We start from the raw sequence: 55,843 nt of genomic DNA on the forward strand, positions 1-55,843 counted from the left end.
TCGGGTCCGGCACAGGCTGCGGCTGCACAGCATTCGGGTCCGGCACAGGCTGCGGCTGCACAGCATTCGGGTCCGGCGCAGGCAACGGAGGCAAACCATTCGCTATGCGGCACTCTTCTAGCCGAACCGTGAGTACGTCACCTACCGAAAGTTCGCATGGACCGGCGGCCAGGATCATGTCGTCCGTGACGACGACATCGGCGGCGGGCGCCGCCTGACCGTCGAATTCAGCCTCTGTCATCCCGTTGCTCACTAGTGCGTTCTGAACTTCAACGGGGAGGGCGTCAAACGTCGTGCCGACCGGTGACTCAAGCAACATCGGCTCAACGTCGCTCTCCGTCACCGCCGAAGACGGCACGGGAGCATACGGCTGGGGCGTGACTGATCGCGATGCCTCTGACGCCGATACGATGCCTTGGGCTGGTGCGGCAGACAGGATCAAGAGCGATGCGGCGACTATCGCGCTCACTCGTTTCATGGAAGCTCCTCGACGGCACGGCCTGCTTCACAGACCCGTTAAATGGGACATAGCAGTCGAAGAGTAGCGGGTCTAACTCGCGCCGTGAAGACGCAGTACCGCATCAGCATCGGCGGGGCGCTTCGGCCAAACGTCCAAGCGGTAGAACTCGAATATGGGCATGCCCTCTTCCGGCCCGACGCCACCAGGGTCGGTATCGCGCCCCTTGGCAGCAATTCTCACAACGAGGGGACCAGGACCGGGCGAGATGTCGCCAGTGTCCGGTCCGCCAAAGGGGCTCCTAGCGCCGAACTCCGAAGGCGGATTCTCAAGGACGATCTGCGCAACGTCATCCCACTCGCCGACGTCGAGCGGCTCCGGCTCAGGGCCGCTGTGGTACTCGACGGACACGCTGCCCATGAAGATTCCCGTTCGGAGCCAGGCCGCCTCCCTCTTGGGGCCTGTTGCCACGAGGCCGTTCTCACTCCAGGTGAAGTCCGGTTCATCGTCGGACATCACCCCCTCAGTTGCGCCGATGTAGATCATCCGGTGGTCGGGCTCGATATTGACGGTTCCAGAGCGTCGCACGCTGGTCCTCCCCTATGAACATTGCGCCTGAGAAGAATCTAGCCCAACACTGGTGAACAAGCTCTCGAACCACTCCTTCTGGCGACGGCCGGATGGCGCCGCGGTTGCCCTGCTAGCGAACCGCGGCCTGCTTGTTGTGCAACACGCGCCACCTCCCATCGCAGCTTGGAGCTACTCCTGGTCCAGGCATAGGCCGACGAACCAAGGTTTCCCGACTACGGCCACGCTTGGCCGTGCCTCATGGCGACGATGGCGTCCGGGGGCGCCTCATGACTCCGCTTCGTCCCCGAGCACCTCAAGCGTGTTTCCGAGCTCACCTCGAATCGGCCAGGAGCAGAGCGCGCGCAGTCTTCGAGCGTCTCCGCGCAAGGTCCGGCAAGCGACTCATCTGCCTCGACCGCCACCATCGTCAGCACGAGGTCGGGGCGCTTTACGACAACGCGCTTGAGGAGATCAACGACTAGGAACCGGCTCCCGGCTCCGGAGCCAGAGACCCGAGGAGCGCCGAGTGCCGAGCTCCGAGCTCCGAACGGCGATTCTCAGTCGGTCGACGCGAGCAGCCCGCTCAGCGACTCGACATACGTGGCCCCGGCCCAAGGACCACTCGGCAAGCAGTCAAGCTCCGTCGCAAGATCCGCCATGTGCACGATCCGGTAGGCAGAGGCCCAGGCTGGGTCGTCACCGGGCCAGAGCACTAGGGCATCGTCGGGCGACGTGATCAGCTGGCCGCAGCCGTCGCATCGCCACGGTCCTGAGGGTGCCTCGCCTGCCATCTGGTCACGGTACCGACCGCCGCCGCGGCACCGCTTCTCTGGCAGGGCTTCGTGTCCCCCATGTGTCCCCCCGCAGGTGCACGGGAGTCACGTCGCGCACCATATGCACCAATTCACATCCGCACGAAACCGCGGCTGACCCTCCAGACCCCGGAAATCCACTCGGTCAAGGCGAGTGCCAAAGGACCTCACGTCAGACGTCGCTCTGCACGACCGCCTCGGGCACGGCGAGCTTCGACCGAGACCTCCGGAGCCGCCCGCCCTCGAAGTGCGCGCACCGGGCTACGCACCGCGTCGCATTCCCCGACCCGTAGGCTCGCAGCAGAGACAGACGCCCGTACCCCCGTGTGCAGCACCCGCAGCGCACGCAGACGAGACGAGACCCGCATGCCCGAACCCGCAGACGCCCGTGTGGCGGTCTACATCGACTTCGACAACATCATCATCTCCCGCTACGACCAGGTCCATGGTCGGGGGGCGTTCCACAAGCACAAGGCGAAGAACCTTGCCGTGCAGCCGCCGGACACCGCGGCGGACGTCCGCCAGCGCGCACTGGAGGCGAAGGTCGACATCGACGCCGTCCTCGACTTCGCGTCGTCGCTCGGCACCGTGGCGATCAGCCGGGCGTACGCCGACTGGTCCGTGCCGATCAACGCGAGCTACCGCTCGCAGCTCGTCGACCGAGCCGTCGACCTCACGCAGCTGTTCCCCACTGTTGCGTCCATGAAGAACGGCGCGGACATCCGCCTCGCGATCGACGTCGTCGAGGATCTCTTCCGGGTCCCCGACCTCACCCACGTCGTCATCGTCGCCGGTGACTCGGACTACATCGCGCTCGCCCAGCGCAGCAAGCGCCTCGGGCGGTACGTCGTCGGGATCGGTGTCGCGGGTGCGACGAGCGCGTCGCTCGCCGCCGCGTGCGACGCGTTCATGGACTACGACGCGCTGCCCGGCACCGCGGAGGACGAGCCTGTCGTCGAGGAGACGCCCGAGCCCGTCGCCGAGCGTCCCGCGCGCACGCGCCGTGGGTCTGCCCGCGCTGCGGCGCGGGCAGAAGGCCCCCCGACGACCCCGGATGCCGCCGACGGCGCCAGCACCGGGGCGACCGCCGCGGGGGCGGACCTCGCCCTCTCCGCGACCACCACGGACCCGGACGGGCCCGACGGCGAGGACGAGGACGACGAGTCCGGCGTCGTGGTCCCCCGCAAGGGCCCCAGCGGCCTGCTCGTCCGCGCCCTGCGCCTGGGCCACGCCAAGGACGATGCGGAGTGGCTGCAGACGGGCGCCGTGAAGAACCACATGCTGCGCATGGACCCGACCTTCAACGAGAAGGCCCTCGGGTACCGCACGTTCACCGACTTCCTGCGGTCCCGTGGCTCGTTCGTCGAGGTCGACGAGTCGGGCAACGTCCGCAAGGTCAAGCTCCGCGCCGCGTTCCTGCCGTAGGCCGGGCACAGCATCCATGCCGTGAAAGGATCACGGCATGGATGCTGCCGCGCTCGCCAAGCTGCTCGACCCGGACGGCTGGGCCCTGCTCAACGCGCTCCCGCCGTACGACGAGAAGCTCGCGATGGTTCTCTCCGAGCGTCTGCGTGCGAAGGGCTTCGACCCGGAGCTCGTGTCGCTCGCGCTCACCCAGTCGCGCCTGCGCGACAAGGCGCGAGCGAAGTTCGGCGAGTTCTCCGACGGGATGCTCTTCACACCCGCGGGCCTCGAGCAGGCGACCCGGCTCGTCGTCGCCGCCCACCACGCCCAGCGCTACGTCGCCGCCGGGATCGACCGCGTCGTCGACCTCACGTGCGGTGTCGGCGCCGACGCCATGGCGTTCGCCGGCATGGGACTGACCGTCCTCGCGACGGAGATCGACGAGGTCACGGCCGCGGTCGCCACGGTCAACCTCCGGTCCTTCCCCGAGGCGACCGTCCGGTTCGGGGACGGCCTCGCGCTCGACCTCGCGGCGGAGGGCTTCACCGGGCCGACGTCGGGGATCTACGCGGACCCCGCGCGGCGCACGCGCTCCGGCAAGCGGATCGTCGACCCCAAGGCCTACGCACCAGCGCTCGACGACGTGTGGGCGCTGCGCTCGGCCGTCCCCGCCGTCGGCATCAAGGTGGGCCCGGGGATCTCCCACAACGGCCTGCCCGAGGACTGCGAGGCGCAGTGGGTGTCCGTGGACGGCGACGTGGTCGAGGCAGGGCTGTGGTTCGGTCCGCTCGCCCCGGACCACGGCCGCACAGCGTTGCTGCTCACCGAGGAGGGCGGTCGGACGTCCTCCCGGACGTTCCGTGGCGATGGTCTCGACGACGCCCCCGACGCCGTCGCCGACGTCCGTGGGATCGGCGGTTACCTCTACGAGCCCGACGGCGCCGTCATCCGCGCCGGCCTCGTCGCGGACGCCTCACGCGCGCTCGCCGGCCGTCTGCTGGACCGCACCATCGCGTACATCACGACCGACGCACCGGTCGACTGGCACGGCGCCGTCCCCCTCGGCACCGGGTACCGGGTCCTCGACACCATGCCGTTCGGGCTCAAGCGCGTGCGCGCGTACCTGCGCGAGCGCGGCGTCGGCCGGGTGACGATCAAGAAGCGTGGCACCGCGGTCACGCCCGAGTCCCTCCGCAGCCAGCTCTCGCTCAAGGGCCCGAACGAGGCGACGATCGTTCTCACGCGCGTCGCAGGATCCCAGCAGATCCTCGTCGTCGAGCCGCTCGAGCGCACGGACCCCGTACGCGGGGACCAGCTCCCGTCGACCGGAACGGAATGACCATGCACCTGCCCTTCGCCCGCTCCGAGCGCTCGACGCTCGGCGTCGAGTGGGAGCTCGCACTCGTCGACAAGGACTCCGGCGACCTCCGCCAGGTCGCCCAGACCGTCCTCGACGCCGTCTCCCCCGACGGCACGCAGCACCCGCACATCCGCCAGGAGCTCCTCCTCAACACCGTCGAGATCGTCTCGGGCGTGTGCCGCACGGTCCGCGAGGCCGGGGACGACCTCGAGCGCAGCATCGCCGAGATCCGCACGATCACCGACCCGCTCCGCGTGGAGCTCATGTCCTCCGGGACGCACCCCTCCGCCCGGTGGGCGCAGCAGAAGGTCACGGACAAGGAGCGGTACGCGACCCTCATCGACCGCACCCAGTGGTGGGGGCGGCAGATGCTCATCTACGGGGTGCACGTCCACGTCGGCATCGAGGACCGGGACAAGGTGCTGCCGATCTCCCGCGCGATGCTCGGGTACTTCGGCCACCTGCAGTCGTTGTCGGCGTCGAGCCCGTTCTGGGGCGGCAAGGACACCGGGTACGCCTCGAACCGCGCCCTGATGTTCCAGCAGCTGCCCACCGCCGGCCTCGGCTTCCAGTTCGAGCAGTGGGAGCAGCTCGAGGGGTACGTCGCGGACATGCTGCACACCGGTGTCATCGACCAGTTCGACGAGGTCCGGTGGGACCTGCGCCCCTCCCCCAGGTTCGGCACCCTCGAGACCCGCATCTGCGACGGCGCCTCGAACATCACCGAGGTCCTCGCGCTCGCGGCGCTCAACCACTGCCTCGTCGAGCACCTCTCCACACTCCTCGACCGCGGGGAGACCCTGCTGACGATCCCGCCGTGGTTCGCGCAGGAGAACAAGTGGCGGTCGGCGCGGTACGGCATGGACGCGATCGTCATCACCAATGCCCGTGGCGACGAGGAGCTCGTCACCGACTCCCTCTCGCGGCTGCTCGTCGAGCTCGAGCCCGTCGCGGAACGCCTCGGCTGCTCCGCGGAGCTGGACGGGATCCGCACGATCATGCGCAAGGGCGCGGGATACCAGCGTCAGCGCGCGGTGGCCCGGCGCAACGGCGGCGACCTCGACGCTGTCGTCGACTCCCTCGTCGCCGAGATGCGCGCCGGCAGGCCCTTGTAGGACGGGACCAGCAGGTCAGACCGTCACGGTCGTCAGCGGCATCGACGAGTCCACCGGGATGTCCAGCCGTGACGGGGCGACCCCGGCCGCGACCACGGCGGACCCCAGGGCCGCGATCATCGCCCCGTTGTCGGTGCAGTACCGGATGGGCGGGATCCGCAGCGTGATGCCCGCCTCCGCGCACCGCTCGGCGGCCAGGGTGCGCAGCTGGGAGTTCGCGGAGAAGCCGCCACCGATGACGAGCGTGTCGACGTCGTGCCGGCGGCACGCAGCGATCGTCTTGGCGGTGAGCACGTCGGCGACGGCGTCCGCGAACGACGCCGCGACGTCCGCGAGCGGGATGGGCTCGCCGCTGTCGGTACGCGCCTCGATCCAGCGGGCCACGGCCGTCTTGAGGCCGGAGAACGAGAAGTCGTCCTGGTGACGCGCCTGGTCCTTCGCGGCCGTCAACCCCCGGGGGAACCGGATCGCCCGCGGGTCACCCTCCCGGGCCAACCGGTCGACGTGCGGGCCGCCCGGGTAGGGCAGGCCGAGGAGCCGGCCCACCTTGTCGAACGCCTCGCCTGCGGCGTCGTCGAGCGTGGAACCCAGCTCCGTGACGCGCGTCGCGATGTCGTCGACGAGCAGGAGCGAGGAGTGCCCGCCGGAGACCACGAGCGACAGGAACCGCTCGGGGAACTCGCCATGCACGAGCTGGTCGACCGCCGCGTGCCCCACAACATGGTTGACGCCGTGCAAGGGCTTGTTCAGCGCGACCGCGAGGGCCTTCGCAGCGGACGCCCCCACGGTGAGCGGACCCACGAGGCCCGGGCCGGCGGTGACCGCGACCGCGTCGATCTCGCTGAGGTCCACGTCGGCGGCGGCGAGGGCCCGGCGCAGGGTCGGGACCATGGCCTCGAGGTGGGCACGCGACGCGACCTCGGGGATGATCCCGCCGAACCGCGCGTGCTCGTCGACCGAGCTGGCGACCTCGTCGCTGAGGAGCTCGTTCCCACGGACGAGGGCGACCCCCGTCTCGTCGCAGGAGCTTTCGATGCCGAGGACGAGGGGCGCGGACATGCCTCCTAGATTAAGCCACGCCAGGTCCGCCGAGGACGAGCCGCATGACGTACGCGTCGGTGTCCTCGGGCTGGTAGTACCGCTTGCGCACCCCGATCCGCTCGAACCCGGTGCGCTCGTAGAGCGCGATCGCCGGCACGTTGTCCACCGCGACCTCGAGGAGCACCGCCGTCGCACCGAGCTCGACCGACCGCGCGACGAGCGCGGCGAGGAGCTGTCGGCCCGTCCCGCCCCGCTGGACCGCCGGGTCGACGCCGAGGGTCATGACCTGGGCGACCTCCCCGTCGAACCACAGTCCGGTGTATCCGACGACACGATCCTCGGCCACCGCGACGACGTACCAGCGGCCCGGCCCGGCGAGCTCCTCCCGGAGCATGCCCGGGGTCCAGGCACTGGGACCGAAGAGCTCGACCTCGAGCTCCGCGATGCGCTCGAGGTCCGCGGCCTGCATCGGTCGCAGGGTTTCGTGGCTGCGAGCGCCAGCCGTCATCCGGTGGCCCGCTTGCGCGCCGCAGGCTCCTGCGCGTCGGGGCGGCGCAGGTACAAGGGCTCTGTCGGCAGGGCCTCGCCCGCTGCGGCCCGTGCGAGAGCGATCCGGGCGAGGTGCGCGGGGTCCGGCAGGCTCGGCGCGCCGTCCGTGGGCGGCAGGAGCTCCGGGTAGAGCGCGGTCGCCGGACCGACGACCACGGCGCCGGCGGCGAGCCCCTGTGCGACGACGTCAGCGGGTGCCGCGACACCGGGGCCGGCGACGAGCTCGAGCGCCACCGCTCCCGGCGCGCCGTCCCCGTTCGGCAGGGCCCCACCCACCCGGTAGCGGGCGTAGTACACCTCACGGCGACGCGCGTCGGTCACGACGAGCACGTCGGAACCGGCCGGGACGTCCAGACGGAGCGCTGCGGCCGACGCGACGGCATCGAGGCTCGAGACGCCGTGCACGGGGATGCCGAGCGCGAAGCCGAGGACCTCGGCCGTGACGAGGCCGACCCGCAACCCCGTGAACGGCGCGGGACCCGTGCCGACGACGACGGCGCGCAGGGCGGGCGGGGCCAGCCCCGCCTCGGAGAGGACCTCGTCGATCATCGGGGTGAGGAGCTCGGCGTGCCGGCGCTGCTCGACGACCTGTCGGGCCGCGAGCACGGCCCCGTCGTCGTCGAGCAGAGCCACCGAGACGGCGGCGGAGGTATCGAGAGCTAGGACTGCCACCGGGCCAGCCTACTGAGGTGGTCGGGTGTCCACCGACTCCCGAAGGCCCGGACGGTCACGCGGCGCACTCCCACCTCCGCGTCGGTGAGGTCGTCAGCCCCCTCGGCGCCGACTCCCCCGCGGGGCCGCTCGATCGTGACCTCGAGCCGATCACCGGCGAGCGACTCCACGAGACCCGACCCCCACTCGACGACGGTGACGGACTCCTCGAGGCTCGCATCGAGATCCAACGCGTCGACCTCGTCGAGCGACCCCAGCCGGTAGGCGTCGACGTGCACGAGCGCGGGTCCGGCGCCCAGCGGGGGGTGCACCCGCGCGATGACGAAGGTGGGGGACGCGACCTGACCGCGCACGTCGAGCCCTGCGCCGATGCCCTGGGTGAGGGTCGTCTTGCCCGCGCCCAGGTCTCCGGTGAGCATGACGAGGTCTCCCGCCCGCAGCTCCTGCGCGAGGGCGCGCCCGAGGGCTCGGGTCGCCTCGGCATCGGGCAGCGCGAGAGTGAGGGGTGAGAGCTCAGACGTGGTCACGGGTGTGTCCTGGGGCTGTCGGCCGGGCTCGTGGGTCCCGGGGAGGTCGTCGGTGGCGAGTCGTTGCGGTAGGTGCGCGGGACACGGGCGCCGAGGCGGGTCGTGATCTCGTAGCTGATCGTGTCGGCCGCCCGCGCCCAGTCCTCGGCCGTCGGTCCGCCGTTGGCACCGGTGCCGAAGAGCACCACCGTGTCGCCCGCACGCTCGCTGGCGTCGGCACCGAGATCGACGACGAACTGGTCCATGCAGACCCGTCCCGCCACGTGGAGCGTCCGCCGGGACGGTCCGCTGCCGACGAGCACGGGACCGCCCGGGTGCTCCGGGAGGGATCCTGAGGCGTGCCGCGGGATCCCGTCGGCGTACCCGAGCGGGACGACGCCGAGGGTCGTGGGACCCGTCGTCGTGTAGGCGTGCGCGTAGGACACTCCCGTCGATGCCGGGACCTGCTTGACGGTCGCGAGCGAGGCCTCGAGCGTCATCGCGGGCACCAGCCCGAGATCGGCCGGTCCCCCGAGGTGCGGGACCGGCGACAGGCCGTACACGGCCAGCCCGGGCCGGACGAGGTCGTAGTGCATCCGCGGGTTCGTGAGCGTCGCGGCGGAGTTCGCGAGGTGACGGACCTCGAGGTGCGCGCCGGCGTCCTCGGCGAGGCGGACGGCGTCGTCGAACACCGTCGCCTGCGCGAGCACGGTCGGGTGGGCGGGCTCGTCCGCGAAGGCGAGGTGCGACCAGATCCCCACGACCTCCGCGAGCCCGTCGGCCTGCGCGGCCACGGCCGTGCGGAGCACTCCCGGCAGCGCGTCCGTCGTGACGCCGTTGCGTCCGAGGCCGGTGTCGACCTTGACGTGGATGCGCGCGACCCGGCCGGTGGCGATGGCTGCGGCGAGCACCTCGGCGAGCGCCTCGGGCGACGCCACCGAGATGTCGATGTCGGCGGTGAGGGCCTCGGCGAGCGGGGCGCCGGGGGCGTACAGCCACGTGAGGATGCGGCCCCCCACGCCCGCGGCACGCAGGGCAAGCGCCTCCGGCACCTGGGCGGCGCCGAGCCACCGGGCACCGGCCTCGAGCGCGGCCCGCGCGCACGGCACGAGCCCGTGCCCGTAGGCGTCGGCCTTGACCACGGCCATGACCTCGGCCCCACCTGCTGGACGGGCCGCAGCGGCGACGAGGGTCCGCACGTTGGACCGGACCGCCTCGAGGTCGACGACCGCGCGGGACGGGTACGACGCTGTGACCGTACGGCTCGGTGCGGTCACGACGGGAAGAGCGCTCATAGCTTCCTATTGTCGCCCCGCCACAGGCGCCGGACGACATCGCTGGGCGCACTCACACGTCGACGACGAGGTCGGCCCGGTGCGCGGTCGCCGCGACGAGGCGCGCGTTGGCCTCGTCCGTCCCGAGGGCCCACGCACGGGCGGCCTCCGGAGCCCGACCGTGGAGCACGTGCCGCGCGACGAGGCGGTCCCGCCGGACGGCGTCGTCGACGCGCACGAACCAGGTCTCGTCGAGGTGCGAGCGCACGTCCGCCCAGGGGCCGTCCACGAGGAGGTAGTTGCCCTCGGTGACGACCACCTGCACCTCGGGCACGACGGGGATCGCGCCCGCGACGGGCTCCTCGATCTCACGGCGGAACTCCGGCGCCCACACGGTCGTCGTGCGGTCGCGGAGCCGGGCGAGCAGCGCGACGTACCCGGCGACGTCGAACGTGTCCGGCGCACCCTTGCGGTCCGCCCGGCCCAGGCGCTCCAGCTCGCACTGCGCGAGGTGGAAGCCGTCCATCGGCACGCACACGGCGCCGATGCCCACGGACCGCAGGGTGCGCACGACCTCGGCTGCGAGGGTCGACTTTCCCGCTCCCGGCGGTCCCGCCACGCCGAGCACGATCCGGCCCCCGGGCTCCTGGTCCAGCAGCCGGCCGATCCGCGCGACGTGCGCGTCCCGGGTCGTCCAGTCCGTCCACCTGCCTGCTTCCGAGGCGGTCATGCGTGTCCGGCGAGGAGGGCTGCGACGGTGCCCGGCACGGCGTCCGCCACGTCCAGCGCCGCGACGGGTCCACCAGGGTTCGCGCGTCGAGCCGCCGAGCCGTGCAGGAGCGCAGCAGCCGCCGCAAGGCGCGCCGGGAGCACGGCATCCTTGAGCGTGGCGGTCGAGCGCGCGGCGAGCAGCGCGCCGAGGATCCCCGCGAGGACGTCCCCCGCCCCGGCCGTCGCGAGCCACGCCGGGCCGTCGGCCTGAGCGAACGCCACCCCGTGCCCGACGACGACGGTCACCGGTCCCTTGAGCAGCACGGTCGCGCCGGTGAGCTCGTGCGCGCGCCGCGCCCACCGCAGGGGGGCGGCCTCCACGTCGCTGCGCTCGACCGTCTCGCCGCGAGCCCGCAGCAGCTCGCCCAGCTCGCCCGCGTGCGGAGTGAGCACGACCCACGGCGGGCAGTGCGGGGGGATCAGCGCGAGAGCGCCGGCATCGACGACGACGGGGACCCGGGCGGTCTCGGTCTCGGCGCCCTCGTCCCCCACGACCCGGGCCAGCAGGCGGCGGATCCTGTGCTGCTGGGCGTGGACCGCCTCGTCCGTGACGGCGGGCGCCGACGCGATACCCGGACCCACGGCCCATGCCTGCACCCTGCCGGGTGCCGGCACGGCCTCGGGCCGCAGGGCGATGACGGCGTCCGCGACCTCCCGTGGGCCGAGGTAGCGGACCATCCCCACCCCGGTCCGGACCGCCCCGCTCACCGTGAGGACCGCGGCACCCGGGAACTGCGCGGTCCCCGCGACGACACCCAGCACCCCGCGGGTGTACTTGTGGTCTGCGGCGTCCGGGGCGCGGAGCAGACCGAGGTCCACGAGGTCGGCTGGTTCCAGCCGCCGGACGACGGGGCGGGCGCGGGTGAGGTCCAGTCCGATGTCCACGACCTCCACCCGGCCCGCGAGGGCGGCCGCCGGTGGGAGAAGGAGCGCAGGCTTCCACGCGCCGAACGTCACCGTGACGTCGGCCCGCAGCACAGGACCCGGCACCGTACCGTCGTCCACCCCGACGCCGCTGGGGACGTCGACAGCGACGACGGCTGGGCGCGGCCCGTCCCCGTCGAGAACCGCCGCGACCCTCTCCACGACGTCCCGAGCACGGTCCCGCAACCCGCCGCTCGCACCGATCCCGAGGAGGCCGTCGAGCACGACGTCGCACCCCGAGGCGAGCCCACCGACGTCGCTGTCCGCGGACACCGCCCAGCGCGCGCTCGTCTTCCTCAGTGCCGCCAGACCGGCGTCGTGCACGTGGTCCCCGGCCAGCAGCGCCGTGACGGCCACGCCCCGTCGCGCGAGGGCCGCGGCCGCGTGGAGCGTGTCCCCACCGTTGTTGCCGGGCCCGACGAGCGCGAGGACACGGCTGCCCGCGAGGCGTCCGCGCCGCTCGCGCAGCACCCGCACGACGGCCGCGGCCAGGCCGAACGCCGCCCGGCCCATGAGGTCCTCCCCCGCGGCCAGCAGGGGCGCCTCCGCGTCACGGACTGCACGGGCGTCGTAGGCGTCGATCATGTCTGTCATCATGCCGCGACGCGGCTCGACCCGCGCGGGCCGGGTCGCCACCGTAGGATCTGGCCATGCGATTCGGACTCTTCATCCCACAGGGCTGGCGCCAGGACCTCACCGGCATCGACGCCGCTGACCACTGGTCGACCATGAACGGACTTCTCCAGCACGCCGACACCGGCACCACCTTCGACTCCGTGTGGGTCTACGACCACTTCCACACGGTCCCCGAGCCCACCCAGGAGGCCACGCACGAGGCGTGGACCCTCATGGCAGCCTTCGCCGCCGCGAGCAGCCGCGTGAAGCTCGGTCAGATGTGCACCTGCATGTCGTACCGCAACCCCGCGTACCTCGCGAAGGTCGCCGCCACCGTCGACATCGTCAGCGGCGGCCGCGCCCAGATGGGCATCGGCGCCGGCTGGTACGAGCACGAGTGGCGCGCCTACGGCTACGGATTCCCCGGCGCCGGCGAGCGGCTCGCCATGCTCGACGAGGGCGTGCAGATCATGCGCCAGATGTGGTCGGAGGGCTCCGCGACGTTCGACGGCAAGCACTACCAGGTCGACGGCGCCCGCTGCTACCCGCTCCCCCTCCAGGACGGCGGACCGCCGCTGTGGATCGCGGGGGGCGGAGAGCGCAAGACCCTGAAGATCGCGGCGAAGTACGCGCAGTACACGAACTTCGACGGCTCGGAGGAGACGTTCGCACGCAAGTCCGCGATCCTCGCCGAGCACTGCGACGCCGTGGGACGCGACTTCGGTGCCATCACACGGTCGGCCAACTACAACGTCGTCATCGGCGAGACCGAGAAGGACGTCGCGGACCGCATCGCGTGGTACATCGACCACCTGAAGAAGACCGTTCCGGCGAAGGCCGAGCGTGAGGCCGAGGGATACCGCGACGGGCCGCTCGTCGGGACGCCCGAGCAGATCACCGAGAAGCTCATGGCGCTCGAGGGGCTCGGCATGACGTACGCGATCACGTACTTCGCCGAGGCCGCCTACGACCGCAGCGGGATCGAGCTGTTCGAGCGGACGGTCGCGTCCAACTTCGCCTGACCCGCACCTGCCACCGACGAGGAGCGTCCCGGTCCGCCGGGCGCTCCTCGTCCTGTGTCAGCCGGGGCGCTCGCGTCGTGTGCCCCGGCTCCTCAGCTGCCCGGGGCGTCGCCCTCGGCGACGACCATGGCGGTCGCGATGCCACCGTCGTGCGAGAGGCTGAGGTGGAACCGGGCGACCCCGAGCCGCGCCGCCCGCGCCGCCACGGTCCCCCGCGTCGTCAGCACGGGCGGTCGGCCGGGCTCGCGGGGGATCGTCACGTCGTGCCACCGGAGGTCCCCCGGGGCGCCGAGCGCCTTCGCGACAGCTTCCTTGGCCGCGAAGCGCGCGGCCAGGGACGAGGGCGCGAGGCCGCGCTCCACCTCCGTGAACAGCTTCTCGAGCAGGCGGGGCGTCCGCTCGAGCGCCGCGACGAAGCGGTCGATCTCGACGACATCGACACCGATCCCGACGATCACGAGGGGGCTACTCCACCGTGACGGACTTGGCCAGGTTCCGCGGCTGGTCCACATCGAGCCCCTTGGCCGTCGCGAGCTCGCACGCGAAGATCTGCAACGGCACGACCGTCAGCAGCGGGGAGAGCAGCGTCGGGCAGGCCGGCACCCAGAACACCTCGTCGGCGTAGGGGCGCACGGCCTCGTCACCGTCCTCCGCGATGACCAGCGTGCGCGCCCCGCGTGCACGGATCTCCTGGATGTTCGAGATCACCTTCGAGTGCAGCGAGTGCCGCCCCCGGGGGGACGGGACGACGACGAACACGGCCTGGCCCGGCTCGATGAGCGCGATCGGCCCGTGCTTGAGCTCGCCGGCCGCGAAGCCCTCGGCGTGGATGTACGCGAGCTCCTTGAGCTTGAGCGCGCCCTCGAGCGCCACCGGGAACCCCACGTGGCGACCGAGGAACAGCACCGACGACGTGTCGGCCATCCAGCGGGCGATCTCCCGCACGCGAGCGCCACGGTCGATGACCTCCTGGATCTTCGCCGGCATCTGGCGCAGGTCGTCGAGGATCTCGGCGATCTCGTCCGGGAACTTGTTGCCCCGCAGCTGGGCCAGGTAGAGCCCCAGGAGGTACGCCGCGGTGATCTGCGAGAGGAATGCCTTCGTCGACGCGACCGCGATCTCCGGGCCAGCATGGGTGTAGAGGACCGCGTCGGACTCACGCGGGATCGTCGACCCGTGCGTGTTGACGATCGAGATGACCTTCGCGCCCTGCTCGCGGGCGTGGCGGACGGCCATGAGCGTGTCCATGGTCTCGCCGGACTGCGTGACGGCGACGACGAGAGTCTTGGAGTTGACGACCGGGTCGCGGTACCGGAACTCGTGCGCGAGCTCGACCTCGACCGGGATGCGGCACCAGTGCTCGATCGCGTACTTGGCGACGTGCCCCGAGTACGCGGCAGTGCCGCACGCGATGACGACGATCTTGTCGATGGACCGCAGGACGGCCTCGTCGATCCGCAGGTCGTCGAGGACGAGCTGGCCCTGCGCGTCCGTCCGGCCGAGGAGCGTGTCCGCGACGGCCTTGGGCTGGTCGTGGATCTCCTTGTCCATGAAGGACGCGAAGCCGCCCTTCTCCGCCGCCTCCGTGTCCCAGTCCACGGTGAAGCGGCGGGCCTCGACCGGGTTGCCGTGGAAGTCCGTCACCGCGACCGCGTCAGGCGTGATCGTCGCGATCTGGTCCTGACCGAGCTCGAGCGCGTCACGCGTGTAGGCGATGAAGGCGGCGACGTCCGACCCGAGGAAGTTCTCACCCTCGCCGAGCCCGACGACGAGCGGTGAGTCGTGGCGTGCGCCGACGACCGTGTCCGGGCTGTCGGCGTGGACAGCGAGCAGCGTGAAGGTGCCGTCCAGCCGCTGGACGACCCTCCGCATCGCCTCGGTGAGGTCACCCGTCTCGGCGTGCGCGATGGCGAGCAGGTGTGCGACGACCTCCGTGTCGGTCTCCGACAGGAACTCCACGCCCACGGCGAGGAGCTCCTCCTTGAGGAGGGCGAAGTTCTCGACGATCCCGTTGTGGATCACTGCGAGGCGTCCACCGTCCGCGAGGTGCGGGTGGGCGTTGACGTCGTTGGGGGCGCCGTGCGTCGCCCAACGCGTGTGGCCGATGGCTGCGGTCGCCGGCGGGAGAGGGCTCGACTCGAGCTCCCCCATGAGGTTGACGAGCTTGCCGGCCTTCTTGGCGCTGACGACGGTGCCGAGGCCCGGCCCGACGAGCGCGACCCCCGCAGAGTCGTACCCCCGGTACTCCAGGCGCCGGAGACCGGAGATCATCACCTCGAGCGGACGGTCCGACGCGGTCTGGGACCCTACATAACCCACGATTCCACACATGGGCGTGAGTCTAGTGGACGGGGAGGCCCGCGCGATCAGGCAGAATCAACAAGTGGTTGACTCGAACATCGTGCCCGCGACTCCCTACGTGGACCTCGACCGGGCAGCGTGGTACCGGCTCTCCGAGTCCACCCCGCTGCCGATGACCGACGACGACGTCGCCCGGTTGCGCGGGATCGGTGACCCCATCGACCTCGCGGAGGTCGACACCGTCTACCGCCCCCTGTCACGGCTGCTCAACCTCTACGTCACGGCCACGACGAACCTCCGCGGCGCGACGTCGACGTTCCTCCGGGAGGACTCCGGGAGGACGCCGTACGTCATCGGGGTCGCCGGATCGGTGGCCGTCGGGAAGTCCACCACCGCGCGCCTCCTGCGCGAGATGATGGCTCGCTGGCCCAACACCCCCAGTGTCCAGCTCATCACCACGGACGGGTTCCTCCTGCCGAACGCCGAGCTGCAACGCCGCGGGCTCATGGACCGGAAGGGGTTTCCCGAGTCCTACGACCGCCGGGCGCTCATCCGGTTCCTCACGAAGATCAAGGCCGGCCACGCCCGGGTGAGCGCCCCGGTGTACGACCACCTCACGTACGACATCGTCCCGGGCCGACGGACGGTCGTCAGCCAGCCCGACGTGCTCATCGTCGAGGGACTCAACGTGCTGCAGCCCGCCCGGTCGACGGAGAGCGCGTCGAACCTCGCGGTGAGCGACTTCTTCGACTTCTCGATCTACGTGGACGCGCGGACCTCGGACGTGCGTCAGTGGTACGTCGACCGTTTTCTCTCGCTGCGCAAGACGGCGTTCGCACGCCCCGAGTCGTACTTCCACCGGTACGCGGACCTGTCGGACGACGAAGCGATCGAGAAGGCCGAGTCGATCTGGGACACGATCAACGAACCGAACCTCATCGAGAACATCCTGCCCACGCGCAGCCGGGCGACGCTCGTCCTCACCAAGGGGCCGGACCACGCCGTCCAGCGGGTCCGGCTGCGCAAGCTCTGATCAGCACGCGGCGCGTCCGCTGGCCGGGACGGCCGAGCCGGGACGGTCCTCGGCGGGCACGGCAAGCTCGTCGCGCGCCTCCCGTCGCGCGGTACGCGCGGCGCGGCCGCGCAGGATCCGCCCCAGGACCCAGTCGACGACGAACCCGATGAGGACGCCGCCAGCGACGCCGACGGCAACGGCGAGCAGGGGGCTGTGCTCGAGCCAGGCACCGGCGCCCACCCCGATGAGTGTCGAGTACGCCGCCCACGAGACCGCCGCGATGCCGGCGAGACCCGTGAACTTCGCCCGTGAGTACTGCACCGTGCCCGCGGTGATGTTGACGGCGACGCGACCGACCGGGATGTACCGCGCCGCGATGATGATCGGGGCCGGTCGGTGCTGCAGGGCCCGCTCCGCCCACACGAACGCCGCCTGCACCCGTCGGCCGCGCATGAGTCGCATCTGCCGCACGTCCAGCCGCCTTCCTACCGAGAAGGCGATGAGGTCCCCGGTGAACGCACCCGTGGCCGCGACGATGCCGAGCACCCAGAGGTTCGGGCTGCCGTCCGACACCGAGAGCGCAGCGAGGGCGATGACGAAGGACTCGCTCGGAACGGGCGGGAAGATCGCGTCGACCGTGACGAACACGAAGAGCACGACGAAGATCCACGGCGACGCGGCCAACCCCGCGGCCCAGACCTCAAGCCCGTCCAGCACCGAGGCCCTCTTCTCTCTCGACAGATCGCGAGCGCGGATCGCTCGCACCCCCCACAGCTCCTGGCACCAGGCCAGGCACGGGTCTGGTGGGGAAGGCCCCGACGGGGCGTCTCATCTCATCATCATGCATCTGCCGAGCACTTCCCCCGGAGGGATGAACGAGGGACGCCGCTCCTCGTCCTCAGGGCGGTCTGCACCGGGCGGCCCTAGGCCCCGTGCCGGAGCAGGTTGTCGTTGCTCGACAACGAGCGCAGGTCTGCCCGATCGAGATAGAGGGTCCCCCGCAGGTGGTCGGTCTCGTGCTGGACGATCCGCGCGGGCCAGCCGACGAGCTGCTCGTCGAGCGCAGCACCGGTCTCGTCCCACCCCGTGAGCCGCACGGTGTGGTGGCGCGCCACGACAGCCTGGTACCCGGGAACGCTCAGGCACCCCTCGAAGAACGAGCGCTGCGCGCCACCGACGCCCTCGTAGGCGGGATTGACGAGAACCCGGTGCGCCAGCGGCGTGCGCTCGCGCGGGTCCTCCTCCCCCCCCGGCGCGGCACCCACGTCGTGCAGGACCGCGAGCGCGAGGGGGATGCCGATCTGCGGGGCCGCGAGCCCGACCCCGGGAGCAGCGAGCATCGTCGACCGCATCGCCGCGAGGAGTGCGGGGAGCACGTCGTCGAGCTGCCCGTCGTAGGGCTCTGCGGGGGCGCGCAGGACCGGGTCTCCCGCGTGGACGATCGGCAGCACGCCTGTCGGGTGTGCCCCGAGCAGCGCCTCGACCGCGGAACGGACGAACCCGCTCACTGCAGGGCCAGGCGCTCGCGCACGACGTCGGCGAGCGAGGACGCGACGTCGTCCGCCTGCTGCTGTGTCGCGGCCTCGACCATGACGCGCACGAGGTCCTCCGTGCCGGAGGGCCTCAGGAGGACGCGTCCGGTGCTCCCCAGCAGCCCCTCGGCGTGCTTGACCGCGGAGAGGACGTCCTCGTCCGTCCTCGCCCGCGCCTTGTCGACGCCGGCCACGTTGATCATGACCTGCGGGAGCCGGGTGATGCCGGAGGCCAGCGCGGACATCGTCCTCTTGCTCTCGGCGAGGCGGCTGAGCAGGTGCAGGGCGGTGAGCACGCCGTCCCCGGTCGTGGCGTAGTCCGTGAGCAGCACGTGGCCCGACTGCTCGCCTCCGACGGAGTACCCGCCCCGGCGCATCTCCTCGAGCACGTAGCGGTCGCCCACGTTGGTCTCGACGGTCCGGATCCCCGAGCGCTCCATGGCGAGCTTGAGCCCGAGGTTGGACATCACGGTCGTGACGAGCGTCCCGTTCGCGAGGGTGCCCCGCTCCGCGTGCGCGATCGCGAGGATCCCCATGATCTGGTCGCCGTCGACGATCTCCCCGTCCTCGTCGGCGGCGATGCACCGGTCGGCGTCACCGTCGAACGAGACGCCCGCGTGCGCCCAGTGGCCCACCGTGGCCGCTGCCATCCGACGAGGGCTCGTCGCACCGTAGCCCTTGTTGATGTTCTCCCCGTCGGGGTAGGAACCGATGACGACGACCTCGGCCCCGGCCCGGCGCAACGCCTCCGGGCCCACCTCGCTCGCGGAGCCGTTCGCGCTGTCGACGACGACCTTGAGGCCGTCCAGCGGGTACGGGACGGTCGAGACGATGTGGTCGACGTACCGCCAGACAGCGGCGAGGTCCTGCGTCGTGCGGCCGACGTCCGCGCCGGTCGGTCGGTTCCAGTCCTCACGCAGCCGCGCCTCGATCTGGTCCTCGACGTCGTCGTCGAGCTTGAAGCCCGACCGGTTGAAGAACTTGATCCCGTTGTCCTCCATCGGGTTGTGCGACGCGGAGATCATCACCCCCAGGTCGAGGTTGAGGTCCCCGGTGAGGTAGGCGACCGCCGGCGTCGGCACGACCCCGACGTCGATGACGTCGACGCCGGCGCTCGCCAGACCGGCGCACACGGCAGCGGAGAGGAACTCGCCCGACGCGCGAGGATCACGACCGACGACCGCCCTGGGGCGGTGCCCGGTGAACTCACCCTGCTGCCCGAGGACGTGTGCTGCCGCAACGGCGAGGTCGAGGGCAAGCTCGGCGGTCACGTCCCTGTTGGCGAGCCCGCGGACCCCGTCGGTGCCGAATAGTCGTCCCATGGTGTGCAAAACCTCCGTGGAGAGGCGTGGTCGCGCGCGGGTGGCCGACCTCCGCCGTCGATCATGACAACGGCCGACGGCCCCGATGGCGAACCATCGGGGCCGTCGACACTGAGCGCAGGGATCAGCGCTTGGAGTACTGCGGAGCCTTGCGTGCCTTCTTGAGTCCAGCCTTCTTGCGCTCCACGACGCGTGCGTCGCGGGTGAGGAAGCCAGCCTTCTTCAGGGCTGCGCGGTTGTGCTCCTCGTCGATCTCGTTGAGAGCACGGGCGATACCCAGGCGCAGCGCTCCGGCCTGACCGGAGGTGCCGCCACCGTTGATGCGCGCGATGACGTCGAAGCGCCCCTCGACGTCGACGAGCTTCAGCGGGGAGTTCACGAGCTGCTGGTGCACCTTGTTCGGGAAGTACTCCTCGAGCGAACGCCCGTTGACCTTCCACTGCCCGGTGCCGGGGACGAGACGCACGCGTGCGATCGCTTCCTTGCGGCGTCCCAGAGCCTGGGCGGGCGCGGTGATGCTCTGGCCACGGCCCGCGGGGGCGGTGGTCTCAGAGGTGTAGCTGCTGGGAGAGTCTTCGTCCAGCGTGTCGGTGTCGACGGTGGTCTCGGCCACGGTGTCCTCGCGTCCTTGTATGTCTGCGCAGCAGGCCGGGGCCTACTGAGCGACCTGGGTGATCTCGAACGGCTTCGGCTGCTGCGCAGCGTGGGGGTGCTCAGGGCCTGCGTAGACCTTGAGCTTGCCCAGCTGGTTGCGGCCGAGGGTGGTCTTCGGGAGCATGCCGCGGACGGCCTTCTCCACAGCTCGCTCAGGGCGCTTCTCCAACAGCTCGGAGTAAGCGACGGAGCGCAGTCCACCCGGGTAACCGGAGTGGGTGTATGCGAGCTTCTGCTCACGCTTGTTGCCGGTCAGGGCGACCTTGCCCGCGTTGATGATGATGACAAAGTCACCACCGTCGACGTGCGGCGCGAAGGTGGCCTTGTGCTTGCCACGGAGCAGTGTCGCGACGTGGGTGGCGAGGCGGCCCAGGACGACATCGGTCGCGTCGATGACGTACCAGTCGCTCTGGACGTCGCCGGGCTTCGGGGTGTACGTACGCACGGTCGTAGCCTTCGTTTCGTGTTCGTGTCTTCTCCGGCACAGGATTCTGCAGCCGGCGAGGTCGGTGAGGGCTCCGTCTCTGACCTAGCGAGTGGGCGCACCGGTCACGTATGGAAGCACAACGACTGGCCACGATATCCGCTCCGTACCCGGCTGGTCAAAACCGGGTAGGTCACAGCCTGCGTCCGGGGCCCTCGTGGGCTCCCGTGGGCGGTGCTGCGAGAAGCTGGCACGGACAGGTAGCACGTCGCGCAACGATTATAACCCGGCCCGCGCCGACGACGTTCCGCTGAGGTCCCCGCCGAGCGCTGCAGGAGCGCACCCCGGGCACTCGCCCGCCGCGGCCAGGTGCCGGCACGCGTCGCAGTACAGCCGGAGCGTGGTGCACGACGGAGACCTGCAGTTCTCGTACTTCGCCGTCCGCTCGCCGCACTCGACGCACTCGCCCAACGGCACGCTCCCCTCGTCGAACTCGACGTGCATGCGTCCGTCGAAGACGTAGAGGGACCCCTCCCACAGGCCCGCCGATCCCCGCTCCTCGCCATACCGGACGATCCCGCCGTCGAGCTGGTAGACCTCCGTGAACCCCCGGTCGACCATGAGGGCCGAGAGCACCTCGCACCGGATCCCCCCCGTGCAGTAGGTCACCACCGGTCGGTCCTTGAGATCGTCGTACCGGCCCGAGTCGAGCTCTGCGACGAAGTCCCGGGTCGTCGCCACGTCGGGGACGACCGCCCCACGGAAGCGGCCGATCGCCGCTTCGAACGCGTTGCGACCGTCGAAGAACACGACGTCGCCGCCGCGCTCGGCGACGAGGGCGTCCACCTCCTGGGGCGAGAGGTGGACACCGCCACCGACGACCCCGTCGGCGTCGACCCGGAGGTCGTCCGGCGCGCCGAAGCTCACGAGCTCCGGCCGCACCCGGACGCTGAGGCGCGGGAAGTCAGAGCCGGTGCCGGCGGACCACTTGACGTCCATGCCGGCGAAACCGGGGTGCTGACGCGTCGTCTTCACGTACTGCTTGAGGTGCTCCACCGTCCCGCCGAGCGTGCCGTTGATGCCGTGCGGCGAGACGATGACGCGCCCGGTGAGGTCCCACCGTTCCGCGAGCGCCGTCTGCCACAGTCGGACTGCGACCGGGTCCGCGAGCGGCGCGAAGGCATAGAAGAGGACGATCTTGTGCACGGCCATCGGACCAGGATATTCGCGTCAGCGGACCCGCTCGACGCGCGCGGAGTCCCACACCGGCTCGTCGGTCTGCCGCACGGTGCCGTCGCTGCCGAACACGAGGAACCGGTCGAAGCCCCGCGCGAACCACCGGTCGTGGGTGACCGCGACGACCGTCCCCTCGAACTGGGCGAGGCCGGCCTCGAGCGCCTCTGCGGAGTGCAGGTCGAGGTTGTCCGTGGGCTCGTCCAGCAGCAGCAGCGTCGCCCCACCGAGCTCGAGCAGGAGGATCTGGAACCGTGCCTGCTGCCCGCCGGACAGCGTCTCGAACCGCTGCTCGGCCTGGCCGGCCAGCTCGTAGCGGTCGAGCGCCTTGCTCGCCGGCTCCCTGCTCATGCCCTCACGCGCTCCGTCCCCGCGGTGCAGGATGTCCAGGAGGGTGCGCCCCTCGAGCTCCGGGTGGTCGTGGTTCTGGGCGAACCACCCGGGGCGGACCCGGGACCCGAGGGTGACGACGCCCGTGTGCGCCACCGGATCCGCTCCTCCAGGCGCTCCGCCGGGCCCGCGCACCTCCGCAGGCCCCTGGGACCCGCCTGCCGCGAGCAACCGCATGAAGTGCGACTTGCCCGAGCCGTTCGATCCGAGCACCGCGACCCGGTCGCCGAACCAGATCTCGGTGTCGAACGGCTTCATCAGACCAGTGAGCTCCAGCCCCTGCGCCACCACGGCCCGCTTGGCCGTGCGGCCACCGGTCAGCCGTACCCGGACGTCCTGGTCCCGGACGACGACCTCCGGCGGCCCGGCCTCCTCGAACTTGCGCAGCCGCGTCTGTGCCGCCTGGTAGCGACTGGCGAGCCCGTCGTTGAACGCCGACTTGTTCTTCAGCGTGTTGACGAGATCCTTGAGCTTGCCGTGCTCCTCGTCCCACCGACGACGCAGCTCCTCGAGCCGGCTCATCCGGTCGGCGCGTGCCGCGGCGTACGTCGCGAACCCTCCCCCGTGCACCCAGATCGAGCCGCCGGCGGCGCCGGGCTCGATGGTCGCGACCTGGGTGGCCGTGCGAGCCAGCAGCTCTCGGTCGTGACTGATGAACAGCACCGTCTTGGGCGACGCCGCGAGCTCCTCCTCGAGCCACCGCTTGGTCGGGACGTCGAGGTAGTTGTCAGGCTCGTCGAGGAGGAGGACCTCCTCCGGTCCCCGCAGGAGTGCGGTGAGGACGAGCCGCTTCTGCTCCCCGCCCGAGAGCGTGCGCAGCTCTCGGAACTGGGCCTGCTCGAAGGGCACGGAAAGGACGTCGCGCGTGACGTGGTCCCAGTCGTTCTCCGCCTCGTACCCCCGCACGTCCGCCCAGTCGGCGAGGGCCTGCGCGTAGCGCATCTGTGTCGGCTCGTCCTCGGCAGTCATCATCGCGAGCTCCGCAGCGGCGAGCTCGAGACCCGCGTCACGAACAGCCGCAGGTGCCAGGTCGACGAGCGCGTCCCGGACGCTGCGGTCGTCGTCGGCCCGCCCGACGAACTGCCGCATGACACCGAGACCACCGCTGCGGCTCACCCGCCCCCCGTGCGGCTCGACGTCCCCGGCGACGATCCGCATGAGGGTCGTCTTGCCGGCCCCGTTGGGTCCGACGAGAGCCACCTTGGCTCCGTCGGCCACCCGCAGGCTGACGCCCGCGAGGAGCGGACGACCGTCGGGGAGGTGGTAGCTGATCTCGTTGATGTCGATGTGTCCCACGGCCCCAGTCTGCGGTCTGAGCCCGTCTCCGGGCGAACCCTTTCCAGGGACGCCCTCGCCGTGCGGAGGCGGCCGGACGGTGCGACCGTGGAAGGCATGAGCGAAGACACACCAGCAACCAGCACAGATCCCGCCCTCGGTTCCGAGGGCGACTCGAACCAGCTCGGCGGCGAGGACACGATGTCTGGCGCCGACGTGGACCAGCTGCTCGACGAGGGGTTCTCCCCGCCCGACGAGCCACGGCAGAACCACTACGGGGAGACCCCGTGGGAGGAGACCCACGGGGAGCCCCACGACCTCCGCCTCGCTGAGGAGGAGCCTGAGGTGTGGGAGGCCCCCGACCTCGAGAACCCGGACGGCGCGGACGTCGATCGCGCCGGGGAGCTGGCAGCCGACGCGCTCGCCCTCGACGGCCAGGAGAACGATGTGTTCGCCGTGGAGGAGGGCAGCTCCGCGGGTGTCGGCGCCGAGGACGCGGCGATGCACGTCATCAGCGAACCCACGGACTGACCCCCGGAGGCCGCCTCAGCCTGGTCAGTCGGCTGGGGCGGCCTCTGACCGCGGCTCGTCGGTCCACACGTCCTCGTCGGTGCGACGAGCACGCACGAGCCTGGCGCGCGCCGCGAGCTCCGCGTCCGGGGGGTAGACGACCGCCTCGAGGACGAGCCCGTCGGGCGAGACGACCGGAGCCCGGCTCTCCCGCACCCCACGCGCGAGCACCTGCGCCGGCCACGCGACCGGCGCACGCCCCTCGCCCACCGTCAGTGAGGCACCGACCAGCGCGCGGACCATGTTGTGGCAGAAGGCGTCGGAGCGGACGGACGCGACGACGAGCCCCGCGTCCGGGCCCGACTCAGGACGCGTCCAGCTCAGCTCCTGCAGGTGGCGGATCGTCGTGGCACCCGGCCGGGGTCGGCAGAACGCGGCGAAGTCGCGCACCCCGAGCAGCGCCTGGCACGCCTCGTGCATCGCCGCCACGTCGAGGGGCTTCTTCACCCACACCGTCCACTCCCGGCGCAGCGGGTCCCGCGTCGAGGCCGCATCAGCGATCCGGTAGGTGTAGCGGCGGAGCGTCGCGCTGTAGCGCGCGTCGAACCCCGCCGGTGCGACGCCGGCCCGGTGCACGACGACGTCCCTCGGCAGCACCCCGGCGAGCCGGCTCACCAGCGCATCGCCGGGCGTGCGGCCAGAACGCGAGGGCAGGCGCTCCCACACCTCAGCCTCGACGTCGAGGTGGGCGACCTGGCCCCGCGAGTGCACGCCGGCGTCGGTGCGGCCTGCGACGGTGAGGCGCGGTGCCGGCACCCGCAGCACCCGCTCCAACGCCGCCTCGAGGGTGCCCTGGACGGTCCGCAGGCCGGGCTGGACCGCCCACCCGGCGAAGCCGGTCCCCTGGTAGGCGAGGTCGAGACGAATGCGGATCACGCCCTCCATGATCTCGCACTCGGCGAGCTCCGACGACACCCGGACCGCTGCCCGCTGTGTGCCCGCCACGCCCGTGTGCCCGTCACGCCCGGGCAGGCGGGTCGAGCTCGTCCAGCGCCTCGAGGATCACCCGCGAGAAGGCCACCGGACGATCGAGGCTCGCGAGGTGTCGCGCTCCGGGGATGACGACGTGACGGACCCGCTGCCCGCTGGAGCGGGCCGCACGCAGGTAGGCGCGTTCCTCCATCCGGAAATGGTCGAACTGCCCGTTGACGATCCACACGGGACAGGCAAGGTGGCGGAGGTCGCGGAGCGGGTCGAGCCCACCGACGGCTTCCAGGGCGGGCGTCATGACCTTCAGCGCAAAGCCACCTGCACCGACGTCCACCGCGCCCTGCTCAGGCAGGAGCCGCCGCACCATGAAGGCGTTGAGCCACTCTCCGCCGTCGGGCGAGGCCTCGATCACCCGGGCGATGCGCAACCACGCACGGCGCAGCGGCGTGGACGGTGCTGTGCAGCACCCTGCAGCGAGCAGCCCCCGGACCTTCGTCGGATGGCGCGCCGTGTAGGCGATCGCCAGGTAGCCGCCGAGCGAGAGCCCGACGACGACGGCCTGTCCGCCGAGCTGGTCGACCGCTTCATCGATCGCTCCGAGCGCCCCGTCGACGTCGAACCGCTCGCCGATCCGTGCACCGTGCCCGGGGAGGTCGGGCACTGCGACCGCATGACCCGCTGCTTCGAGGGCCTCCCGTTGGGCCCTCCACATCGTGCCGGACGTCCTGATCCCGTGGATCAGGACGACCGGGCTGGGGTGGGTCCCGGCGTGGTCCACGGCCCGCACCGTCTCGCTCATCCGTCGATGCTCCCACACGCCGCAGCTCACCGCGGGTGCCCTGCGAGCCAGTCAGGCGCCGCCACCGACCGAGGAGCTGCAACCGCTTCTCATGCAACCGGTTGTCACCCGCACGCCGTGATCTCGAACAGGCGCGCGTCACCGGCCGAGCGGACGAGCCTCACGCCCGAGGTCGTGTCGATGTCCTGGAGCCCGGGCGACAACGTGTCGTCCTTGGCGCCGTCGCCCGGACCGGTGGGGTCCACGTACAGGTGGGTGGCCCCGGTGGCTGCGAGGTGCTCGCACACGAGCGGATCGTCACCGATGTCGCGGAACGAGGCACGCAGGTACGCCTGGTGCTCGTCCATCCGGCTCGTCCCGAGCTGCGGGAGCACCACGTCCACACCGGACAGCGCGTAGGCGAGCGCTGCGCCGTCCGACGGGTCGCCGAGGATCCGAGCATCGTCGGGCAGCGTCCCGGGCAGCTCACGCAGGAGCTCGATCTCGGCCTCGCTGAGCATCGTGCCCCACCGGATGCGGCTCGGGTCGTAGGCCTCGGCGTAGCGTCCCACCCGTTCACCGGCCTGGAACCCGCCGGAGACGACGACGGCGAGCACCACCAGACCGACGATCGCCGGGCGCTGGCGATCGGGCGGGTCCGGATGCTCACGACCCGCCCACACACCGGCCGCGGCTGTTTCCGTCGCGGCTGCGATCGCGCGTGCGTCGTCGTCAGCCGCATCAGCGAGGGACCCCGCGGCTGTCGTTCCGGGCGATCCAGGACCGCGCCCACGCATGAGGCCGACCCAGACCGCCGTGAGCCGCTGCGCGACCCAGGCGAGGCCGACCGCAGCCAGGAGCGTCGCCGGGATCGGGTACAGCGCCTCGATACGCGCCCCCTGGGAGTACCACAGGCCGGTCACTGCTCGGATCGGGCTCGGCGGCCCCGCAGCGACCGCCGTGAGGGCACAGACCAGCGCGGCCGAGACGATCAGCCACCGGTGTCTGCGCGCCCGGACGAGCACGAGCGCGCCGCCGAGGACGGCGACGGACAGGACGACGTTCCCGGGCCCTCCCGTGAGCACCCCGTCGAACACCGTGCGCAGCACGGAGGCCGGGTAGCCTCGCTGCCCCGCTCGCTCGAAGTTGAGGAGCACGGCGACGACCGGCGACGAGAGCAGCACAGCCGTCGCACCACCACCCAGCAGGAGCACCCCGGCGCACCAGGCCAGGACCCGGCGTCTGTGCCCGTCCCGGTACGCGTCCCGCGCGACGCACCACAGCGCCACCGCGACGTACGGCCCGACGACGACCGCCAGCCCGAACAGACCACTGCCGTGCGTCGCGGCGACACCCCCGACGGAGAGAAGTGCCGCGCCACACAGGGCCCAGCGGGGCGGCGCAGAGGGCGGCGCAGAGGGCGGCGCGCCAGTCCCCTGCGGATCAGGCGCACCCGGCGCGCCGCCGTTCACCCGCTCGGCCTCGCCGGCTCCCCGGGCGTCAGACCCACGCAGGGAGCGCACCGCAGCCACGACGAGCGCGCACGCCCCCGGGATGAGCATGACGGACATCGCGTTGGGCCACTGCGCCAGGGTGCTCAGCTGGACTGTCGGGAACATCGAGAACCCGCCCCCGAGGGCGACGACGAGCGTCGGAGCACCTCTGCGCTCCGGGAAGACCTCACGCGCCCATGCAGCGAGCCCCAACAACCACCCGAGAGACACCATCGCCAGCGTCGAGGCGTTGGCCGCAGCGCTCACGTCGAACATCCCGGGGACCGCGGCCGCGGGGAGGAGTGCCACGAGCGAGTGCCAGACCGTCGGGTAGTAGACGTGCGCGCCCTGCCCGTAGAGGCCGTCCAGCGACGTCGCGTCGCCGGTCTCCCGGATCAGCGCGACGCCGTTGAGGTGGAACACCGCGTCCCACTGCTGGAGCGGAGCGTCCGGCGCCCCCATACCGGCCGCGACGGGCACGACGGCCAGCGCTGAGGCGAGGACGAGAACAAGGAGGAACGCCCAGGAACGGCGCAGATTCTCGGCCGCGGTGGCCAGCGCAGCTCGCGGGTCCGTAGCGCCGCGCGGACGACCGGACGCCTGCCCACCCGACCTACGTGACCGCCGCGCACGCGTCGCGACGACCCCGACCAGCCCGAGCATCACCGCCACGGCGGCAGCGGCGTTCCCCAGCCGCCACTCGATGCCGAGCCCGGCGAGCGCGATCGCGGCACACGCCCAGAGCGCACTGGACACCGCTGGGCCGGCGCCCACCGCGGTGACGCCGCGCACCCCGAGGATGCGCAGGACGATCCCCCCGGGAAGGACGAGCAGGAGAACGAACAGCATGGACATCGCGGCGAGCGTCAGCCAAGCCACGCCGTGTCCCCTCGTCGATCGGATATCAGGTCAGACGGTAGCGCACGCACGAAGGCCCGGACCGAGAGATGGTCTCGATCCGGGCCCAGCTGCGCTACGCGGCGCCGGGGGCGCCGCCAGTGTGGCCTCAGCTGTCGCTGGAGCCTGACTCCGCTGACGACTCCGCCGGAGCGTCGGCCTCGGCGGTCGCCTCCGCGGGCGCCTCCTGGACCGGCGCAGCCTTCGGCGCGCTCTTCTTCGCAGCCTTCTCGGCCTCGCGCACGACAGCCTGCTTCGGGCTCAGCGGCTCGAGCACGAGCTCGATGACCGCCATGGGCGCGTTGTCACCCTTGCGGTTGCCGACCTTCGTGATGCGCGTGTACCCGCCCTTGCGCTCGGCAACCGCGGGCGCGATCTCCGTCACCAGGCGGTGGAGGATCGTGTTCGCGTCACCGGGCTCGTCGGGACGACGAGGGGTCTTGTTGTTGATCGTCTTGGCAATCTGGCGGATCGAGTGCAGGTCACCGCGCTTGGCCTTGCTGATGAGGCGCTCCGCGAACGGCTGCAGACGCTTCGCCTTCGTGGCGGTCGTCGTGATGCGGCCGTGCTCGAAGAGGCTCGCGGCGAGGTTGCCGAGGATCAGGCGCTCGTGTGCCGGGCTACCGCCGAGCCGTGCACCCTTGGTGGGGGTAGGCATTGTTCTTGCTCCTTAGAGGATTGGTCGAGCTGTCCGGTCACCCGGTCGGCCCTGAAGTCAGGTGTACTGCTCGTCTTCCGGGTCTTCACCGTCGTAGTAGTCCGCGGTGGAGGGATCGAAGTCGATCGGCGAGTCCTTGAGGGAGAGGCCGAGCTCCGCGAGCTTGTCCTTGACCTCGTTGATCGACTTCGCGCCGAAGTTGCGGATGTCGAGCAGGTCGGCCTCGCTCCGTGCCACGAGCTCACCCACGGCGTGGATGCCCTCGCGCTTGAGGCAGTTGTACGACCGGATCGTCAGCTGCAGCTCTTCGATCGGCAGCGCCAGGTCGGCGGCGAGAGCGGCGTCCGTCGGGGACGGGCCGATCTCGATGCCCTCAGCCTCGACGTTGAGCTCCCGGGCCAGACCGAACAGCTCGACGAGGGTCTTTCCCGCGGAGGCCAGTGCGTCACGGGGCGCCATGGCCTGCTTCGTCTCGACATCGACGATGAGCTTGTCGAAGTCGGTGCGCTGCTCCACTCGGGTCGCCTCGACGTTGTAGGTGACCTTGAGCACCGGCGAGTAGATCGAGTCGACAGGGACCCGACCGATCTCGGCGTCGTACGACTTGTTCTGCTGCGCCGAGACGTACCCGCGACCGCGCTCGACGGTGAGCTCGATCTCGAGCTTTCCCTTGTCGTTGAGCGTGGCGATGTGCAGGTCCGTGTTGTGGACCTCCACGCCCGCCGGCGGGACGATGTCAGCCGCGGTGACCGCACCCGAGCCCTGCTTGCGCAGGTACATCACGACGGGCTCGTCGTTCTCGGAGGAGACGACGAGGTTCTTGATGTTGAGGATGATCTCGGTGACGTCTTCCTTGACACCGGGCACCGTGGTGAACTCGTGGAGGACACCGTCGATCCGGATCGACGTCACGGCAGCCCCGGGGATGGAGGACAGCAGCGTGCGGCGCAGCGAGTTGCCGAGCGTGTAGCCGAAACCGGGCTCGAGCGGCTCGATGGAGAAGCGGGACCGCGTCTCCGAGATGACCTCTTCGGTCAGGGTGGGGCGCTGTGCGATGAGCACTGGTGGGTTCCTTTCAGCGTGCGTCCGCTATATGACGCACTACGAGCCGGACCCGTGTCACGGGCCCGGCGTGAGGCTGGAATGCTCGGTGACCGGTCACGCCGCGAGGCGTGCCCGGTCACCGCTCGAACAGGATCAGACCCGGCGACGCTTGGGCGGGCGGCACCCGTTGTGCGCCTGCGGGGTGACGTCCTGGATGGAGCCGACCTCCAGGCCAGCGGCCTGGAGCGAGCGGATCGCGGTCTCACGACCGGAGCCGGGACCCTTGACGAAGACGTCGACCTTCTTCATGCCGTGCTCCTGGGCGCGACGCGCGGCCGCCTCCGCTGCGAGCTGCGCAGCGAACGGCGTGGACTTGCGCGAGCCCTTGAAACCGACCTGGCCGGACGAGGCCCAGGAGATCACAGCGCCCGAGGGGTCCGTGATCGACACGATGGTGTTGTTGAACGTGCTCTTGATGTGCGCCTGGCCGATGGCAATGTTCTTCTTGTCTTTGCGGCGAGGCTTGCGTGCGCCCTGGGCGCCGCGAGTCTTGGGAGGCATGTGCTGTTTCTCTCCTGGATTGAGGTCTTCGGGTCGCGCGGGCGGGCGGTGGCGCGCGATGCGTCAGGGCTCCGGCCCAGCGAGCTGCTGCTCGGGCTAGCGGGCCTTCTTCTTGCCGGCCACGGTGCGCTTGGGGCCCTTGCGGGTGCGCGCGTTCGTCTTGGTGCGCTGACCGCGCACAGGAAGCCCGCGGCGGTGACGCAGACCCTCGTAGGAACCGATCTCGACCTTGCGGCGGATGTCGGCAGCGACCTCACGGCGGAGGTCACCCTCGAGCTTGAAGTTGCCTTCCAGGTAGTCACGCAGCGAGACGAGCTCGGCGTCGCCGAGGTCCTTCACGCGCGCGTCCGGGCTGATGCCCGTGGCGGCCAGCGTCTGCTGGGCGCGGGTACGGCCGACGCCGTAGATGTAGGTGAGTGCAACCTCGAGCCGCTTGTCGCGGGGGAGGTCGACACCGATAAGACGTGCCATGTGCCTTCCGGCTCCTGTACTGCCATCGGAGGTCTACCGCACCACCGCTCGCGTCCTGCGAGCCCCGGCCTCCGACCGGGGGTTCACGGACCGACGCCGGCTGGGCCGTGTCGATCCGGTGGTGATGCGCTGGTCGTGCTCACCCCGAGGACGAGGGGGGCACTGGTCGTACTGTCCGAACCGGGACGAGTAGTCCCAGGGCGTCAGCCCTGGCGCTGCTTGTGACGCAGGTTCTCGCAGATGACCATGACGCGACCGTGCCGGCGAATCACCTTGCACTTGTCGCAGATCTTCTTGACGCTGGGGTTGACCTTCATCGTGGTTCCTCCGCCGCCGCATCCCGACGCACGGGGACGACGGTCCCCCGCTCGCTAGGCAGCGTTGTTCGAGTGGTGGTTACTTGTAGCGGTAGACGATCCGGCCACGGGACAAGTCGTACGGGCTCAGCTCAACGACCACCCGGTCCTCAGGGAGGATTCGGATGTAGTGCTGACGCATCTTGCCCGAGATGTGAGCGAGCACCCGGTGGCCGTTGGCAAGCTCCACGCGGAACATCGCGTTCGGCAGTGCCTCGACCACGCTGCCCTCGATCTCGATGACACCGTCCTTCTTCGCCATATCCTCCGCTAACTCTCGTGACGAACTCCTGCCCACGACCACACCGCTCACCCAGCGCGCACGAAGCACGCGTGGCAACGGTCTGACGTGGATTGGCGGTGGCAGCGCGCTAGCACTACACACCCAACGGACCATCCTACGGCATGTCCGAGGGCACGTAAACCGCCGCTGACGTCGGCCTGACCGCAGCGGCGGCCGGTCAGAGGGGATGGTCAGACGAGGGCGGGGGTGAGGCCGAGGCCGGCGAGCCGAGCAGCGCCACCGTCGGGCTCGGTGAGCACGAGCACGCCGGACTCCAGCAGAGCGACGCTGTGCTCCCAGTGCGCAGCCCGAGAACCATCGCTCGTGACAACCGTCCAGTCGTCCTCGCACACCTGCGTCGAGGGTTCGCCCCGGGTCACCATGGGCTCCACGGCGAGACACATCCCATGCCGCAACCGGGGACCGCGCTCACGCGTCCGGAAGTTGGGAACGTCCGGTGCCTGGTGCATCGACGAGCCGATGCCGTGCCCGACGTACTCCTGCACGATCCCGTACCGGGTCCCGTCGGACTCCCCCGACGCGACGATCGAGCGCTCGATGGCCTCTCCCACGTCGCACACCCGGGAGCTTGTCGCCAGAGCGGCTATTCCCGCCCACATCGCGGCCTCCGTCGCCGCTACGAGGGCCTCGTCGGCAGGCGAGCCCTCGCCGAGCACGAAGGACACCGCCGAGTCGCCGTGCCAGCCGTCCACGACGGCGCCGCAGTCGACCGAGACCAGGTCGCCCGCCTCCAGCGTGCGCGCGCCGGGGATCCCGTGGACCACCTCGTCGTTCACGGAGATGCACACGGTCGCGGGATACCCGTGGTACCCGAAGAACGAGGACGTCGCACCAGCACGCGCGATGGCCGAGGCGGCGACGGCATCGAGCTCCGCGGTCGTGATCCCCGGCTGCGCGGACTCGCGCACGGCGCTGAGCGCCTCGGCGACGACCAGTCCCGCACGTCGCATGACGGCTATCTGCGCGGGGGTCTTGTACTCGATGCGGTCCCGGCCGAACATCCGCTCCCCCGCCCTTCAGCCGATCGCGTGCGCGAGGGTTGCCAGCAGGCGGTCGGTGACCTCGTCGACCTCACCCAGGCCGTCGACCCGGACGAGCGCGTCACGCTGCTCGTACACCGCCGCGATCGGAGCGGTCTGCTCCGTGTACACCGTCAGGCGATGGCGGATGACCTCTTCCGTGTCGTCGTCCCGGCCTTCCAGCGCAGCACGCTTGAGCAGCCGCTCAGCCACCACGTCGGCATCCGCCGTGAGCTCGACCGCCGCGTCGAGCCGGACACCGAGCTCGTCAAGGATCGCGTCCAGCTCTCCGACCTGCGCGACGTTGCGGGGGTACCCGTCGAGGATGAACCCGAGGTCCTCCGGCGCTCCGGAGACCATCGACGCGAGCTTGTCGCGGACCATCGCATTGGTGACCTCGTCCGGGACGAGCTCACCCTTCGCGGTGTACTGCTGGGCCAGCAGCCCCAGCTCCGTCCCGCCCTTGATGTTGCTGCGGAAGATGTCGCCCGTGGAGATCGCCTCGACACCGAGACGTGACGCGAGCCGAGCGGCCTGGGTGCCCTTGCCCGCTCCGGGCGGACCGAGGAGTACGAGCCGTGCGCTCATCGCAAGAACCCTTCGTAGTGGCGCTGCTGGAGCTGCGAGTCGATCTGCTTCACAGTCTCGAGACCGACGCCGACGATGATGAGGATGGAGGTACCGCCGAACGGGATGTTCGTCGAGATGTCCAGCGCGAGGAAGGCGATCGTGGGGATCAGCGCGACCAACGCGAGGTACACCGAACCGGCGGAGGTGATGCGCGTGATGACGTAGTCGAGGTACTCGGCGGTCGGCCGCCCGGCACGGATACCGGGGACGAAGCCGCCGTACTTCTTCATGTTGTCGGCAACCTCGTCCGGGTTGAACGTGATCGCCGTGTAGAAGAAGCAGAAGAAGAGGATGAGCGCGACGTACAGCGCGATGTGCAGCGGAGCGCCGGTGTTCACGACGTTCGCCTGGACCCAGACCACCCAGTCGGCCTCAGGCGCGGCGAACTGCGCGATGAGGCCGGGTACCGCGAGCAGCGACGACGCGAAGATGACGGGGATGACGCCAGCCATGTTGATCTTGATCGGGATGTACGTGCTGGAACCGCCGTACATCTTGCGACCGACCATGCGCTTCGCGTACTGCACGGGGATACGCCGCTGCGACTGCTCGACGAACACCACGAGCACGACGATGAGGAGCGAGATGAGCAGGACCACGATGAACTTCGTCGCGCCGTCGTTGCCGCCAGCGATCGACCAGAGCGCGGGCGGGAAGCTCGCTGCGATGGACGTGAAGATCAGCAGCGACATGCCGTTGCCCACGCCCCGCTCACTGATGAGCTCACCGAGCCACATGATGAGGCCGGACCCGGCGGTCATCGTGATGACGATGAGCAGCGACGCCATGAAGCTGTCGTTCGGGATGACGTCACAGCCCGGCAGCAGCTGTCCGGTCCGTGCCATCGTCACGTAGGTCGTGGCCTGGAGGACCGCGAGAGCGATCGTCAGGTACCGCGTGTACTGCGTGAGCTTCGCGGTCCCGGACTGGCCCTCCTTGTGCAGCGCCTCGAAACGGGGGATGACCACCCGGAGCAGCTGCACGATGATGCTGGCCGTGATGTACGGCATGATCCCGAGCGCGAAGATCGAGAGCTGGAGCAGCGCACCCCCGCTGAACAGGTTGACGAGACCGAGGATGTCGCTCGTGCCACCCGCAGCGAGGCACTGCTGCACGTTCCCGTAGTCGACGCCGGGCGACGGCACGAAGGAACCGACGCGGAACAGCGCCATGATCATGATCGTGAACAGCAGCTTGCGCCGCAGGTCAGGCGTCCGAAACGCCCGAGCGAATGCGCTGAGCATCTATTCCTCCTGGTCCGCCGGTGGCGGGTGTGTGATCACCGGCGAGCCGGCGGGTGAGAAGGCGCCGGTCCGCCGGCACCCCACGAACCTTATCCGCTGTGGCGTGGTGCACGGGAATCAGTTCACCTCGAGCTGTTGAGCTCTGGACAAAGAAGCAGGGCCGGTTGCGCTGCGCGCGACCGGCCCTGCTGTGTGTCTCAGTCCTCCGAGACGGAACCACCAGCGGCAAGGATCTTGTCCTTGGCGGAACCCGAGAGGGCATCCACCGAGACCGCAAGCTTCACGGTCACCTCACCGGTGCCGAGAACCTTGACGAGCTGGCCCTTGCGGACCGCGCCCTTCGCCACGAGGTCCTCGACGGTGACGGAGCCACCCTCGGGGTACAGCGCGGAGAGCTTGTCGAGGTTGACGACCTGGTACTCGGTCCTGAACGGGTTCTTGAAGCCACGGAGCTTCGGAAGCCGCATGTGCAGCGGCATCTGGCCACCCTCGAAGCCGGGGCGGACCTGGTAACGAGACTTCGTTCCCTTGGTTCCGCGACCCGCAGTCTTGCCCTTCGAGCCCTGGCCGCGACCGACGCGCGTCTTGGCCGTCTTCGCGCCCGGGGCGGGACGGAGGTGGTGAACCTTGAGGGTGCCACCAGCGCCCAGAGGAGCGACGTCCGCGGCAGCGGCCTTGGGGGCCGCCTTCTCGGTCGTCGCAGCCTTCGTCGTCGCAGCCTTCTTCGGGGCTGCCTTCTTCTTCACAGGAGCGTCTGCGGCCTCGACCGCAGCGTCCTTCTTCGACTTCTCAGCCATGGTTACTCGACCTCCTCGACGGCGACGAGGTGCGCCACCGTCGCGACCATCCCGCGGATCTCAGGGCGGTCTTCCTTCACGGCGGTGTCGCCGATCCGCTTGAGGCCCAGCGTGCGCAGGGTGTCGCGTTGATTCTGCTTGCCGCCGATGGCGGACTTGAGCTGGGTCACCTTGAGACGGGCCATCATGCACCTACCCCAGCTGCCGCAGCCTTGCCGGCCGCCTGTGCCCGGAGCATCGCGTGGGGCGCGACGTCCTCGAGCGGCAGGCCACGACGAGCAGCAACAGCCTCCGGGAGCTCGAGGCCCCGGAGCGCCGCGACCGTCGCGTGGACGATGTTGATCGCGTTGGAGGAACCGAGCGACTTCGACAGCACGTCGTGGATACCGGCGCACTCGAGCACTGCACGGACCGGACCGCCGGCGATCACACCGGTACCCGGAGCGGCGGGGCGCAGGAACACCACGCCTGCCGCAGCCTCACCCGTGATGGGGTGCGGCACCGTGCCCTGGATGCGAGGAACCTTGAAGAAGTTCTTCTTCGCTTCCTCGACGCCCTTGGCGATCGCCGCGGGCACCTCCTTGGCCTTGCCGTAGCCGACGCCGACGGTTCCGTCGCCATCGCCCACCACGACGAGCGCGGTGAAGCTGAAGCGACGACCACCCTTGACGACCTTGGCGACCCGGTTGATGGTGACGACGCGCTCGACGAAAGCGCTCTTCTCGGCGGCGTCACCGCGGCGACCGTCGCCACGACCGCCACCGCGGCGGTCGTTGTTGCGGCGATCGTTGTTCTCAGTGGTGGCGCCGCCCGTGGGGGCGCCGGTGGTGCTGCGCTGCCCTGCAGCCATCAGAGAGTCCTTTGCTTCGATGCGGAGGTGGTTCGCGTCATCACAGGGCCAGACCGCCTTCGCGGGCCCCGTCGGCGACTGCTGCCACCCGGCCGTGGTACTTGTTGCCGCCGCGGTCGAAGACGACCGCTTCGATGCCAAGTGCCTTCGCGCGTTCGGCGACGAGCTCGCCGACCCGACGAGCCTTGGCGCTCTTGTCCCCCTCGGCGGCCCGGAGGTCCGCCTCCATGGTGGATGCGTAGGCGACGGTCTTGCCGACGGTGTCGTCGACGACCTGCGCCGTGATGTGGCGAGCGGAACGCGTAACCACCAGGCGCGGCCGGAGAGCCGTGCCTGAGACCTTCTTGCGCAGGCGGAGGTGGCGGCGCTGACGCGCGACAGCCTTGCCCTTGCCCATGATCTTGAGAGCCATGGTTACTTACCAGCCTTTCCGGCCTTGCGGCGGACAACTTCGCCGGCGTAGCGCACACCCTTGCCCTTGTAGGGCTCCGGCTTGCGGATCTTGCGGATGTTCGCAGCGACCTCGCCCACCTGCTGCTTGCTGATGCCGCTGACCGAGAACTTGGTCGGGGCCTCGACAGCGAAGGCGATGCCCTCGGGGGGCGTGATGACGACGGGGTGGCTGAAACCGAGCGCGAACTCCAGGTCGGAGCCCTTCGCGGTGACGCGGTAACCCGTGCCGACGATCTCAAGCTTCTTCTCGTAGCCCTCGGTGACACCGGTGATGATGTTCGCCAGGAGGGTGCGAGTCAGGCCGTGCAACGAACGCGATGCACGCTCGTCGTCCGGACGGGCAACCACAAGGGAGCCGTCCTCGCTACGCGTGACCTCGATGGGGGCAGGCACGACGTGCTCGATCGAACCCTTGGGGCCCTTGATCGTCACGAGTGCGCCGCTGATGGTGACGTCCACTCCGGAAGGAACCGGGACGGGGACTTTGCCGATACGGGACATGGCTATCTCCTCTCCGTCTCTCGATTACCAGACGTAGGCGAGGACTTCCCCACCCACGCCCTTCTTTGCGGCCTGACGGTCGGTGAGGAGGCCGGACGACGTGGACAGGATTGCCACGCCGAGGCCACCGAGCACCTTGGGCAGGTTGGTGGACTTCGCGTACACGCGCAGACCGGGCTTGGACACCCGTCGCACGCCCGCGAGCGAACGCTCGCGGTTAGGTCCGAACTTCAGCTCGATGGTGAGGTACTTGCCCACAGGCGCGTCCTCGACCTTCCAGCCGGTGATGTATCCCTCGGCCTGCAGAATCTCAGCAATGTGCGACTTCAGCTTCGAGAACGGCATGGTGACCGTGTCGTGGTAAGCCGAGTTCGCGTTACGCAGACGCGTAAGCATGTCTGCGATCGGGTCGGTCATTGTCATTTGGGCTTCAGCCCTTCCTCGCCGGGGTATCCAGCACGCACCGCTCGGGCGCGCCCTGGACCTGCGACGTAGTTGTTACCAGCTGCTCTTCGTGACGCCGGGAAGCTCACCGCGGTGCGCCATCTCGCGCACGCAGATACGGCAGAGTCCGAACTTGCGGTAGACAGAGTGCGGGCGACCGCACTTCTGGCACCGGGTGTAGGCGCGCACCGCGAACTTGGGCTTCGCGGCGGCCTTGTTGACCAGGGCCTTCTTCGCCATGTCAGTTCTCCTTGAAGGGGAAGCCGAGACGCTTGAGAAGCGAACGGCCCTCGGCGTCTGTGGTTGCGGTCGTCACTACCGTGATGTCCATTCCGCGCACGCGGTCGATCTTGTCGGGATCGATCTCGTGGAACATCGCCTGCTCGGTGAGACCGAACGTGTAGTTGCCGTGCCCGTCGAACTGCTTGGGCGAGAGCCCACGGAAGTCACGGATACGCGGGAGGGCGATCGACAGGAGCCTGTCAGCGAACTCCCACATGCGGTCGCCGCGGAGCGTGACGTGCGCGCCGATCGGCATCCCTTCACGCAGCTTGAACTGTGCGATGGACTTGCGTGCCTTGGTGACCTGGGGCTTCTGACCCGTGATCGCCGTGAGGTCGCGGATCGCGCCCTCGATCAGCTTCGAGTCCTTCGCTGCGTCACCGACACCCATGTTGACCACGATCTTGGTCAGGCCAGCAACCTGGTTGACGTTGGCGTGGCCGAACTCCTCGCGGAGCCCGGGAAGAATCTCCTCGGCGTAGCGCGCCTTGAGGCGCGGCTGAGCCTTTGCGTACGTCTCGGTGCTCATCAGATGTCCTTCTCGGTGTCGCCGTGACCACGGGTCACGCGAACGCGCACCGTGCGGGTACGACCGTCGCGCTCAACCTGCTCGGTGCGCGCACCGAGCCGCTTGCCACGCTTGGCCTCAGCGTCGTAGAACTGCACGTTGCTGATGTGGATCGGGGCCTCGACGGTCTCGATCCCACCCGTGCGGGTCCCACGCTGGCTCTGGCCGACCTTGACGTGCTTGGTCACACGCTGGACGCCCTCGACGATGACGCGGTCGGAGTCCGTGAGGACCTCGAGGACGCGCCCGGTCTTGCCCTTGTCGCGGCCGGCGATCACGATCACCGTGTCGCCCTTCTTGATCTTCGCCATGGTCAGAGCACCTCCATCGCCAGCGAGATGATCTTCATGAACTTCTTGTCGCGCAGCTCGCGGCCCACCGGGCCGAAGATGCGGGTTCCGCGGGGCTCACCGTCGTTCTTGAGGATGACGGCAGCGTTCTCGTCGAACTTGATGTAGGAACCGTCGGGACGGCGGCGCTCCTTGGCGGTCCGGACGATGACGGCCTTGACCACATCGCCCTTCTTGACGTTGCCGCCGGGGATGGCGTCCTTGACGGTGGCGACAATGGTGTCACCGATACCGGCGTAGCGACGGCCCGAGCCCCCGAGAACGCGGATGCAAAGGATCTCCTTGGCGCCCGTGTTGTCGGCGACACGTAGTCGCGACTCCTGCTGGATCATGTAATGAACTCCTGTCGTCGAGCTGGTTCTCGCACGGTGCGAGCCTTGCCGAACGGATAACTGTCAAGCACTGCAGTAAGACCGGGCGCTGCCCGGGGACGGGTCCGGCGGTGCCGGACCCGTCCCCCGAGCAGCAGAGGACTACTTGGCCTTCTCGAGAATCTCCACCAGGCGCCACCGCTTGGTCGCGGACAGCGGGCGGGTCTCCATGATGAGGACGAGGTCGCCGACACCAGCAGAGTTCTGCTCGTCGTGCGCCTTGACCTTGCTGGTGCGCCGGATCACCTTACCGTAGAGCGGGTGCTTGACCCGGTCTTCGACCTCGATGACGACGGTCTTGTCCATCTTGTCACTCACCACGTAGCCGCGCCGCGTCTTGCGGTTCGGCCGGGCGGCGGCGACTTCCTGCTCTGAAGCTGCTGCTCCAGTCACGTTCTCGCTCATGTCAGCCTCACTCACTCACGCTCGGTGCGGTACGGATGCCGAGCTCGCGCTCGCGCAGGATCGTGTAGATCCGCGCGATGTCGCGACGAACAGCCTTGAGTCGCCCGTGGCTCTCCAGCTGGCCGGTGGCCGACTGGAAACGGAGGTTGAAGAGCTCCTTCTTGGCCTTCTCGAGCTCGGCAACGATCTGGTCGTTGTCGAGACCGTCCAGCTCACTGGGAGCCAGGTCCTTGCTACCGATAGCCATCAGTTGCCACCACCCTCGCGCACCACGAAACGGCACTTCATCGGGAGCTTGTGGATCGCGCGCCGCATGGCCTCACGGGCCAGGGGCTCGTCGACGCCGGCGAGCTCGAAGACGATCCGCCCCGGCTTGACGTTCGCGATCCACCACTCGGGGGAACCCTTACCTGAACCCATTCGGGTCTCCGCCGGCTTCTTGGTCAGCGGACGGTCGGGGTAGATGTTGATCCAGACCTTGCCACCACGCTTGATGTGGCGGGTCATGGCGATACGAGCAGCCTCGATCTGACGGTTCGTCACGTAGGCGGGCTCGAGAGCCTGGATGCCGTACTCGCCGAACGCGATCGTGGTCCCACCCGTCGCGGCGCCGGAGCGCCCGGGGTGGTGCTGCTTGCGGTGCTTGAGCCTGCGCGGGATAAGCATCGCTCAGGCCTCCGTTCCGGTTTCGGCGGCGGGCGCGGCGTCCTGTCCAACAGGAGCCTGACCTGCCTGGGCGGGCGTCTCGGCTGCGGCCGGACGCTCGGTGCGCGGCGGACGACCGCCACGAGCCGGACGCTCGCCGCGGGGGCCACCACGCGGGGCGCGGGGCGCCTGCGTCGCCTGCTGTGCAGCGAACTCCTTCTCGGTCATGTCGCCCTTGTAGATCCACACCTTGACGCCGATACGACCGAACGTGGTGCGGGCCTCGAAGAACCCGTAGTCGATGTTCGCGCGGAGCGTGTGCAGCGGCACACGGCCCTCGCGGTAGAACTCGCTACGGCTCATCTCAGCGCCACCGAGACGACCGGAGCACTGGACACGGATGCCCTTCGCGCCGGCACGCTGGGCAGACTGCATGCCCTTGCGCATCGCCCGTCGGAACGAGACACGGCTCGCGAGCTGCTCCGCGATCCCCTGGGCCACGAGCTGGGAGTCGATCTCAGCGTTCTTGACCTCGAGGATGTTGAGCTGCACCTGCTTGCCGGTGAGCTTCTCGAGCTCGCCGCGGATACGGTCGGCCTCAGCGCCTCGACGGCCGATCACGATGCCCGGACGGGCCGTGTGGATGTCGACGCGGACGCGGTCACGGGTGCGCTCGATCTCGACCTTCGAGATTCCTGCGCGCTCGAGACCGGTCGCCATGAGCTTGCGGATCTGGACGTCCTCGCGGACGTAGTCGCGGTAGCGCTGGCCGACCTTCGTGCTGTCGGCGAACCATCGCGAGCGGTGGTCGGTGGTGATCCCGAGACGGTACCCGTGCGGGTGAACCTTCTGTCCCACTATCGGGCCCTTCCCTTCGTGTCTTCGCGCGGAGCGACAACCACGGTGATGTGGCTGGTCCGCTTGAGGATCTGGCTGGCACGCCCCTGTGCACGCGGGCGGAACCGCTTGAGGGTAGGTCCCTCGTCGACGAACGCAGCGGAGACGAAGAGCTGCTGCTCGTCGAACGCCTCGCTCGCCCGGTCTGCCTTGACCCGAGCGTTCGCGATCGCGCTCTGCACGACCTTGAGGATCGGGTCGCTCGCGGCCTGCGGTGCGAACTTCAGCACCGCGACAGCCTCAGCGGCCTGCTTGCCACGGATGAGATCCACGACGCGCCGGGCCTTCTGGGGCGTGACGCGGACGAACCGCGCCTGCGCCTTGGCTTCCATTGCTGTCCTGCCTTCTTGTTTCGTCATGACCGTGAGGTCGTCGCAACTGACCCGGGGGTCAGCGGCGACGGCCCTTCTTGTCGTCCTTCACGTGGCCACGGAACGTCCGCGTCGGAGCGAACTCGCCGAGCTTGTGCCCGACCATCGACTCGGTGACGAAGACAGGCGTGTGCTTGCGACCGTCGTGCACGGCAAAGGTGTGACCAAGGAAATCGGGCGTGATGAGCGACCGACGGGACCAGGTCTTGATTACGTTCTTGGTCCCCTTCTCGTTCTGTACGTCCACCTTCTTCTGGAGGTGTCCGTCGACGAAGGGGCCCTTCTTCAGGCTGCGTGGCATCAGTCAGGCTCCTATCAACGCTTCTTGTTCTTGCCGGAACGACGGCGACGCACGATGAGCTTGTCGCTCGCCTTGTTGGGACGACGGGTGCGCCCCTCGGCCTGGCCCCAGGGGCTGACCGGGTGACGTCCACCGGACGTCTTGCCCTCTCCACCACCGTGCGGGTGGTCGATCGGGTTCATGGCGACACCACGGACGGTCGGGCGCTTGCCCTTCCAGCGCATGCGGCCGGCCTTGCCCCAGTTGATGTTCGACTGCTCGGCGTTGCCGACCTCGCCGACGGTGGCTCGGCAGCGGAGGTCCACGTTGCGGATCTCACCGGACGGCATACGCAGCTGGGCGTACGGGCCGTCCTTCGCGACGAGCTGCACCGAGGCACCCGCGGAACGGGCGATCTTCGCGCCGCCGCCGGGCTTGAGCTCGATGGCGTGGATGACCGTACCGGTCGGGATGTTGCGGAGCGGCAGGTTGTTGCCCGGCTTGATGTCCGCGCCGGCGCCGTTCTCGATCATGTCGCCCTGACGCAGCTTGTTCGGGGCGATGATGTAGCGCTTCTCGCCGTCTGCGTAGTGCAGGAGCGCGATGCGGGCGGTCCGGTTGGGGTCGTACTCGATGTGAGCGACCTTCGCGGGCACGCCGTCCTTGTCGTGGCGACGGAAGTCGATGACGCGGTAGGCACGCTTGTGGCCACCACCCTTGTGGCGGGTGGTGATGCGTCCGGAACTGTTGCGTCCACCGGTCTTCGACAGGGGCCGAACCAGCGACTTCTCCGGCTCCGAGCGCGTGATCTCGACGAAGTCGGCAACGCTGGAGCCGCGGCGTCCGGGCGTAGTCGGCTTGTACTTACGGATTCCCATGGGGATCTATCCTCAATCTGCTCTCGGCCGGCTCAGCCGACGGGGCCACCGAACATGTCAATCGATCCCTCGTGGAGGGAGACGATTGCACGCTTGGTGTCCTTACGCTTGCCGGTACCGAAACGGGTCCGCCGGGACTTGCCCTTGCGGTTGATCGTGTTGACCGAGTCAACCTTCACGTCGAAAATCTTCTCGACCGCGATCTTGATCTCTGTCTTGTTCGCTCGCGGGTCGACGAGGAAGGTGTACTTCCCCTCGTCGAGCAGTCCGTAGCTCTTCTCCGACAGGACCGGCGCGATCACGATGTCGCGGGGGTCCTTCTGGACTGTGGTCGTCACTTCGCGTCCTCCTTGGCCAACTCTGCCGACTCGGACTCGGTCGCGACGGCCTTGACCGAACCACCCTTGGCGGGACCCGCCAGGAAGGAGTTCAGCGCGCCCTGCGTGAAGACGACGTCGTCCGAGATGAGCACGTCGTAGGTGTTGAGCTGGTCAGCGACCAGGAGGTGCACCTGCTCGGCGTTCTGCAGCGACCGCACGGTCACGTCGTCGCCGCGCTCGAGCACCACGAGCACGTTCTTGCGCGGCGCGAGGTTGGCGAGCGAGGCGAGCGCCTGCTTGGTCGACGGGACTCCGTCGATACCGAAGCCGGTGACCACGTGGACGCGGCCGTTGCGAGCCCGGTCGGACAGAGCGCCGCGGAGAGCCGCGACCTTCATCTTCTTGGGAGTCCGCTGCGAGTAGTCGCGGGGCGTCGGTCCGTGGACCACTCCACCACCCGTGAACTGCGGAGCACGGGTCGAACCCTGACGGGCGCGGCCGGTCCCCTTCTGCTTGTGCGGCTTGCGTCCACCACCGCGGACCTCGCCGCGGTTCTTGGTGCTGTGCGTGCCCTGACGGGCTGCAGCAAGCTGCGCGACAACGACCTGGTGGATGAGCGGGATGTTCGTCTGGACGTCGAACACCTCGGCGGGAAGCTCGGCAGTGCCGGCCTTCGCACCGGTGGCGTCGATGACGTCGACGGTCAGCGTTTCAGACATGCGTCTCACGCACCCTTCGCGGCACTACGCACGAGGACGACGCCGCCCTTAGGACCGGGAACCGCGCCCTTGACGAGCAGCAGACCCTTCTCGGCGTCGACCGCGTGAACGGTCAGGTTCTGCGTGGTCTGACGGTCAACGCCCATCCGACCAGCCATGCGCACACCCTTGAACACGCGCGACGGGGTCGAGGCCCCACCGATCGAGCCGGGCTTGCGGTGGTTACGGTGCGAACCGTGGGAGGCGCCAACGCCGTGGAAGCCGTGCCGCTTCATGACGCCGGCAAAGCCCTTTCCCTTGGTCGTCCCGATGACGTCGACGACGCTCCCGGCCTCGAAGGCCTCAGCGGTGAGCTCCTGGCCGAGGTTGTACTCGCCAGCGTCGGACGTGCGGATCTCGGTCACGTGGCGGCGCGGAGTGACTCCGGCCTTCTCGAAGTGACCCTTCAGAGGCTGCGTCACCTTGCGCGGGTCGATCTGCCCGTACGCGAGCTGCACGGCGGTGTAGCCGTCAACCTCAGCGGTACGGATCTGGGTCACCACGTTGGTGCCGACCTGGACCACGGTCACGGGGACGAGGCGTCCTGCCTCGTTCCAGACCTGGGTCATCCCGAGCTTGGTGCCGAGCACGGCCGTCACGGGCCGCTCGTTCTGCTGGGTAGTCATGTGTATGTCCTTCCCAGTCTCAGAGCTTGATCTCGATGTTCACGTCCGCGGGCAGGTCGAGGCGCATGAGCGAGTCGACCGCCTTCGGCGTGGGATCGATGATGTCGATGAGCCGCTTGTGCGTGCGCATTTCAAAGTGCTCGCGGCTGTCCTTGTACTTGTGAGGCGAACGAATCACAACGAATACGTTCTTCTCCGTCGGCAACGGCACCGGGCCCACGACCGTCGCACCAGCGCGTGTCACCGTGTCGACGATCTTGCGTGCCGAACTGTCGATGACCTCGTGGTCGTAGGACTTGAGCCGGATGCGGATCTTTTGTCCCGCCATGGCGTCGTCTGACTCTCTCTCTCGAACCGCTAGCTTCCGACCCCCGCACTCGGGCGTGTCGCACTGGGCGACACACACTCGCGCAGCACCACTCGGTGGTGCAGGATCGTTGGATATGTGAATCGAACCGCTGCCGCAGGCCCTTCTCAGTGCCCGACGGTGCAGAACCGAATCGCAACGTCTCTCGCCTGTGTGGAACAGGTGTTCCGCGGCACCTCAATCTGTCAGTCGTCCAGAGAGTTCAACACGCAGAACGGCCCGGAGGGCCAGCTGTTCAACACACTGTTCGACATTTGAATGAGCGCACCCGCAACAGGCAACCTGAGTAGTCTGACACGCCGACGCCCAAAAGGCCAACCCTGGCGCTGGACGACGACGTCACAGCGCCGCAGCGAGCCCTGCCGGCGGCCGGACGCACAAGAGCCCGGCCGCCGTCAGGCGACCGGGCTCCCGGTGTGCGAGCGTGTCAGCTCAGAAGATCAACGTCACTTGACGATCTTCGTGACCTGGCCCGATCCGACCGTACGGCCACCCTCACGGATGGCGAAGCCGAGGCCCTCTTCCATCGCGATCGGCTGGATGAGCTCGACGCTCATCTCGGTGTTGTCGCCGGGCATGACCATCTCGGTGCCCTCGGGCAGCGTGATGACACCGGTGACGTCCGTGGTCCGGAAGTAGAACTGCGGACGGTAGTTCGAGTAGAACGGGTTGTGACGCCCGCCCTCGTCCTTGCCGAGGATGTAGACGCGAGCCTCGAAGTTCGTGTGCGGGGTGATGGAACCCGGCTTCACGACGACCTGGCCGCGCTCGACGTCCTCGCGCTTGATGCCACGCAGGAGGAGACCGGTGTTGTCGCCGGCCTGTGCCTCGTCCATGGACTTGTGGAACGTCTCGATGCCCGTGACCGTGGTCTTCTGAGCGGGACGGATACCGACGATCTCCACCTCGGAGTTCACCGTGAGGCGACCGCGGTCGACCTTTCCGGTGACGACGGTTCCACGACCGGTGATCGTGAAGACGTCCTCGATCGGCATGAGGAACGGCTTGTCGAGGTCACGGACCGGGTCCGGCACGTTCTCGTCGACAGCCTCGAGGAGCTCCTCGACCGACTTGGTCCAGGTGGCGTCGCCCTCGAGCGCCTTGAGGCCCGACACGCGGACGACAGGAGCGTTGTCACCGTCGAAGCCCTGCGCGGAGAGGAGCTCGCGCACCTCCATCTCGACGAGCTCGAGGATCTCCTCGTCGTCGACCATGTCGGCCTTGTTGAGCGCGACCAGCAGGTAGGGAACGCCGACCTGGCGGGCGAGCAGAACGTGCTCACGGGTCTGAGCCATCGGGCCGTCCGTGGCGGCGACGACGAGGATCGCGCCGTCCATCTGCGCGGCACCGGTGATCATGTTCTTGATGTAGTCAGCGTGACCGGGAGCGTCGACGTGAGCGTAGTGACGCTTCTCCGTCTCGTACTCGATGTGCGCGATGTTGATCGTGATACCGCGCTGCTTCTCTTCCGGAGCCTTGTCGATGTCGTCGAACTTGAACTCGGGGTTCAGGTCCGGGTACTTGTCGTGCAGCACCTTCGAGATCGCTGCCGTCAGCGTCGTCTTACCGTGGTCAACGTGACCGATGGTACCGATGTTGACGTGCGGCTTGGTCCGCTCGAACTTGGCCTTCGCCACTGGGGTCCTCCTGGGACTTGGGTAGTTGTGCCGAACGATGCAGGCGCGGCTCGTAGAGCCGCCCCTGCTGGGCGTGCGGGTCGCTACAGGTTGATGGTCTTGATACTACAGTTCGACCTGTGGGGACTCACTCGCCCCGGGTCTTCTTGATGATCTCTTCGGCAACGTTCCGAGGAACCTCGGAGTAGCTGTCGAACTGCATCGAGTACACGGCACGGCCCTGGGTCTTCGACCGCAGGTCACCGATGTACCCGAACATCTCTGACAGAGGGACGAGTGCGCGGATGACCTTCACACCCGTGGCGTCCTCCATGGACTGGATCATGCCGCGTCGGGAGTTGATGTCACCGATCACGTCACCCATGTAGTCCTCGGGGGTCCGCACCTCGACCGCCATGACCGGCTCCAGCAGAACCGGGTCCGCTCGCCGGACGCCCTCCTTGAGGATCATCGAGCCAGCAATCTTGAACGCCATCTCCGAGGAGTCGACCTCGTGGTAGGCGCCATCGAGCAGCGTCGCCTTGATTCCGACGAGCGGGTAGCCGGCGAGCACGCCGAGCTCCATCGCTGCCTGGATACCGGCGTCGACGCTCGGGATGTACTCGCGGGGGATACGGCCACCGCTGACCTTGTTCTCGAAGACGTAGAGCTCGCCCTCGGCCGGGTCCAGCGGAGCGAACGACATCTGCACCTTGGCGAACTGACCGGATCCACCGGTCTGCTTCTTGTGCGTGTAGTCGATCTTCTCGACCGTCTTGCGGATCGTCTCGCGGTACGCCACCTGCGGCTTGCCGACGTTCGCCTCGACCTTGAACTCGCGCCGCATGCGGTCGACGAGGATGTCGAGGTGGAGCTCACCCATCCCGGCGATCACGGTCTGACCCGTGTCGACGTTGAGCGAGACCTGGAACGTCGGGTCCTCGTCCGAGAGCTTCTGGATGGCCGTGGAGAGCTTCTCCTGGTCACCCTTCGTCTTCGGCTCGATCGCCACGGAGATGACGGGCTCGGGGAACGTCATCGACTCGAGCACGACCGGGTTCGCGAGGTCGCACAGGGTGTCACCCGTGGTGACGTCCTTGAGCCCGATGAACGCGTAGATGTGGCCGGCCGTGGCCTCCTCGACGGGGTTCTCCTTGTTGGAGTGCATCTGGAAGAGCTTCCCGATGCGCTCCTTCTTGTTCTTCGTCGCGTTGAGCACCTGGGCGCCCTGCGACACCTTGCCGGAGTACACGCGGACGTAGGTGAGCTTGCCGAAGAACGGGTGCGTGGCGACCTTGAACGCGAGCGCGGCGAACGGCTCGGTCGCGTCCGGGTGACGCTCGACGACGATCTCCTCGTCGCGGACGTCGTGCCCCTGCATGGCGGGGACGTCGAGCGGCGTCGGGAGGTAGTCGATGACGGCGTCGAGCATGGGCTGGACGCCCTTGTTCTTGAACGCCGAGCCGCACAGGACCGGGTAGGCCTCGGAACGGATGGTCAGCTCGCGGATACCGGCCTTGAGCTCCGCGACGGTCGGCTCCTCGCCACCGAGGTACTTCTCGAGAAGCTCCTCGTTGGCCTCGGCGACGGCCTCGATGAGCTCTGCGCGGTACTGCGCGGCCTTCTCGACGAGGTCAGCCGGGATCTCCTCGGTGGAGTACTCCTCGCCGAGGGCGGTCTCGCCGCGCCACACGAGGGCCTTCTGCTCGACGAGGTCGACGACACCGATGAAGTCGTTCTCGGAGCCGATCGGGAGCTGGATCACGAGCGGCTTCGCCTTGAGGCGGTTGATGATCGTGTCGACGGTGAAGTAGAAGTCTGCGCCGAGCTTGTCCATCTTGTTGACGAAGCAGATGCGCGGGACGTCGTACTTGTCAGCCTGGCGCCAGACGGTCTCCGACTGGGGCTCGACGCCCTCCTTGCCGTCGAAGACGGCGACTGCGCCGTCCAGGACACGGAGCGAGCGCTCGACCTCGACGGTGAAGTCGACGTGCCCGGGGGTGTCGATGATGTTGATCTGGTTGTTCTTCCAGTAGCAGGTCGTCGCGGCGGACGTGATCGTGATGCCGCGCTCCTGCTCCTGCTCCATCCAGTCCATCGTCGAGGCGCCGTCGTGCGTCTCACCGATCTTGTAGTTGACCCCCGTGTAGAAGAGGATCCGCTCGGTGGTGGTCGTCTTGCCAGCATCGATGTGGGCCATGATGCCGATGTTGCGGACCTTGTTCAGGTCGGTCAGCACGTCAAGTGCCACGGTGTTTTACCTCTTACTGGGTGGGGGATGGAGCACAGAAGATTGGTCGGACGCCGAGGGCGTCGCGGGACGGGCGGCGCCCCGGGACGGGTCCCGGGGCGCCGACGCCATCACCAGCGGTAGTGCGCGAAGGCCTTGTTGGACTCGGCCATCTTGTGCATGTCCTCACGGCGCTTGACCGCGGCACCGAGGCCGTTGCTCGCGTCGAGGATCTCGTTCATGAGGCGCTCGGTCATCGTCTTCTCGCGGCGGGCGCGCGAGTAGTCGGTGAGCCAGCGCAGCGCGAGCGTGGTCGAACGCACGGGGCGGACCTCGACGGGCACCTGGTAGGTGGCTCCACCCACGCGGCGCGAGCGAACCTCGAGCGCGGGGCGGATGTTCTCGAGCGCGCGCTTGAGAACGACGACGGGGTCGCCTGCCGTCTTCTCGCGCACGCCCTCGAGCGCGCCGTAGACGATGGCCTCTGCGGTCGACTTCTTGCCGTCGAGCAGGACCTTGTTGATCAGCTGAGTGACGACCGGGGATCCGTAGACCGGGTCGACGATGAGGGGCCGCTTCGGGGCCGGGCCTTTACGAGGCATCAGCTCTTCTCCTTCTTCGCGCCGTAGCGGCTGCGAGCCTGCTTGCGGTTCTTGACACCCTGGGTGTCGAGAGCGCCGCGGATGACCTTGTAGCGCACGCCGGGGAGGTCCTTCACACGGCCGCCGCGCACGAGCACGATGGAGTGCTCCTGCAGGTTGTGGCCGACACCGGGGATGTATGCAGTGACCTCGACGCCGGAGGAGAGCTTCACACGGGCGACCTTACGGAGCGCTGAGTTCGGCTTCTTCGGGGTGGTGGTGTAGACGCGGGTGCACACACCGCGCCGCTGGGGGGAGCCCTTGAGGGCCGGGGTCTTGGACTTTCCGACCTTCGATGTCCGCCCCTTGCGGACGAGCTGCTGAATCGTGGGCACTGCGTCTCCGTGTCTACTCGAGCTCACCGGGGAGTTCCCGGTGGTGGCTGCTACTGGCACATATTGCTGGACTGAGTCGGGCTGGGTGCACGAGGGCACCGCAGCTTCGCTGCAATACGCCACGTACCACCGGCTCGATGGCCGGTCCTGTGCACTGGTGCACCGGACCGGAGAACGCCCGCCGCTGCCGCTCCCAGCGCCCCACCGATGATCCGGTGGCGCTGACCGAGCCCTCCCCGCGTGGTCGAGCCGGCGCGACATCAGTCACGCGGCGACCTTCGGGGTGGATCTCGTTCACATGAGAGCCCTACAGTACGGGCACGGTTTCCCACCTTACCGGCGCAGGACCAGATCGTCAAAGGTCAGGTCGCACGTCACACGACCACCCGCTCCTCCCCCGCCGTCGAGCGTGAGACGTCGGGCGGGGACGACTCGGGGCGGCTCCCCCGCAGGAGAGCCGCCCCGTGTCGTCAAGCTCCGTCAGACCTCAGCGGAAGTCCGGACCGAAGTCGATGTCCTCGAGCGGGATCGCCTCGCCGGAGCCCATGCCGAGCGCCGGGAAGTCGATCTCGTCGTACCCGAAGCTCGGGTACAGCTCTGCCTTGGCCTCCTCCGTCGGCTCGACCTTGACGTCGCCGTAGCGCGGAAGGCCGGTACCGGCAGGGATGAGCTTTCCGAGGATGACGTTCTCCTTGAGGCCGAGCAGCGGGTCCCGGCGCCCGCTCATCGCGGCCTCCGTGAGGACACGCGTCGTCTCCTGGAAGGACGCCGCCGACAGCCACGAGTCGGTCGCGAGCGACGCCTTCGTGATGCCCATGAGCTCCGGACGGCCGGAGGCGGGCTGACCACCCTCGGCCACGGCACGCCGGTTGGCGTCCTCGAAGCGACCACGCTCGGCCAGCTCTCCGGGAAGGAGGATCGAGTCGCCCGAGTCGAGCACCGTCACGCGCCGCAGCATCTGCCGCACGATGACCTCGATGTGCTTGTCGTGGATGTCCACGCCCTGGGAGCGGTAGACCATCTGGACCTCGTCCACGAGGTGCTTCTGCGTGGCACGGGGGCCGAGGATGCGCAGGACCTTCTTCGGGTCCACCGCACCCTGCACGAGCCGCTCACCGACCTCGACGTGCTGGCCGTCCTCGACGAGCAGACGCGACCGCTTCGTCACCGGGTAGGCGATCTCCTCGGACCCGTCGTCCGGGGTGAGGACGAGCCGGCGCGTGCGCTCCGTGTCGTCGATCGCGATCCGACCGGAGAACTCCGCGATCGGCGCCTCACCCTTGGGGGTGCGGGCCTCGAAGAGCTCCGTGACACGCGGCAGACCCTGCGTGATGTCGTCGGCCGATGCCACACCACCGGTGTGGAACGTACGCATGGTCAGCTGCGTGCCGGGCTCACCGATGGACTGGGCGGCGATGATGCCGACCGCCTCACCGATGTCGACGAGCTTGCCCGTCGCGAGCGACCGGCCGTAGCACTTCGCACACGTGCCGACACGCGACTCGCACGTGAGGACCGAGCGCACCTTGAGCGTGGTCACGCCGGCTGCGAGCAGCGCGTCGATGAGCACGTCCCCGACGTCGTCGCCGGCGTCGCCGATGACGACACCGTCGACCTCGACCCGCGACGCGAGCGTGCGCGAGTAGATGCTCTGCTCGACCTTCTCGTGGCGGACGAGCACACCGTTGCCGATGTCCTCGCTCACCGGGAGGGTCAGGCCTCGCTCCGTGCCGCAGTCCTCCTCGCGGACGATGACGTCCTGCGAGACGTCGACGAGACGACGCGTGAGGTACCCCGAGTCGGCGGTCCGCAGCGCGGTGTCCGCGAGACCCTTACGGGCACCGTGCGTCGCGATGAAGTACTCGAGGACCGACAGGCCCTCGCGGTAGTTCGACTTGATGGGCCGCGGGATGATCTCGCCCTTCGGGTTCGCCACGAGCCCACGCATACCGGCGATCTGGCGGACCTGCATCCAGTTACCACGAGCACCCGAGCCCACCATGCGGTAGACCGTGTTGCGCACGGGGAAGTTGTCCCGCATGGCCGTGGCGACCTCGTCGGTCGCGTTGGTCCAGATCTCGATGAGCTCCTGACGGCGCTCGTCGTCGGTGATCAGACCCTTCTCGAACTGCTGCTGCACCTTGAGCGCACGCGCCTCGTGCGCCTCGAGGATGCCTGCCTTGGCGGCAGGCGTCGCGACGTCGGAGATGGCGATCGTGATGCCGGAGCGGGTCGCCCACCGGAAGCCGGCGGCCTTGAGGGCGTCGAGCGACTCGGCGACCTCGACCTTCGGGTAGGTCTCGGCCAGCTCGTTGACGATCTGCGACAGACGCTTCTTGTCGACGACCGAGTTGACGTACGGGTAGTCGACAGGGAGCAGCTCGTTGAACAGCGCCCGGCCGAGGGTCGTCTTGAACAGCAGCGGGGTGCCCGGCTCCCAGCCCTCCGGTGCCTCGAAGTCCGAGACCGGCGGGACGAGGTCCTCCATGCGGATCGTGATCTGGGCGTTGAGGTCGAGGCTCCCGCCGTCGAAGGCCATGATCGCCTCGGACACCGAGCTGAACGCACGGCCCTCGCCGATCGGGTCGACCTTCTCGGACGTCAGGTGGTAGAGACCGATGATCATGTCCTGGGAGGGCATGGTCACGGGGCGACCGTCGGACGGCTTGAGGATGTTGTTGCTCGAGAGCATGAGGATGCGCGCCTCGGCCTGGGCCTCGGCGGACAGCGGCAGGTGCACAGCCATCTGGTCACCGTCGAAGTCGGCGTTGAACGCCGCACAGACGAGCGGGTGCAGGTGGATGGCCTTGCCCTCGACGAGCTGGGGCTCGAACGCCTGGATACCCAGGCGGTGCAGGGTGGGTGCACGGTTGAGCAGCACGGGGTGCTCGGTGATGACCTCTTCGAGGACGTCCCACACGGCCGACTTCGCACGCTCCACCATGCGCTTGGCGCTCTTGATGTTCTGCGCGTGGTTGAGGTCGACGAGGCGCTTCATGACGAACGGCTTGAAGAGCTCGAGCGCCATCTGCTTGGGCAGACCGCACTGGTGCAGCTTGAGCTGCGGGCCGACGACGATGACCGAACGGCCCGAGTAGTCGACGCGCTTGCCGAGCAGGTTCTGGCGGAAACGCCCCTGCTTGCCCTTGAGCATGTCGGAGATCGACTTGAGCGGACGGTTGCCCGGTCCGGTCACCGGGCGCCCACGGCGCCCGTTGTCGAAGAGGGAGTCCACGGCCTCCTGCAGCATGCGCTTCTCGTTGTTGACGATGATCTCGGGGGCACCGAGGTCGAGAAGACGCTTCAACCGGTTGTTGCGGTTGATGACGCGGCGGTAGAGGTCGTTGAGGTCCGAGGTGGCGAAACGGCCACCGTCGAGCTGGACCATCGGACGCAGGTCCGGCGGGATGACGGGGACGGCGTCGAGCACCATGCCCGTGGGCGAGTTCGTCGTCGTGAGGAACGCGTTGACGACCTTGAGGCGCTTGAGCGCACGGGTCTTGCGCTGTCCCTTGCCGCTGCGGATGATCTCGCGCAGCGACTCCGCCTCGGCGACGAGGTCGAAGTCCTGGAGGCGCTTCTGGATCGCCGCAGCGCCCATCGAGCCCTCGAAGTAGTTGCCGTACCGGTCCTGGAGGGCGCGGTAGAGCATCTCGTCACCCTCGAGGTCCGCGACCTTGAGGTTCTTGAACTTGTCCCAGACCTGCTCGAGACGGTCGAGCTCCGCGTCGGAACGCTTGCGGATCTGCGCCATCTCGCGCTCGGCCGAGTCGCGCACCTTGCGGCGCGCGTCAGCGCGTGCGCCCTCGGCCTCGAGCGCAGCGAGGTCCGCCTCGAGGCGCTGCGCGCGCATCTCGATGTCGTTGTCCCGACGGTCGGTGATCTCCTTGCGCTCCAGGTCGATCTCGTTCTGGAGGTTCGGGAGGTCTTCCTGACGGCCGTCGACGTCGACCGACGTGATCATGTACGCCGCGAAGTAGATGACCTTCTCGAGGTCCTTCGGGGCGAGGTCGAGCAGGTAGCCGAGGCGCGACGGCACACCCTTGAAGAACCAGATGTGGGTGACGGGAGCGGCGAGCTCGATGTGGCCCATGCGCTCACGGCGCACCTTGGAGCGCGTGACCTCGACGCCACACCGCTCGCAGATGATGCCCTTGAAGCGCACGCGCTTGTACTTGCCGCAGTAGCACTCCCAGTCCCGGGTGGGGCCGAAGATCTTCTCGCAGAAGAGGCCGTCCTTCTCGGGCTTGAGCGTGCGGTAGTTGATGGTCTCGGGCTTCTTGACCTCGCCGTGCGACCAGGTACGGATGTCGTCTGCTGTTGCCAGTCCGATACGCAGCTCGTCGAAGACATTGACGTCGAGCAAGGTGGTCCTACTTCCTTCGTCTGCCGGCCTTCCCCGGGACAGTTCCCGGGCCGGCGCGGTGGAGGTACTACATGGTGTCGGTGGGTGACGGGGACGCCGCGCACGGCGTCCCCGTCACTGCCGAGGTCAGATCTCGTCGATGCTTGATGCCGCGTTCGGCCGGCGGGAGAGGTCGATCCCCAGCTCCTCGGCGGCGCGGTACACGTCGTCGTCGGACTCGCGCATCTCGATCGAGGTCCCGTCGCTGGAGAGCACCTCGACGTTCAGGCAGAGGGACTGCATCTCCTTGAGGAGCACCTTGAAGGACTCAGGAATTCCCGAGTCGGGGATGTTCTCGCCCTTGACGATGGCCTCGTAGACCTTCACGCGTCCGGGGACGTCGTCCGACTTGATCGTCAGGAGCTCCTGGAGGGTGTACGCGGCGCCGTACGCCTCGAGCGCCCACACCTCCATCTCGCCGAACCGCTGGCCACCGAACTGCGCCTTACCACCGAGCGGCTGCTGGGTGATCATCGAGTACGGGCCCGTCGACCGTGCGTGGATCTTGTCGTCCACGAGGTGGTGGAGCTTGAGGATGTACATGTAGCCGACGGCCACCGCCTCGGGGAACGGCTCGCCGGAACGGCCGTCGAACAGGCGCGCCTTGCCGTCGGGCTGGACCATGCGCTGGCCGTCCCGGTTGGGCAGGGTGCTCGTGAGGAGCCCGCTGAGCGCGTTCTCCTGCAGGCCGTCGAAGACCGGCGTCGCCACGGGGTTGCGCGGTCCGCTCTTGGACGCGATCTCCGGGACGTCGTCCTTCCAGGAGAGGTCACCCTCCGTGGCGAGCGTGATGTCCCAGCCCTGTGCCGCGATCCACCCGAGGTGGACCTCGAGCACCTGACCGACGTTCATGCGTCCGGGAACACCCATCGGGTTGAGGACGATGTCGACGGGCGTGCCGTCCTCGAGGAACGGCATGTCCTCGACCGGCAGGATCGTCGAGATGACGCCCTTGTTCCCGTGGCGACCAGCGAGCTTGTCACCTGCGGTGATCTTGCGTCGCTGGGCGATGTAGACGCGAACCAGCTCGTTGACGCCGGCGGGCAGCTCGTCGCCGTCCTCGCGACGGAACTCCTTGACGCCGATGACCGTGCCGGACTCCCCGTGAGGAACCTTGAGCGACGTGTCGCGGACCTCACGAGCCTTCTCGCCGAAGATGGCGCGCAGGAGGCGCTCCTCCGGGGTGAGCTCGGTCTCGCCCTTGGGCGTGACCTTCCCGACGAGCACGTCACCGGAGCCGACCTCGGCGCCGATGCGGATGATGCCGCGCTCGTCGAGGTCCGCGAGGACGTCCTCGGAGACGTTCGGGATGTCCCGGGTGATCTCCTCGGGGCCGAGCTTCGTGTCGCGGGCGTCGACCTCGTGCTCCTCGATGTGGATCGAGGACAGGACGTCGTCCTGCACGAGGCGCTGCGACAGGATGATCGCGTCCTCGTAGTTGTGGCCCTCCCAGGACATGAACGCCACGAGGAGGTTGCGGCCCAGGGCCAGCTCTCCCTCGTCCGTGGCAGGACCGTCGGCGAGCACGGAGCCGACCTCGACCCGGGCGCCCTCGTCGACCAGCACGCGCTGGTTGTACGACGTGCCCTGGTTCGAGCGACGGAACTTGGCGACGCGGTAGCTCGTCGTCGTGGCGTCGTCGTTGGCGACGACGATGAGGTCGGCGGAGACCTCGGTGACGACACCCGGCTTCGTCGCGACGATGACGTCACCGGCGTCGATCGCAGCGCGGCGCTCCATACCGGTGCCGACGAGCGGCGCCTCGGAGCGCACCAGCGGGACAGCCTGGCGCTGCATGTTCGCGCCCATGAGCGCGCGGTTGGCGTCGTCGTGCTCGAGGAACGGGATGAGCGCGGTCGCGACCGACACCATCTGGCGCGGCGAGACGTCCATGTAGTCCACTGCCGAACCGAGGATGTCGTCGGTCTCTCCACCCTTGGTGCGCACGAGCACGCGCTCCTGGGCGAACGAGTTGTCCGCGGCGAGCTCCGTGTTGGCCTGGGCGATGACGAAGCGGTCCTCGTCGTCGGCGGTGAGGTAGACGACCTCGTCGCTCACGCGACCGTTCTCGACCTTGCGGTACGGCGTCTCGATGAACCCGAACGGGTTGATCCGGCCGAACGACGCGAGCGAGCCGATGAGGCCGATGTTCGGGCCCTCAGGGGTCTCGATGGGGCACATGCGTCCGTAGTGCGACGGGTGGACGTCACGGACCTCCATGCCGGCGCGGTCACGGGACAGACCACCCGGGCCCAGCGCG

General features: G+C 69.1%; 63 protein-coding genes (1 of these 63 cut by a window edge). 6 read left to right on the forward strand and 57 right to left on the reverse strand.

The window, feature by feature from the left end:
- Together AC54T1_RS10100 and AC54T1_RS10105 are read right to left on the reverse strand one after the other, a co-directional pair.
- Positions 1–478: hypothetical protein (locus AC54T1_RS10100; protein WP_496911870.1), on the reverse strand; the 478-nt coding region annotated here is incomplete at its 3' end.
- Between the two features lie 72 nt (positions 479–550).
- On the reverse strand, positions 551–1,045 hold the full coding sequence (locus tag AC54T1_RS10105) for a hypothetical protein (protein ID WP_484345733.1): 495 nt from the start codon (positions 1,043–1,045) through the stop codon (positions 551–553).
- 1,160 nt (positions 1,046–2,205) lie between these two features.
- On the opposite strand from AC54T1_RS10105, the gene AC54T1_RS10110 reads away from it, so the two are divergent.
- The 3 genes from AC54T1_RS10110 to AC54T1_RS10120 are packed head-to-tail and all read left to right on the forward strand — an operon-like array spanning position 2,206 to position 5,718.
- A complete protein-coding gene (locus AC54T1_RS10110) occupies positions 2,206–3,264 on the forward strand; it encodes an NYN domain-containing protein (protein ID WP_484345732.1) in 1,059 nt (352 codons plus the stop codon).
- Positions 3,265–3,301: 37 nt separating this feature from the next.
- The gene (locus tag AC54T1_RS10115) at positions 3,302–4,582 is read left to right on the forward strand and encodes a THUMP-like domain-containing protein (RefSeq protein WP_484345731.1); all 1,281 of its coding nucleotides are present in this window, start codon (positions 3,302–3,304) and stop codon (positions 4,580–4,582) included.
- 2 nt (positions 4,583–4,584) lie between these two features.
- Entirely contained in the window at positions 4,585–5,718 is a 1,134-nt protein-coding gene (locus AC54T1_RS10120) for a glutamate--cysteine ligase (RefSeq protein WP_484345756.1), read from the forward strand.
- 15 nt (positions 5,719–5,733) lie between these two features.
- Here AC54T1_RS10120 and tsaD read toward each other — a convergent pair whose 3' ends face one another.
- Genes tsaD through AC54T1_RS10155 form a run of 7 tightly spaced genes read right to left on the reverse strand, consistent with a single transcriptional unit; the run spans position 5,734 to position 12,040 of the window.
- Positions 5,734–6,777: a tRNA (adenosine(37)-N6)-threonylcarbamoyltransferase complex transferase subunit TsaD gene (tsaD, locus tag AC54T1_RS10125; RefSeq protein WP_484345730.1), complete on the reverse strand. Its 1,044-nt coding sequence runs from the start codon at positions 6,775–6,777 to the stop codon at positions 5,734–5,736.
- Positions 6,778–6,787: 10 nt separating this feature from the next.
- Positions 6,788–7,228 (reverse strand): ribosomal protein S18-alanine N-acetyltransferase, encoded by a 441-nt coding sequence (rimI, locus tag AC54T1_RS10130; RefSeq protein ID WP_496911871.1) that lies wholly within the window; start codon positions 7,226–7,228, stop codon positions 6,788–6,790.
- A 35-nt stretch (positions 7,229–7,263) separates the two neighbouring features.
- Positions 7,264–7,980, reverse strand: coding sequence for a tRNA (adenosine(37)-N6)-threonylcarbamoyltransferase complex dimerization subunit type 1 TsaB (gene tsaB, locus AC54T1_RS10135; protein WP_496911872.1), 717 nt, complete (start codon positions 7,978–7,980; stop codon positions 7,264–7,266).
- Positions 7,968–8,507, reverse strand: coding sequence for a tRNA (adenosine(37)-N6)-threonylcarbamoyltransferase complex ATPase subunit type 1 TsaE (gene tsaE / locus AC54T1_RS10140; RefSeq protein WP_496911873.1), 540 nt, complete (start codon positions 8,505–8,507; stop codon positions 7,968–7,970). The genes tsaB and tsaE overlap by 13 nt, the downstream gene beginning before the upstream one ends.
- Entirely contained in the window at positions 8,504–9,781 is a 1,278-nt protein-coding gene (gene alr / locus AC54T1_RS10145; RefSeq protein ID WP_496911874.1) for an alanine racemase, read from the reverse strand. Before alr ends, tsaE begins: the two co-directional genes overlap by 4 nt.
- 52 nt (positions 9,782–9,833) lie before the next feature.
- On the reverse strand, positions 9,834–10,490 hold the full coding sequence (locus AC54T1_RS10150; RefSeq protein WP_496911875.1) for a nucleoside/nucleotide kinase family protein: 657 nt from the start codon (positions 10,488–10,490) through the stop codon (positions 9,834–9,836).
- The gene (locus AC54T1_RS10155; protein WP_496911876.1) at positions 10,487–12,040 is read right to left on the reverse strand and encodes an NAD(P)H-hydrate epimerase; all 1,554 of its coding nucleotides are present in this window, start codon (positions 12,038–12,040) and stop codon (positions 10,487–10,489) included. The genes AC54T1_RS10150 and AC54T1_RS10155 overlap by 4 nt, the downstream gene beginning before the upstream one ends.
- A gap of 65 nt (positions 12,041–12,105) precedes the next feature.
- Here AC54T1_RS10155 and AC54T1_RS10160 point away from each other — a divergent pair, with 65 nt between their 5' ends.
- On the forward strand, positions 12,106–13,092 hold the full coding sequence (locus tag AC54T1_RS10160) for an LLM class F420-dependent oxidoreductase (RefSeq protein ID WP_484345723.1): 987 nt from the start codon (positions 12,106–12,108) through the stop codon (positions 13,090–13,092).
- 92 nt (positions 13,093–13,184) lie between these two features.
- Here AC54T1_RS10160 and AC54T1_RS10165 read toward each other — a convergent pair whose 3' ends face one another.
- The gene (locus AC54T1_RS10165; protein ID WP_484345722.1) at positions 13,185–13,550 is read right to left on the reverse strand and encodes a holo-ACP synthase; all 366 of its coding nucleotides are present in this window, start codon (positions 13,548–13,550) and stop codon (positions 13,185–13,187) included.
- Positions 13,551–13,557: 7 nt separating this feature from the next.
- On the reverse strand, positions 13,558–15,423 hold the full coding sequence (glmS, locus tag AC54T1_RS10170; RefSeq protein ID WP_496911877.1) for a glutamine--fructose-6-phosphate transaminase (isomerizing): 1,866 nt from the start codon (positions 15,421–15,423) through the stop codon (positions 13,558–13,560).
- A 52-nt stretch (positions 15,424–15,475) separates the two neighbouring features.
- Here glmS and coaA point away from each other — a divergent pair, with 52 nt between their 5' ends.
- Complete coding sequence (gene coaA / locus AC54T1_RS10175; protein ID WP_484345720.1) at positions 15,476–16,426, forward strand: type I pantothenate kinase; 951 nt, start codon at positions 15,476–15,478, stop codon at positions 16,424–16,426.
- On the opposite strand, the gene AC54T1_RS10180 is transcribed toward coaA, so the two are convergent.
- From AC54T1_RS10180 to AC54T1_RS10210, 7 genes are all read right to left on the reverse strand, one after another.
- Complete coding sequence (locus AC54T1_RS10180) at positions 16,427–17,125, reverse strand: DedA family protein (protein WP_484345719.1); 699 nt, start codon at positions 17,123–17,125, stop codon at positions 16,427–16,429.
- A gap of 206 nt (positions 17,126–17,331) precedes the next feature.
- Complete coding sequence (locus tag AC54T1_RS10185; protein ID WP_496911878.1) at positions 17,332–17,916, reverse strand: peptide deformylase; 585 nt, start codon at positions 17,914–17,916, stop codon at positions 17,332–17,334.
- A complete protein-coding gene (gene glmM, locus AC54T1_RS10190) occupies positions 17,913–19,262 on the reverse strand; it encodes a phosphoglucosamine mutase (RefSeq protein WP_496911879.1) in 1,350 nt (449 codons plus the stop codon). The genes AC54T1_RS10185 and glmM overlap by 4 nt, the downstream gene beginning before the upstream one ends.
- A gap of 124 nt (positions 19,263–19,386) precedes the next feature.
- Positions 19,387–19,875: a 30S ribosomal protein S9 gene (rpsI, locus tag AC54T1_RS10195; protein WP_484345716.1), complete on the reverse strand. Its 489-nt coding sequence runs from the start codon at positions 19,873–19,875 to the stop codon at positions 19,387–19,389.
- 42 nt (positions 19,876–19,917) lie between these two features.
- On the reverse strand, positions 19,918–20,361 hold the full coding sequence (gene rplM / locus AC54T1_RS10200) for a 50S ribosomal protein L13 (RefSeq protein ID WP_484345715.1): 444 nt from the start codon (positions 20,359–20,361) through the stop codon (positions 19,918–19,920).
- Between the two features lie 258 nt (positions 20,362–20,619).
- Positions 20,620–21,552, reverse strand: a complete 933-nt coding sequence (trhO, locus tag AC54T1_RS10205; protein WP_496911880.1) for an oxygen-dependent tRNA uridine(34) hydroxylase TrhO — start codon at positions 21,550–21,552, stop codon at positions 20,620–20,622.
- Positions 21,553–21,570: 18 nt separating this feature from the next.
- Positions 21,571–23,259: an ABC-F family ATP-binding cassette domain-containing protein gene (locus tag AC54T1_RS10210; protein WP_496911881.1), complete on the reverse strand. Its 1,689-nt coding sequence runs from the start codon at positions 23,257–23,259 to the stop codon at positions 21,571–21,573.
- Positions 23,260–23,355: 96 nt separating this feature from the next.
- Here AC54T1_RS10210 and AC54T1_RS10215 point away from each other — a divergent pair, with 96 nt between their 5' ends.
- The gene (locus AC54T1_RS10215) at positions 23,356–23,769 is read left to right on the forward strand and encodes a DUF5709 domain-containing protein (protein ID WP_484345712.1); all 414 of its coding nucleotides are present in this window, start codon (positions 23,356–23,358) and stop codon (positions 23,767–23,769) included.
- Between the two features lie 24 nt (positions 23,770–23,793).
- Here the strand turns inward: AC54T1_RS10215 and truA are convergent, their stop codons facing one another.
- From truA to rpoB, 39 genes are all read right to left on the reverse strand, one after another.
- A complete protein-coding gene (gene truA / locus AC54T1_RS10220; RefSeq protein ID WP_496912067.1) occupies positions 23,794–24,693 on the reverse strand; it encodes a tRNA pseudouridine(38-40) synthase TruA in 900 nt (299 codons plus the stop codon).
- A gap of 73 nt (positions 24,694–24,766) precedes the next feature.
- Positions 24,767–25,537, reverse strand: a complete 771-nt coding sequence (locus AC54T1_RS10225) for an alpha/beta fold hydrolase (RefSeq protein WP_496911882.1) — start codon at positions 25,535–25,537, stop codon at positions 24,767–24,769.
- A gap of 104 nt (positions 25,538–25,641) precedes the next feature.
- A complete protein-coding gene (locus AC54T1_RS10230; protein ID WP_496911883.1) occupies positions 25,642–27,888 on the reverse strand; it encodes a DUF6541 family protein in 2,247 nt (748 codons plus the stop codon).
- 127 nt (positions 27,889–28,015) lie between these two features.
- A complete protein-coding gene (gene rplQ, locus AC54T1_RS10235; RefSeq protein ID WP_496911884.1) occupies positions 28,016–28,564 on the reverse strand; it encodes a 50S ribosomal protein L17 in 549 nt (182 codons plus the stop codon).
- Positions 28,565–28,621: 57 nt separating this feature from the next.
- Entirely contained in the window at positions 28,622–29,626 is a 1,005-nt protein-coding gene (locus AC54T1_RS10240) for a DNA-directed RNA polymerase subunit alpha (RefSeq protein ID WP_484345708.1), read from the reverse strand.
- A 135-nt stretch (positions 29,627–29,761) separates the two neighbouring features.
- Complete coding sequence (rpsK, locus tag AC54T1_RS10245; protein ID WP_484345707.1) at positions 29,762–30,169, reverse strand: 30S ribosomal protein S11; 408 nt, start codon at positions 30,167–30,169, stop codon at positions 29,762–29,764.
- A 96-nt stretch (positions 30,170–30,265) separates the two neighbouring features.
- Positions 30,266–30,640: a 30S ribosomal protein S13 gene (gene rpsM / locus AC54T1_RS10250; protein WP_484345706.1), complete on the reverse strand. Its 375-nt coding sequence runs from the start codon at positions 30,638–30,640 to the stop codon at positions 30,266–30,268.
- 203 nt (positions 30,641–30,843) lie between these two features.
- A complete protein-coding gene (gene rpmJ, locus AC54T1_RS10255) occupies positions 30,844–30,957 on the reverse strand; it encodes a 50S ribosomal protein L36 (RefSeq protein ID WP_018682809.1) in 114 nt (37 codons plus the stop codon).
- Positions 30,958–31,036: 79 nt separating this feature from the next.
- Positions 31,037–31,258 (reverse strand): translation initiation factor IF-1, encoded by a 222-nt coding sequence (gene infA / locus AC54T1_RS10260; protein ID WP_024286981.1) that lies wholly within the window; start codon positions 31,256–31,258, stop codon positions 31,037–31,039.
- Between the two features lie 212 nt (positions 31,259–31,470).
- Positions 31,471–32,301 carry a type I methionyl aminopeptidase gene (gene map / locus AC54T1_RS10265; protein ID WP_484345705.1) on the reverse strand — a complete coding sequence of 277 codons (831 nt, stop codon included), beginning with the start codon at positions 32,299–32,301 and terminating at the stop codon, positions 31,471–31,473.
- 15 nt (positions 32,302–32,316) lie between these two features.
- A complete protein-coding gene (locus tag AC54T1_RS10270) occupies positions 32,317–32,907 on the reverse strand; it encodes an adenylate kinase (RefSeq protein WP_484345704.1) in 591 nt (196 codons plus the stop codon).
- A complete protein-coding gene (secY, locus tag AC54T1_RS10275) occupies positions 32,904–34,193 on the reverse strand; it encodes a preprotein translocase subunit SecY (RefSeq protein ID WP_496911885.1) in 1,290 nt (429 codons plus the stop codon). The genes AC54T1_RS10270 and secY overlap by 4 nt, the downstream gene beginning before the upstream one ends.
- A 197-nt stretch (positions 34,194–34,390) precedes the next feature.
- On the reverse strand, positions 34,391–34,990 hold the full coding sequence (gene rplO, locus AC54T1_RS10280; RefSeq protein ID WP_484345702.1) for a 50S ribosomal protein L15: 600 nt from the start codon (positions 34,988–34,990) through the stop codon (positions 34,391–34,393).
- Between the two features lie 2 nt (positions 34,991–34,992).
- The gene (rpmD, locus tag AC54T1_RS10285) at positions 34,993–35,175 is read right to left on the reverse strand and encodes a 50S ribosomal protein L30 (protein ID WP_348592434.1); all 183 of its coding nucleotides are present in this window, start codon (positions 35,173–35,175) and stop codon (positions 34,993–34,995) included.
- Positions 35,175–35,840 carry a 30S ribosomal protein S5 gene (gene rpsE, locus AC54T1_RS10290; RefSeq protein ID WP_484345701.1) on the reverse strand — a complete coding sequence of 222 codons (666 nt, stop codon included), beginning with the start codon at positions 35,838–35,840 and terminating at the stop codon, positions 35,175–35,177. Before rpsE ends, rpmD begins: the two co-directional genes overlap by 1 nt.
- Before the next feature lie 40 nt (positions 35,841–35,880).
- Entirely contained in the window at positions 35,881–36,252 is a 372-nt protein-coding gene (gene rplR, locus AC54T1_RS10295; protein ID WP_484345700.1) for a 50S ribosomal protein L18, read from the reverse strand.
- 2 nt (positions 36,253–36,254) lie between these two features.
- Entirely contained in the window at positions 36,255–36,794 is a 540-nt protein-coding gene (rplF, locus tag AC54T1_RS10300) for a 50S ribosomal protein L6 (RefSeq protein ID WP_484345699.1), read from the reverse strand.
- A gap of 24 nt (positions 36,795–36,818) precedes the next feature.
- Entirely contained in the window at positions 36,819–37,217 is a 399-nt protein-coding gene (gene rpsH, locus AC54T1_RS10305) for a 30S ribosomal protein S8 (protein WP_484345698.1), read from the reverse strand.
- Between the two features lie 75 nt (positions 37,218–37,292).
- Positions 37,293–37,478 (reverse strand): type Z 30S ribosomal protein S14, encoded by a 186-nt coding sequence (locus AC54T1_RS10310; protein WP_012867931.1) that lies wholly within the window; start codon positions 37,476–37,478, stop codon positions 37,293–37,295.
- A gap of 1 nt (position 37,479) precedes the next feature.
- Positions 37,480–38,049: a 50S ribosomal protein L5 gene (gene rplE / locus AC54T1_RS10315; protein ID WP_484345697.1), complete on the reverse strand. Its 570-nt coding sequence runs from the start codon at positions 38,047–38,049 to the stop codon at positions 37,480–37,482.
- Positions 38,049–38,399, reverse strand: a complete 351-nt coding sequence (rplX, locus tag AC54T1_RS10320) for a 50S ribosomal protein L24 (protein ID WP_484345696.1) — start codon at positions 38,397–38,399, stop codon at positions 38,049–38,051. Before rplX ends, rplE begins: the two co-directional genes overlap by 1 nt.
- Before the next feature lie 2 nt (positions 38,400–38,401).
- Positions 38,402–38,770: a 50S ribosomal protein L14 gene (gene rplN / locus AC54T1_RS10325; RefSeq protein ID WP_198732596.1), complete on the reverse strand. Its 369-nt coding sequence runs from the start codon at positions 38,768–38,770 to the stop codon at positions 38,402–38,404.
- Positions 38,771–38,911: 141 nt separating this feature from the next.
- Entirely contained in the window at positions 38,912–39,214 is a 303-nt protein-coding gene (gene rpsQ / locus AC54T1_RS10330; RefSeq protein ID WP_484345695.1) for a 30S ribosomal protein S17, read from the reverse strand.
- Positions 39,215–39,221: 7 nt separating this feature from the next.
- Positions 39,222–39,461: a 50S ribosomal protein L29 gene (gene rpmC / locus AC54T1_RS10335; protein WP_484345694.1), complete on the reverse strand. Its 240-nt coding sequence runs from the start codon at positions 39,459–39,461 to the stop codon at positions 39,222–39,224.
- A complete protein-coding gene (gene rplP, locus AC54T1_RS10340) occupies positions 39,461–39,880 on the reverse strand; it encodes a 50S ribosomal protein L16 (protein WP_484345693.1) in 420 nt (139 codons plus the stop codon). The genes rpmC and rplP overlap by 1 nt, the downstream gene beginning before the upstream one ends.
- A gap of 3 nt (positions 39,881–39,883) precedes the next feature.
- Entirely contained in the window at positions 39,884–40,717 is an 834-nt protein-coding gene (gene rpsC, locus AC54T1_RS10345) for a 30S ribosomal protein S3 (protein WP_484345692.1), read from the reverse strand.
- Positions 40,717–41,088 carry a 50S ribosomal protein L22 gene (rplV, locus tag AC54T1_RS10350; RefSeq protein ID WP_484345691.1) on the reverse strand — a complete coding sequence of 124 codons (372 nt, stop codon included), beginning with the start codon at positions 41,086–41,088 and terminating at the stop codon, positions 40,717–40,719. The genes rpsC and rplV overlap by 1 nt, the downstream gene beginning before the upstream one ends.
- A gap of 58 nt (positions 41,089–41,146) precedes the next feature.
- The gene (gene rpsS / locus AC54T1_RS10355; RefSeq protein ID WP_484345690.1) at positions 41,147–41,428 is read right to left on the reverse strand and encodes a 30S ribosomal protein S19; all 282 of its coding nucleotides are present in this window, start codon (positions 41,426–41,428) and stop codon (positions 41,147–41,149) included.
- Between the two features lie 14 nt (positions 41,429–41,442).
- Positions 41,443–42,285, reverse strand: a complete 843-nt coding sequence (rplB, locus tag AC54T1_RS10360) for a 50S ribosomal protein L2 (RefSeq protein ID WP_484345689.1) — start codon at positions 42,283–42,285, stop codon at positions 41,443–41,445.
- 32 nt (positions 42,286–42,317) lie between these two features.
- Positions 42,318–42,623: a 50S ribosomal protein L23 gene (gene rplW, locus AC54T1_RS10365; protein WP_484345688.1), complete on the reverse strand. Its 306-nt coding sequence runs from the start codon at positions 42,621–42,623 to the stop codon at positions 42,318–42,320.
- Positions 42,620–43,324, reverse strand: coding sequence for a 50S ribosomal protein L4 (rplD, locus tag AC54T1_RS10370; protein WP_484345687.1), 705 nt, complete (start codon positions 43,322–43,324; stop codon positions 42,620–42,622). Before rplD ends, rplW begins: the two co-directional genes overlap by 4 nt.
- A 5-nt stretch (positions 43,325–43,329) precedes the next feature.
- Complete coding sequence (rplC, locus tag AC54T1_RS10375) at positions 43,330–43,989, reverse strand: 50S ribosomal protein L3 (RefSeq protein WP_484345686.1); 660 nt, start codon at positions 43,987–43,989, stop codon at positions 43,330–43,332.
- A gap of 19 nt (positions 43,990–44,008) precedes the next feature.
- Positions 44,009–44,317 (reverse strand): 30S ribosomal protein S10, encoded by a 309-nt coding sequence (gene rpsJ, locus AC54T1_RS10380; protein ID WP_019146773.1) that lies wholly within the window; start codon positions 44,315–44,317, stop codon positions 44,009–44,011.
- A gap of 485 nt (positions 44,318–44,802) precedes the next feature.
- The gene (gene tuf, locus AC54T1_RS10385; protein WP_484345685.1) at positions 44,803–45,993 is read right to left on the reverse strand and encodes an elongation factor Tu; all 1,191 of its coding nucleotides are present in this window, start codon (positions 45,991–45,993) and stop codon (positions 44,803–44,805) included.
- 127 nt (positions 45,994–46,120) lie between these two features.
- A complete protein-coding gene (gene fusA, locus AC54T1_RS10390) occupies positions 46,121–48,223 on the reverse strand; it encodes an elongation factor G (RefSeq protein ID WP_484345684.1) in 2,103 nt (700 codons plus the stop codon).
- A gap of 110 nt (positions 48,224–48,333) precedes the next feature.
- A complete protein-coding gene (gene rpsG, locus AC54T1_RS10395) occupies positions 48,334–48,804 on the reverse strand; it encodes a 30S ribosomal protein S7 (protein WP_484345683.1) in 471 nt (156 codons plus the stop codon).
- Positions 48,804–49,178, reverse strand: a complete 375-nt coding sequence (gene rpsL, locus AC54T1_RS10400; RefSeq protein ID WP_066464686.1) for a 30S ribosomal protein S12 — start codon at positions 49,176–49,178, stop codon at positions 48,804–48,806. The genes rpsG and rpsL overlap by 1 nt, the downstream gene beginning before the upstream one ends.
- A gap of 487 nt (positions 49,179–49,665) precedes the next feature.
- On the reverse strand, positions 49,666–53,544 hold the full coding sequence (locus tag AC54T1_RS10405; protein WP_484345682.1) for a DNA-directed RNA polymerase subunit beta': 3,879 nt from the start codon (positions 53,542–53,544) through the stop codon (positions 49,666–49,668).
- A gap of 126 nt (positions 53,545–53,670) precedes the next feature.
- Positions 53,671–55,843, reverse strand: the 3' portion of a protein-coding gene (rpoB, locus tag AC54T1_RS10410) for a DNA-directed RNA polymerase subunit beta (protein ID WP_496911886.1). Its footprint extends 1,340 nt past the window's final position; the window shows 2,173 of its 3,513 coding nt (coding positions 1,341–3,513); the start codon falls outside the window, past its right edge; its stop codon occupies positions 53,671–53,673.

This window comes from Sanguibacter sp. Z41_6 (genome assembly GCF_059621145.1).

Bases quoted from the DNA above. Each gene is read 5' to 3' on its own strand.
- rpsJ (WP_019146773.1), bottom strand. From the start codon at position 44,317: ATGGCGGGACAAAAGATCCGCATCCGGCTCAAGTCCTACGACCACGAG.
- AC54T1_RS10270 (WP_484345704.1), bottom strand. From the start codon at position 32,907: ATGAGCGCACGGCTCGTACTCCTCGGTCCGCCCGGAGCGGGCAAGGGC.
- alr (WP_496911874.1), bottom strand. From the start codon at position 9,781: ATGAGCGCTCTTCCCGTCGTGACCGCACCGAGCCGTACGGTCACAGCG.
- secY (WP_496911885.1), bottom strand. From the start codon at position 34,193: ATGCTCAGCGCATTCGCTCGGGCGTTTCGGACGCCTGACCTGCGGCGC.
- rpsS (WP_484345690.1), bottom strand. From the start codon at position 41,428: ATGCCACGCAGCCTGAAGAAGGGCCCCTTCGTCGACGGACACCTCCAG.
- rpsE (WP_484345701.1), bottom strand. From the start codon at position 35,840: ATGGCTGCAGGGCAGCGCAGCACCACCGGCGCCCCCACGGGCGGCGCC.
- trhO (WP_496911880.1), bottom strand. From the start codon at position 21,552: ATGGCCGTGCACAAGATCGTCCTCTTCTATGCCTTCGCGCCGCTCGCG.
- rplD (WP_484345687.1), bottom strand. From the start codon at position 43,324: ATGTCTGAAACGCTGACCGTCGACGTCATCGACGCCACCGGTGCGAAG.
- rplR (WP_484345700.1), bottom strand. From the start codon at position 36,252: ATGGCTCTCAAGATCATGGGCAAGGGCAAGGCTGTCGCGCGTCAGCGC.
- tsaD (WP_484345730.1), bottom strand. From the start codon at position 6,777: ATGTCCGCGCCCCTCGTCCTCGGCATCGAAAGCTCCTGCGACGAGACG.
- rplB (WP_484345689.1), bottom strand. From the start codon at position 42,285: ATGGGAATCCGTAAGTACAAGCCGACTACGCCCGGACGCCGCGGCTCC.
- AC54T1_RS10225 (WP_496911882.1), bottom strand. From the start codon at position 25,537: ATGAGCGAGACGGTGCGGGCCGTGGACCACGCCGGGACCCACCCCAGC.
- AC54T1_RS10120 (WP_484345756.1), top strand. From the start codon at position 4,585: ATGCACCTGCCCTTCGCCCGCTCCGAGCGCTCGACGCTCGGCGTCGAG.
- AC54T1_RS10155 (WP_496911876.1), bottom strand. From the start codon at position 12,040: ATGATCGACGCCTACGACGCCCGTGCAGTCCGTGACGCGGAGGCGCCC.
- rplP (WP_484345693.1), bottom strand. From the start codon at position 39,880: ATGCTTATCCCGCGCAGGCTCAAGCACCGCAAGCAGCACCACCCCGGG.
- rimI (WP_496911871.1), bottom strand. From the start codon at position 7,228: ATGCAGGCCGCGGACCTCGAGCGCATCGCGGAGCTCGAGGTCGAGCTC.
- rplQ (WP_496911884.1), bottom strand. From the start codon at position 28,564: ATGCCTACCCCCACCAAGGGTGCACGGCTCGGCGGTAGCCCGGCACAC.
- truA (WP_496912067.1), bottom strand. From the start codon at position 24,693: ATGGAGGGCGTGATCCGCATTCGTCTCGACCTCGCCTACCAGGGGACC.
- rplV (WP_484345691.1), bottom strand. From the start codon at position 41,088: ATGGAAGCCAAGGCGCAGGCGCGGTTCGTCCGCGTCACGCCCCAGAAG.
- rpsG (WP_484345683.1), bottom strand. From the start codon at position 48,804: ATGCCTCGTAAAGGCCCGGCCCCGAAGCGGCCCCTCATCGTCGACCCG.
- map (WP_484345705.1), bottom strand. From the start codon at position 32,301: ATGTTCGGCCGGGACCGCATCGAGTACAAGACCCCCGCGCAGATAGCC.
- AC54T1_RS10160 (WP_484345723.1), top strand. From the start codon at position 12,106: ATGCGATTCGGACTCTTCATCCCACAGGGCTGGCGCCAGGACCTCACC.
- rplE (WP_484345697.1), bottom strand. From the start codon at position 38,049: ATGAGCACCGAGACGTACGCAAAGGCTCAGCCGCGCCTCAAGGCGCGC.
- rpmC (WP_484345694.1), bottom strand. From the start codon at position 39,461: ATGGCTATCGGTAGCAAGGACCTGGCTCCCAGTGAGCTGGACGGTCTC.
- AC54T1_RS10310 (WP_012867931.1), bottom strand. From the start codon at position 37,478: ATGGCGAAGAAGGCCCTGGTCAACAAGGCCGCCGCGAAGCCCAAGTTC.
- rpmD (WP_348592434.1), bottom strand. From the start codon at position 35,175: ATGGCCCGTCTCAAGGTGACCCAGCTCAAGTCCGCCATCGGCGGCAAG.
- AC54T1_RS10115 (WP_484345731.1), top strand. From the start codon at position 3,302: ATGGATGCTGCCGCGCTCGCCAAGCTGCTCGACCCGGACGGCTGGGCC.
- rplN (WP_198732596.1), bottom strand. From the start codon at position 38,770: ATGATCCAGCAGGAGTCGCGACTACGTGTCGCCGACAACACGGGCGCC.
- AC54T1_RS10150 (WP_496911875.1), bottom strand. From the start codon at position 10,490: ATGACCGCCTCGGAAGCAGGCAGGTGGACGGACTGGACGACCCGGGAC.
- AC54T1_RS10215 (WP_484345712.1), top strand. From the start codon at position 23,356: ATGAGCGAAGACACACCAGCAACCAGCACAGATCCCGCCCTCGGTTCC.
- glmS (WP_496911877.1), bottom strand. From the start codon at position 15,423: ATGTGTGGAATCGTGGGTTATGTAGGGTCCCAGACCGCGTCGGACCGT.
- rplX (WP_484345696.1), bottom strand. From the start codon at position 38,399: ATGGCGAAGATCAAGAAGGGCGACACGGTGATCGTGATCGCCGGCCGC.
- rpsQ (WP_484345695.1), bottom strand. From the start codon at position 39,214: ATGAGCGAGAACGTGACTGGAGCAGCAGCTTCAGAGCAGGAAGTCGCC.
- rplF (WP_484345699.1), bottom strand. From the start codon at position 36,794: ATGTCCCGTATCGGCAAAGTCCCCGTCCCGGTTCCTTCCGGAGTGGAC.
- rpsK (WP_484345707.1), bottom strand. From the start codon at position 30,169: ATGCCTCCCAAGACTCGCGGCGCCCAGGGCGCACGCAAGCCTCGCCGC.
- rplO (WP_484345702.1), bottom strand. From the start codon at position 34,990: ATGGCTGAGAAGTCGAAGAAGGACGCTGCGGTCGAGGCCGCAGACGCT.
- infA (WP_024286981.1), bottom strand. From the start codon at position 31,258: ATGGCGAAGAAGGACGGTGTCATCGAGATCGAGGGCAGCGTGGTCGAG.
- glmM (WP_496911879.1), bottom strand. From the start codon at position 19,262: ATGGGACGACTATTCGGCACCGACGGGGTCCGCGGGCTCGCCAACAGG.
- rplC (WP_484345686.1), bottom strand. From the start codon at position 43,989: ATGACTACCCAGCAGAACGAGCGGCCCGTGACGGCCGTGCTCGGCACC.
- rpsM (WP_484345706.1), bottom strand. From the start codon at position 30,640: ATGGCACGTCTTATCGGTGTCGACCTCCCCCGCGACAAGCGGCTCGAG.
- AC54T1_RS10110 (WP_484345732.1), top strand. From the start codon at position 2,206: ATGCCCGAACCCGCAGACGCCCGTGTGGCGGTCTACATCGACTTCGAC.
- rpmJ (WP_018682809.1), bottom strand. From the start codon at position 30,957: ATGAAGGTCAACCCCAGCGTCAAGAAGATCTGCGACAAGTGCAAGGTG.
- rpsH (WP_484345698.1), bottom strand. From the start codon at position 37,217: ATGACAATGACCGACCCGATCGCAGACATGCTTACGCGTCTGCGTAAC.